We start from the raw sequence: 54,764 nt of genomic DNA, 5'->3' as shown, positions 1-54,764 counted from the left end.
GACCGCTGCTACATCTTCCAGGGCGGCGACGGGCGCATCGTCTTCGCCATCCCCTACGAGACCGACTTCACGCTCGTCGGCACCACGGACCGCGACCACGAGGGCGGGCCGAGCGAGGCGAAGGCGACGGAAGGCGAGATCGACTATCTCTGCGGCTTCGTCTCGGAATACCTGAAGACGCCCATCGGCCGTTCCGATGTCGTCTGGACCTATTCCGGCGTGCGGCCGCTCTACGACGACGGCGCGAAGTCCGCCACCGCCGCGACGCGCGACTACGTGCTCTCGCTCGACGAGAACGGCCCGCCGCTGCTCAACGTCTTCGGCGGCAAGATCACCACCTACCGTCGCCTGGCGGAATCGGCGATGGCGAAGATCGGCCGCTTCTTCCCGCAATCGTCCGGCCCCTGGACGGCCGGCGTGCCGCTGCCGGGCGGGGACTTCCCCGTCGACGGGTTCGAGGGCCTCGTGGACGATCTCGCCCGCGACTACCCGTTCCTCACGCCCTTCTGGGCGCGCCGGCTGGTGCGCGCCTACGGCAGCGAGGCGCGCGCCGTGCTCGGCGACGCGCGGCGCGCGGAGGACCTCGGCCGCGCCTTCGGCGCGACGCTGACCGAGCGCGAGGTCGTCTGGCTGATGGAGCGCGAGTACGCCGCGCGCGCGGAGGACGTGATCTGGCGGCGCACGAAGCTCGGCCTTCGGCTCTCGCGCGAGGAAGCCCAGGCGCTCGACGCGTTCATGCGCGCGCGCGGCGAGATCGCGCGCAGCCTCGCGGCGGAATGAGAGGAGGCGACACGCGGATGACGCTCGTGCTCGACAACGTGTCCAAGGTCGTCGACGGACGCACCCACATCCACCCGACGACGCTGACGCTCGAGAAGGGCACGATGAACGTGCTGCTGGGGCCGACGCTCGCGGGCAAGACCTCGCTCATGCGCCTGATGGCCGGCCTCGACAAGCCGGCCACCGGCCGCATCGTCTGGAACGGCGAGGACGTGACGGGCCGGCGCGTGCAGGACCGCAACGTCGCCATGGTCTATCAGCAGTTCGTGAACTATCCCACGCTGTCGGTGTGGGAGAACATCGCCTCGCCGCTGAAGGTCGCCGGCCGCCCGCGGGCGGAGATCGACGCCGCGGTGAAGAAGACCGCGGCCCTGATGAAGCTCGACGGAATGCTCGAGCGCAAGCCGCTCGAGCTCTCCGGCGGCCAGCAGCAGCGCTGCGCGCTCGCCCGCGCGCTGGTGAAGGGCGCCGGCCTCGTGCTGCTCGACGAGCCGCTGGCGAACCTCGACTACAAGCTGCGCGAGGAGCTGCGCGCCGAGATCCCGCGCATCTTCGAGGAATCCGGCGCGATCTTCGTCTACGCGACGACGGAGCCGGAGGAGGCGCTGCTGCTGGGCGGCAACACGGCGACGCTGTGGGAGGGCCGCGTCACGCAGTTCGGTCGAACCCCCGAGGTCTACCGCCGTCCCGCCGACGCCGTCACCGCACGGGTCTTCTCCGACCCGCCGATGAACTTCCTGAAGATCGCCAAGGCCGGCGATCGACTCCTCTTCGGCGCGGGCGAGAGCGTGCCGGCGCTCGGCGCGCTCGGCGCGCTGAAGGACGGGCGCTACCTCGCCGGCTTCCGGCCGAACCATCTCGAGCTCGAGCCGCCCCACCCCGGCTGCCTCGCCTTCCCGGCGGTGCTGTCGGAGACCGAGATCACGGGCTCGGAGACCTACGTCCACATCGACCACGGCTCCGACCGCTGGGTCGGTCTCGTCCACGGGGTGCGCGCCCTGGAGCACGGGCGGGCGCTGACGGTGCACGTCGACCCCGCCCACGTCTACGTCTTCGAGGAGGACGGCGCGCTCGCCGCACCCGCCTCCTACGCGCACGCGGCTTGAGGAGGCGCAAGGTGGCCCGCATCCATCTCTCGAACCTCGCCCATTCGTATTCCGGCGCGCCGCGATCGGAAGCCGACTATGCTTTGAAGCGCCTCGACCTCGTCTGGGACGACGGCTCGGCCTACGCCCTGCTCGGCCCCTCCGGCTGCGGGAAGACCACGCTGCTCAACATCATCTCCGGGCTGATCACCCCCTCGGAGGGGAAGATCCTGTTCGGCGAGGAGGACGTCACGCGGCTGCCGACGGCGGCGCGCAACATCGCGCAGGTGTTCCAGTTCCCCGTCGTCTACGACACGATGACGGTGCGCGAGAACCTCGCCTTCCCCCTCGTGAACCGGGGCGCGGACCGCGACTACGTGCGCCGGCGCGTCGAGCAGATCGCCGACATGATCGGCATGAGCGACGTGCTCGACCGCGCGGCGCGGCGGCTGACCGCGGACGCCAAGCAGAAGATCTCGCTCGGGCGCGGCATGGTGCGCGAGGACGTCAACGCCATCCTGTTCGACGAGCCGCTGACCGTGATCGACCCGCACATGAAATGGGAGCTGCGCACGCAGCTCAAGGCGCTGCACCGCGAGTTCGGCCACACGATGATCTACGTGACCCACGACCAGACCGAGGCGCTCACCTTCGCCGACAAGGTCGTCGTCATGTACGACGGCCAGGTGGTCCAGACGGGCACGCCCGCCGAGCTGTTCGAGCGCCCGGCGCACACGTTCGTGGGCTATTTCATCGGCTCGCCGGGGATGAACGTGCTGCCGGCCCGCGTCGACGGCGCGTCCGCGCACGTCGAGGGCGTCGAGATCCCGCTCGGCGCGTCCTATCCGGCGCTGGCGGGCAAGGTCGAGATCGGCATCCGGCCCGAGTTCCTCACGCTGTCGCAGGACGGACCCGGGCTCCCCGTGAGCGTGACGCGCATCGAGGACGTGGGGCGCCACCGCATCGTGCGGCTCGCGCTGTTCGGCCGCGAGATCAACGTCGTCGTCCCGGAAGGCCGGCCGGTGTCGCAGGAGATGAACCGCGTCGTCCTCGATCCGGCGCGGATCGGGGTCTACGTCGAGGATCGCCTCGTCGAGGGGCGCATGCTGCAGGGGCGGGCCGCGTGATGGACAAGACCGTCAACCAGAAGGCCTGGTTCCTCGTCCTGCCGGTCCTCGTCCTCGTCGCGTTCTCGGCGATCATCCCGCTGATGACGGTGGTGAACTACTCGTTCCAGGACACGTTCGGCAACAACGTCTTCTTCTGGGCCGGCTTCGAGTGGTACGAGCAGGTGCTCGCCTCCGACCGCATCCGCGACGCGCTCGGGCGCCAGATCCTGTTCTCGGCGATCATTCTCGCCATCGAGGTGCCGCTCGGCATCCTGATCGCGCTGTGCATGCCCAGGAAGGGCGTCTGGGTCTCGGTCTGCCTCGTCCTGATGGCGCTGCCGCTGCTGATCCCGTGGAACGTGGTCGGCACGATCTGGCAGGTCTTCGCCCGCGTCGACATCGGCCTTCTCGGCCGGACCCTGTCCGAGCTCGGCATCGACTACAACTACACGCAGGATGCGCTCGATGCCTGGATCACCATCATCGTGATGGACGTCTGGCACTGGACCTCGCTCGTGGCGCTGCTCGCCTATGCCGGGCTGGTGTCCATCCCCCCGGCCTACTACCAGGCCGCCGAGATCGACCAGGCGAGCCGGTGGAAGGTGTTCCGCTACATCGAGCTGCCGAAGATGCAGGGCGTGCTGCTGATCGCCATCCTGCTGCGCTTCATGGACAGCTTCATGATCTACACCGAGCCCTTCGTCCTCACCGGCGGCGGCCCGGGCAACGCGACGACGTTCCTGTCGATCGACCTGGTCAAGACCGCGATCGGCCAGTTCGACCTCGGTCCGGCGGCGGCGTTCTCGCTGATCTACTTCCTCGTGATCCTGCTGAATTCTTGGGTGTTCTACACGGTGATGGTCAACCTCGACAAGAAGGAGGGCGTGTGATGGCCCAGGCCGCCGTCGTCCAGGCCCAGCGCGCGACGCTCGCGCGCACCAAGGCGGCCGCCGGGCCGCGGGTGAAGACGTCCGCCGTCATCATGACGCTGTACCTCGTCTTCCTGCTCCTGCCGATCTACTGGCTCTTCAACATGAGCCTGAAGGACAACAGCGAGATCCTCTCGTCGTTCTCCCTGTGGCCGCGCGAGCCGACGCTCGACAATTACCGTACGATCCTCACCGACGCGTCCTGGTACATGGGCTACGTCAACTCGATGATCTACGTGGTGATGAACACCGTCATCTCCGTGACGGTGGCGCTGCCGGCGGCCTACGCCTTCAGCCGCTACCGCTTCATGGGCGACAAGCACCTGTTCTTCTGGCTGCTCACCAACCGCATGGCGCCGCCCGCGGTCTTCGCCCTGCCCTTCTTCCAGCTCTATTCCTCGATCGGGTTGTTCGACACGCACATCGCCGTCGCGCTCGCGCACTGCCTCTTCAACGTGCCGCTGGCGGTGTGGATCCTCGAGGGCTTCATGCGCGGCGTGCCCAAGGAAATCGACGAGACGGCCTACATCGACGGCTACTCGTTCCCGCGCTTCTTCGTGAAGATCTTCATGCCCCTGATCGCGAGCGGCATCGGTGTCGCGGCGTTCTTCTGCTTCATGTTCTCCTGGGTCGAACTGCTGCTCTCGCGCACGCTCACCTCGGTGGACGCCAAGCCGATCGCCGCGACGATGACCCGCACCGTCTCCGCCTCCGGCCTCGACTGGGGCGTGCTCGCGGCGGCGGGCATGCTCACCATCGTGCCGGGCGCGCTCGTGATCTGGTTCGTCCGCAACTACATCGCCAAGGGCTTCGCGCTCGGCCGCGTCTGAGGAGGATACGTCCATGGGATGGATGGCCTGGACCTGGCCGACCGCGATCTTCTTCGTGGTCATCGCAGCGCTGCTGGTGACCATGACGATCGTCGCCGCGCTGCGCCCGGAGACGCCACGCGTCGGCATCCTGCGCATCGAGACGACGCGCGGCGACCGGCTCTTCATCAGCCTTCTCGGGTCGGCCTTCATCTCGCTGGCCTGGCTCGGAACGTTCGGCCCGCCCCTCTGGGGCGCGCTGATCGCCTGCCTGATCTACGCGGCGGCGGTCTTCCGCTTCGTCTGATCCGGCACGCACCCCGCCCGCGACGCCAATCGGGCGGATCTCTCAACGAAGAGGTTCGGGAGGACCAAGAATGCGCAAGTACTTGACGACGACGGTCGCTGCGGCGGCCCTGATGGCGATGGCGATGCCCGCCGCCGCCGACATGGAGGCGGCTCGCGCCTTCCTCGACGCCGAGATCGGCGATCTCTCCAGCCTGACCCGCGAGGAGCAGGAAGCGGAGATGCAATGGTTCATCGACGCGGCTCAGGCCTTCCAGGGCATGAACATCCGCGTCGTGTCCGAGACTCTCACGACGCACGAGTACGAGGCCCAGGTGCTGGCGCCGGCCTTCTCGGCGATCACCGGCATCAACGTCACGCACGACCTCATCGGCGAGGGCGACGTGATCGAGCGCCTGCAGACGCAGATGCAGACCGGCGAGAACATCTACGACATGTACGTCAACGATTCCGACCTGATCGGAACGCACTGGCGCTACCAGCAGGTCCGCAACCTCACCGACTGGATGGCGGGCGAGGGTGCGGACGTCACCAACCCGAACCTCGACATCGAGGACTTCGTCGGCATCAGCTTCACCACCGGGCCGGACGGCAAGATCTACCAGCTGCCGATCCAGCAGTTCGCGAACCTCTACTGGTTCCGCTACGACTGGTTCAACGATCCGGAGATCATGGCCGCCTTCGAGGCGGAGTACGGCTATCCGCTCGGCGTGCCGGTGAACTGGTCCGCCTACGAGGACATCGCCGAGTTCTTCACCGGCCGCGAGATCGATGGGCGCACGGTGTTCGGCCACATGGACTACGGCCGCAAGGACCCGTCGCTGGGCTGGCGCTTCACCGACGCCTGGCTGTCGATGGCCGGCGCCGGCGACGTGGGCATCCCCAACGGCCTGCCGGTCGACGAGTGGGGCATCCGCGTCGACGAGAACTCCCGTCCGGTCGGCTCCTGCGTCGCCCGCGGCGGCGCGACCAACGGTCCGGCGGCGGTCTACTCGGTCGAGAAGTACGTCGAGTGGCTGCAGGCCTACGCGCCTCCGGCGGCGGCCGGCATGACCTTCTCCGAGGCGGGTCCCGTCCCGGCCCAGGGCGAGATCGCGCAGCAGATCTTCTGGTACACCGCGTTCACCGCCGACATGGTGGCGGACGGGCTGCCGGTCGTGAACGAGGACGGCACGCCGAAGTGGCGCATGGCCCCCTCGCCGCGCGGCGCGTATTGGGAAGAGGGCATGAAGCTCGGCTACCAGGACGCCGGCTCCGTCACTCTGATGCAGTCGACCCCCGAGGACCGCGCCAAGGCCGCCTGGCTCTACGGCCAGTTCATCGCCTCGAAGACGGTGGACGTGAAGAAGTCGCACGTCGGCCTCACCTTCGTGCGTGAATCGACCATCCAGCACGAGAGCTTCACCGAGCGCGCGCCGATGCTCGGCGGGCTCATCGAGTTCTACCGCTCGCCGGCGCGCGTGCAGTGGACGCCCACGGGCACCAACGTGCCGGACTACCCGCGCCTCGCCCAGCTCTGGTGGCAGGCGATCGGCGACGCGTCCTCCGGCGCGGTCTCGGCGCAGGTGGCGATGGACAACCTCTGCCGCGAGCAGGAGGCGGTGATGGCGCGTCTCGAGCGCGCCGGCGTGCTCGGCGACATCGGGCCGCTGCTCAACGAGGAGCGCGACCCGCAGTACTGGCTCGACCAGCCCGGATCTCCCAAGCCGGCCCTCGAGAACGAGGACCCGCAGCCGATGACCATCGGCTACGACGAGCTGATCCAGAGCTGGCAGAACAACTGAGCCGGACGGCTCGGTTCGGGGAGGCGGGCCGATGGGCCCGCCTCCCAAGTTCGTAACCCCGGGTCGCGAAGCGCGCCCCGGGTCGAGAACCGCCGTTCTCGCCACGGCACCGACGTGCGCGCGACGAGCACCGGTGGTTCCGGGTCCCGGACTTGCTTCGCAATCGGGGATGACAGAGCCGCACGACGGCCATACCCACACGAAGAAGCACCGCCATGCCCCTCCCCTCCTTCGTCTTCGGCCCCTCCGGCCGGATCGTCTTCGGGCGCGGATGTGCGGCGCAGGCGCCGGGGCTCGTGGCGGCGACGGCCCGCCGGGTCGTGGTCGTGCACGGGCGCGATCCCGCGCGCGCGAGGTGGCTGCTCGACGGCCTTCTCGGTGAAGGCGTCGCCGTCACCGCCCTCGCCTGCCCGGGCGAGCCGACGCTGTCCCTCCTGGAGGAGGCGCTCGCGACCGCCCGCGCCACCATGCCCGATGCCGTCGTCGCCATCGGGGGCGGGGCCGCGATCGACCTCGGCAAGGCGCTCGCGGCGCTGATCCCGCAGGAGACCGCACCGCTCGACCATCTGGAGGTCGTCGGCCGCGGCCTCCCGCTCGGGGCCGATCCCCTCCCCTGCGTCGCGCTGCCCACCACCGCCGGAACCGGCGCGGAAGTGACCAAGAACGCCGTCGTCGGCGTGCCGGAGCATCGCCGCAAGGTCAGCCTGCGCGACCCGCGCATGGTGCCGCGCATCGCCATCGTCGATCCGGCGCTCACGGACGGCCTGCCGAAGGCGGTGACCCTCGCCTCGGGCCTCGACGCGCTGACGCAGGTCGTCGAACCCTACCTGAGTGCGCGCGCGAACCCCTTCACGGACGCGCTCTGCCGCGCCGCGATCCCGCTCGCGCTGCCCGCGCTCGCGACGCTGATGGAGCGCGAGGACGCGGACGCGCGCGACGCCATGGCCCATGTCAGCCTGTGCGGCGGCCTCGCGCTCGCCCATGCGGGCCTCGGCGTCGTCCACGGCCTCGCCGGCCCGATCGGCGGGCTCGCGGACGCGCCGCACGGCGCCGTCTGCGGCGCGCTGCTGCCGCATGCGCTCGAGGCTCTCGACGCCGCGGCCGCTCCCGGCTCCGAGCTGGCGCGGCGCCTCGCACAGGTCCGAGCCGACCTCGCGCCCGCGCTCGGCGTCTCGCCCGAGGAGGCGCCGCGCGCGCTGGCCGCCTTCTCCGCCCGCCACGGCCTGCCGGGCCTGACCATGCTCGGCGTCGACCCCGCCGACCACGAGACCCTCGCCGAGATGGCCGCGGCGTCGTCCTCGATGAAGGCGAGCGCCGCAGCCTTCGACGCCCCGGCCCTCGTCGGCATGTTGCGCGCGGCCGCCTGACGCGCCTGCGGTGTGGGAACGGCACGCGGCGGCATCGGTTCTCCGGCGGTACGCACCGTGAGGAGACCCCATGCACACGCATCTTCCCCGCACCGGAGCAAGGCTCGCGCTCGCCGCCACGACGGCGCTCGTCGCGGGCGCGCTCGCCGCATCGGCGCAGGAGACGTCCGAGACGTCGGGCTTCCCGACTATCGAGGAGGTCGAGACGATCGCCACCGACGCCGGCCAGATCGCGATCGAACGCATCGCGGAGGGCCTCGTCCATCCGTGGGGCATGGCCTTCCTGCCGGACGGGCGGCTCCTCGTCACCGAGCGCCCCGGCCGCCTGCGCATCCTCGCGAGCGACGGCACGCTGTCGGACCCAGTCGAGGGCGTGCCGGACGTGTTCGCGCAGGGACAGGGAGGCCTGCTCGACGTCGCGCTCGATCCGGACTTCGCCGAGAACGACCTGATCTATCTCAGCTTCGCCGAGCCCCGCGACGGCGGCGCCGCCACGGCGCTAGGGCGCGGGCGGCTCATCGACGGGCGACTGGAGGGCTTCGAGACGATCTTCCGCCAGGAGCCGGCGACGTCCGGCGAGAACCATTTCGGCAGCCGCATCGTCTTCACGCCCGACGGGCACGTGTTCCTCGCCATGGCCGAGCGCTTCGAGTTCGACCCGGCGCAGGACCTCTCGAACACGCTCGGCGCCATCGTCCGCTTGAACCCCGACGGCTCGATCCCGCAGGACAACCCGTTCGTCGACGACGAGGACGCCGACGACGCGATCTGGTCCTACGGGCATCGCAACATCCAGGCGGCGGCGCTCCATCCCGACACCGGTGCGCTCTGGGTCGCGGAAATGGGGCCGGAGGGCGGCGACGAGCTCAACCAGCCGCAGGCCGGGCGCAACTACGGCTGGCCGGTCGTGAGCTGGGGCCGCCACTACGACGGCGAGGACATCCCGGACCCGGCGACCCGCCCGGACTTCGCCGACGCGGCGCTGGAATGGACACCGGTGATCGCACCCTCCGGCATGATCTTCTACGGCGGCGACGTCTACGAGGCATGGCGGGGCGACGCGCTCATCGGCGGCCTCGTCTCGCAGGGGCTGGTGCGCGTCGACTTCGAGGGCGGCGAGGCGCTGGAAGAGGCCGAGCGCATCCCGCTCGGTACCCGCATCCGCGACGTCGCGCAGGGCCCCGACGGGCGCGTCTTCGTCCTCTCCGACCGGGAGGACGGCGCCGTCCTGCGGCTCTCGCCGGTGGAGTGACGGACGCGGGCGCGCCGCGCGGAATTCGCGGCGCCCCCCCGCATTCGCGCCGGGCATCGACAGGAGACATCATGAGCGACGAGACCACGTTCCGAGAGAACGCCGCGCGCGTGGCGCAGGAGTACCGCGCGATCCAGGAGCGGATCGACCGCGCCGACGGATCCGGCGAGAGCGGCGAGGCCGGCCGCGAGGGCGCCATGCAGGCGGGCGCGCGGCGCTATCCGGAGCTTCCCTACGCGAAGACGCACCAGGACAAGCCGGGGTCCGAGGCCGACCTCGAGCCGCGCCCGCTCTACGATGCACCTTTCTACGAGGGGTCGGGCAAGCTCGACGGGATGGCGACGATCGTCACCGGCGGCGACTCCGGCATCGGCCGCTCCGTCGCGGTCCTCTTCGCCCGCGAGGGCGCGGACGTGACGGTCGTGCATCTCGCCGAGGACGAGGACGCCGAGGAGACCCGCCGGGCCGTCGAGTCCGAGGGACGCCGCTGCCTCGTGCTGTCGGGCGACGTCTCCGATGCTGCGTTCTGCCGCTTCGCCGTCGCGCGCACGTTGGAGGCGTTCGGGCGGCTCGACGTACTCGTCAACAACGCCGCCTTCCAGCAGCACGCCATAGCGCTGGAGGATATCTCGGAAGAGCACTTCGACCGCACGATGCGCACGAACCTGCGCGGCTACTTCGCCATGACGAAGGCCGCCGTTCCGCACCTGCCCTACGGCGGGTCGATCGTGAACACGGGCTCGGTGACTGGGATCAGGGGCAGCAAGACGCTCCTCGACTACTCGATGACGAAGGGCGGCATCCACGCCTTCACGCGGGCTCTGGCGAGCCAGCTCATGCCCCGGGGCATCCGCGCGAACGTGGTGGCGCCCGGGCCGGTCTGGACGCCGCTCAACCCGGCGGACGCGCCCGCCGAGGTCGTCGAGAGCTTCGGCGGCGGATCGCGGATGGGCCGCCCGGCCCAGCCCGAGGAATTGGCGCCGGCCTACGTGTTCCTCGCCTCGCCGCAGACCGCGAGCTACATCACGGGCGAGATCCTGCCGGTGATCGGCGGCTATTGAGGCCGCCGATCACCGCCGCGCGATCCGTACGCGGGCGAGCTTCAGTCCCAGGAGCACGAGCGCACCGTAGACGAGCGCGCCCGCGCCGGCGAGGAGGAGGAGGTGCGTCTCCGCCTCGAGAGCCGGCAGCCGCGCGGCGAGCGTCCCCGCGGGATCGCGCAGCGTCAGCACGGCAGCCGCGAGCGCGAGCGCGCCGGCGAGGCTCACGACCAGCGTCTTGCCGAGCGTCGCGTCCGGCGCCGCCCAGCGGCGACGTCGCGCGAGGAAGAACAGCAGGCCGACGTTCACCCAGGCACCGATCGCGGTTGCGAAGGCGAGGCCCGGGGCGCCCAGCGGCTCCGTCAGCAGGATCTTGAAGACGACGTTGACGGCGACGCCCGTCAGCGAGGCGAAGACCGGTGTGGCGGTGTCCGAGCGGGCATGGAAACTCGCGAGCCCCGCGCGGATCAACACCACCGCCGGCAGTGCCGTCGCGTAGGCGGCGAGGACCGCCCCCGCCGCCGCGGCGTCCGCCGCCGTGAAGGCGCCGCGGCCGAAGAGCGCGTACATGATCAGGTCGGGTACCGCCACGAAGGCCGCCGCCGCGGGCAGTGCCAGAACCAGCACGAGGCCCACCGCTCGGTTCTGCGACGCGTGCGCTCCGGCGACGTCCCCTTCGGCGATGCGCCGGCTCATCTCCGGCAGGAGCACCGTGCCCGCGGCGATGCCGATGACGCCGACGGGGAGCTGGTAGAGCCGATCGGCGTAGTAGAGCGACGACACGGCGCCCGCCGGCAGGAGCGAGGCGATGATCGTGTCGGCGAACATGGCGATCTGGACACCGGCGGAGCCGATCAGCGCCGGGCCGAGCGTCCTGAAGAACTTCCGCACGTCCGGGTCGAGCCGTGGTCGCGCGAGCTTCGGCGCGATGCCCCGCGCGGCTGCGTCCCACCACACGAGCAGGAGCTCGAGCACGCCCGCCACCGCGACGCCCCACGCGGCGGCATGGCCCGCGCTCGGGAAGAAGCCCGCGAGCAGCAGCCCCGCGATCAGCGAGACGTTGAGCAGGATCGGCGCCCCCGCCGCAGCCGCGAAGCGGTCGTGCGCGTTCAGCACCGCCGAGAAGAGCGTCACCAGCGTGACGAAGAGCAGGTAGGGGAAGGTGATGCGCGTGAGCGTCACCGTCAGGTCGAAACGGTCGGGATCGTCGACGAAGCCCGGCGCGAGCAGGCCGACGAGCTGCGGCATGAAGGCGAGCGCCGTTGCGAGCACGAGCAGCTGGACCGCGAGCACGAGGGCGGTGATCCGCCCGGCGAAGATCCGCGCGTCCGCATCCCCCCGCGCCGCGCGGGCCTGGGCATAGGTCGGGATGAAGGCGGCGTTGAAGGCGCCCTCGCCGAAGATCGCCCGGAAATGATTCGGCAGCCGCAGCGCCACGACGAAGGCGTCGGTGATCGGCCCGGCGCCCATCACGGCCGCCATCGTCACGTCCCGCGCGAAGCCGGTGACGCGCGAGAGCAGGGTCCATCCGCCGACGGAGACGATCTTCTTGAGCATGACGGGTCCGCGCTGCCTGGGGCGCTCCGCTCTAGCGCGGCGCCGGCCGCGTGTCATGCGTCGCGCTCACGGCATGCGCCCGAGCCGCAGCGCGATCCGCCAGCGGATCGCCTTCGGCGCGTCCGGATCGCCCCAGGCGTCCGAGAGCCGGGCGCGGAAGTCCTCGATCGGGGCGTCGCCCCGCGCGCGCCGCAGGCCGGCGAGGGCGGACCAGGTGCCGACGTACCCCATGAGCGCTCCCAGCGGCCAGCGGACCCGGATCGCCAGCGGCGCGTGCGCGATCTCCTGGAACGGGAAGGGGAGCGTCGCGTAGCCGGCCTCCACGTGCGCACGCTCCGGCGGCCAGTACGGCCCGGCGACTTGCCCGTAGAAATCGGCGACGACCGCGTTCGCGGCTTCGTCCTCCGGCAGGTCCAGCGTCGCGTAGGCCACCAGCGCGATCGCCGCGCCGGGACGGGCGACACGGCGGGCCTCGGCGTAGAAGGCGGGCAGATCGAACCAGTGCGCCGCCTGCGCCGCGACGACGAGGTCGACGCAACCCGCTTCCGCGCCGGTGGCGTCCGCCGTCGCACGGCGATAGGCGACGCGCTCGTGCGGCTCGGCGCGGGCGATCTGCTCGGCGCTGGCGTCGACGCCGACCACGTGCAGGAACTCCTCCGCGAGCAGACGGGTCAGCTGCCCGCTGCCGCACCCGACGTCGAGCGCGCGCTCCCTGGCGGGTGCGGCATCCGCCAGCGTCCGCGCCAACTCCGGGGGGTAGGTCGGCCTGAAGCTCGCATAGGCCGCCGACGTACTCGAGAAGTGGTCCTTGAATGCGGCCATCGCGCGCCTCCGATTCGCGACGTCACGCTAGCGCCTAACCAACGCGCGCGCTAATCGGGGTTCGGCAGCGGAGGGCGGGGGGTCCGTTGACGCGGAGCATCGTCGTCATGGCGGAGGATTACGGCATCGCGCACGGCGTGTGCGACGCGGCGCTCGATCTCGTCGCCATGGGGCGCATTTCCGCGATCGCCGCGCGATCCGGCGGGCCGGTCTTCGCCACGCGGGCGGCGGAGCTCGCCGTGATGCCGCGGAGCATCGGCGTCGGCCTCGCCCTCGATCTCGCCGACGGGCGGCCGGCCGCTTTCCTCGCCCGGGCGATCGCGGGGCGGCTCGATCGCGACGCGCTCGTCGGGCGCATCCGGGCGCAGGTCGAGTCCTTCGCGCAGGCCGTCGGGCGCGCGCCGGACTTCGTCGGCGCGCCCGGCGAGGTCCACGTCGCGCCGGGCGTGCGCGGCGCGCTCCTCCATGCGCTCGATGCGCAGGGCCTCGCCGGCGCGGCGTGGCTGCGCGACCCGTCCGAGCGGCTCTCCGCACGCCTGCGCCGGGGCACGGGGCTCGTCCGCGCGAGCGGGGCGCACGCGCTGGCGCGCGGCTTCGCCGCCGGCGCGCGCCGACGCGGCTACGGCGTCAACCGCGGCTATGCCGGCTTCCTCCCCGCGACCCGGGATCTCGCAATCCCGGCCGCCTACGAGCGGCTCGCGCAGGCGCCCGGTCCCGCGCCGCTCCTCGTCGTGCGCCCCGCCTACCCCGACGCGACGCTCGAGGCGCAGGACCGCCTCGCGGAGCGGCGCGGACGGGAATTGTTCTACCTCTCCTCCACCAGGTTCTCCGACCTGATGGAGGTGCTCTCCTGGCGGCTCGTGCCGGCGCCGGAGGGCGCGTGGCGGTAGCCGAGCGGAACCTCGGGAGCGCCGATCACCCGATCCCGAGCCGCTCCATCCAGGCGAGCCCCGCCGCCGTGTCGCCGCGGGGCCTGTACTCGAGGCCGATCAGGCCCCCGTAACCGCTTCCGGCGATCTCCTCGAAGATCGTGCGATAGGCGATCTCGCCGCCGTCCGGCTCGCCGCGATCGGGCACGGCGGCGATCTGGACATGACCGACGAGGGGCAGGTGGCGCCGGAAGCGGCGGACGAGGTCCCCCTCCCCGATCTGGACATGGTAGAAATCGAACAGCAGCTTCACGTTCTCCCGCCCGACCTCGCCCAGGATCGCCGCGATCTGGTCCGCACGGGAGACGAAGTAGCCCGGCCGGTCCGTGGCGTTGAGCGGCTCGACCAGGATGGTGATGCCGTCGGGCGCCGCCCGGTCCGCCGCCTCGCGCAGGTTCGCGACGTATGTCGCGCGCGCCGCCTCGCGCTCGGCGGGCGCGGGATGGCCGGCCATGACGTGCACGCCCGTCACGCCGAGCGCACGGGCGTAGCCGAGCGCCTCGTCGAGATCGGCGCGGAACGCCTCCTCGCGCCCGGGCAGCGCCGCGCGCCCCCATTCGCCCGGGCCGCCGGGGCGGGTGTTGAGCCCGGTCATCCGTACGCCCGCCGCCGCGAGGCGCGCGGCGAGCGTCTCGGCCGGATGGTCGTAGGGAAAATGGCACTCGACCTGCGCGAAGCCACAAGACGCCGCGGCGTCGACGCGGTCCAGGAACGGCAGATCGGGGAAGAGCAGCGCGATGTTGGCGGTGAGACGCGCGCGGGGCAGGATCGGGGTCACGGCGCGCCCTCCCCGTCCGCGACGTCCCAGCGCCAGAAACCGTCGCCCTCCTCGGCGAGCCGGCGGTTGAGCACCATCTTGTGGACCTCGTCCGCGCCGTCGACGAGGCGCGCCTGGCGGGCATAGCGGTAGATCCACTCGAGGACCGTATCCTTGGAATAGCCCCGCGCCCCGTTGATCTGGATCGCGACGTCGGCGGCCTCGTGCAGGAGGTTCGCCACCGCGATCTTCGCCATCGAGATCTCCTTCCTGGCGAAGGACCCGCGGTCGAGCGCCCAGGCGGCCTTCATCACGAGGAGCCGGCCGACCTCGATCTTCATGGCGAGGTCGCCGAGCATCAGTTGCACGCTCTCGCGGTCCGCGAGGCGCACGCCGAAGCCCTCGCGCTGGGCGGCCCAGGCGCGGGCGATCTCGACGCAGCGCTCGGCGAGGCCCAGCCAGCGCATGCAGTGCGTCAGCCGCGCCGGCCCGAGCCGGATCTGCGTCGCCTTGAGCCCGTCGCCGACGCCCATCAGAACCGCGTCGTCGGGGACGACGAGCCCGTCGAAGACGAGCTCGCAATGCCCGCCGTGCTCCTCCGGCCCCATGATCGGGATGCGCCGGACGATCTCCCAGCCGGGCTGGGCGGCGTCGAAGAGGAAGGCGGTCAGCCCGCGCCGCGCGTCGTCGGAGGTGCGTGCGATCAGCACGAAGTGGCGCGCCTCGGCGGCGCCGGTGATGAACCATTTGCGCCCCGTGACCCGCCAGCCATCGGCGACCCGCTCGGCGCGGGTCGTGATCATGCCCGGATCGGACCCCCCGCCGGGATGCGGCTCGGTCATCGCGAAGGCGGAGCGCACCGCCCCGGAGACGATCGGCGTGAGCCAGCGCGCCTTCTGCTCGGGTGTCGCGACCGCCTCGAGCAGCATCATCGTGCCGTCGTCCGGCGCGGCGGAATTGAACACGACCGGGCCGAAGATCGAGCGGTTCATGGCTTCGTAGCAGACCGCCATGCCCTGCTTGTCCAGGCCTCCGCCGCCGGTCTCCGGCCGCAGCTGCAGGCACCACAGCCCTTCGGCCCGCGCCTTCGCACGCATGTCGGCGAGCACCGGCAGCGCGATGTTCTCGTGCGCGTCCCAGGCCGCCGGATCGCTCTCGAGCGGGATCAGCTCGCGCTCGACGAAGGCGTGGATGCGCCGGCGCAGGTCCTCGACCCGTGGGGAAATCGTGAAATCCATGGTCACTCCGCTTTGGGGGCGGCGTCGGCGCGGGCCATCGCCGTCACAGACCCGAGACCAGATGCCCGCCGTCGACCGGCACCAGCGCGCCGGTCATCCAGGGCGCGGCGTCGGTCGCCAGCAGCAGGAACGGCGCGTCGAGATCTTCCGGGCGGCCCAGCCGGCGCATGGGGATGCGCTTGACGAGCGCCTCCCCCGCCGGCGTGTCGAAGAAGCCCGCATTGATCTCGGTCTCGATGTAGCCCGGCGCGAGCGCGTTGACGCGGATGCCGAAGCGCGCCCATTCCAGCGCGAGCGCCGCCGTCATCTGCTTCACGCCCGCCTTGGAGATGCAGTAGGGCGCGACCCCGCCCGCGACGCGCTCGGCGACGATCGAGGCGATGCCGACGATGGTCCCACCCCTGCCGGCGTCACGCCAGGCGCAGGCGGCGTGGGTCGCCATCAGCCAGGGGCCGCGCAGGTTCGTCGCCATGATCGCATCGAAGGTCTCGACGGGCAGGTCGATGGCCGCGCCGGGGCCGCTGATGCCGGCGTTGTTGACGAGCACGTCGAGCGGCGCGGGGAGCGCGTCGAAGCAGTCGGCGACCGAATGCGCGTCCGTGACGTCGAGATCGAGCGCCGTCGCTCCGGCGGCGCCCGCCGCCTCCAGCTCGCCGACGAGGGCGGCGAGGCGCTCGCGCCGCCGCGCGGCGACGCTGACCCGGGCGCCGTGGCGGGCGCACAGCCGCGCGAAATGCGCGCCGAGCCCGCTCGATGCCCCCGTGATCAGGACATGCCGGCCCGCGAGCCGCGCCCCGAGATCCATGCCGCTCCTCCACCCGCGGTCTCGCGCCGCGCCCCGACAGGTTCGAACGGCCGCGCCCAACGGTCAAGCGCTCCGGTCGAGCGCCCCGGTCGAGCGCTCCGGTCGCGCGCTCCGGTCGAGCGCCACGCCTCCACGGCGGGGCTCCACTGCGGTGGCCATGGTTGCTCCCGGCAACTTTCGGAGCGATGATGAGCAAATCTGCAATCGACGCGTCAGTCTGCTCCGATCGAAGCAGCACGCCGGCTGTCGCGCTCGCGGCTGCGAACATCGTGCGAGGAGTTCGCCATCGGCACACCGCCGATCGCGCGAGAGAGGTCGTGTCGGCAATGCTCCAGATCGTGGCGCCCATCTTCGCGGTGATCCTGGCCGGATACCTGTTCGCCCTGTGGCGGGGGGTCGACAAGGCGGGGACGCGACTGCTCAACGAGTACGTCCTCTACGGCGCACTGCCGGCGCTCCTGTTCGTCGCGGTGGCGCGCGCCGACCCGGCGGAGCTGCAGCAATGGAGCTTCATGGGCGCCACGCTCGCCGGCATCGCCGCCGCCTTCGTACTCGGGGCGCTCGCCGCGCGTCTCGGCGGCACGGCGATGCCGCAGGCGACGATCCCCGCCATGGCCGCCTCCTACGGTACGACCGGGTACCTGGGCGTGCCGATCCTGATCACCGCGCTCGGCACCGGCGCGGCGGTGCCCGCCGCGATCGCCACGATCCTGCACAACGTGCCGGTGATCATGACGGTGATCCTCCTCAACGACCTGCTCTCGCGCCGCGGCACCGGCGGCGCCGGCGGCGGGGCGGCGCTCGCCGGCGCGCTGAAGGCGACGCTGACGAATCCGCTCACGGTCGCCGTCGTCGCCGGCGTCGTGGTGAGCGTCGCCGGCATCCCCCTGCCCGTCTCCGTCGCGCTCTTCGCCGATTTCCTCGGCGCGGCGGCGGGCCCGACCGCGCTGTTCGCGCTCGGGCTCGGCCTCGCCCAGCTCGACGCCTCGGCGTTGCTCGACGGCCGACGGATCTCCCGCATCCTGCCGCTCATCGCCATCAAGGTGGTGATCCAGCCGCTCGTCACCTTCGCGGTGGCGATCTGGGTGCTGGGCATGGAGACGAGCGACCTCTGGTTCGTCGCGGCGCTGATCATGGCGGCGCAGCCGATCGGCGCGGGCGTGTTCGTGTTCGCCTCGAAGTACCAGCACTTCGAGGACGAGACCTCGGTCGCGATCATCGCCTCGCTGATCGTCACGCTCGTGACGCTGCCGATCCTGCTCGCGCTCTACGCGACGTGAGATCCCGGCGACCGGAAACGAGAACGGGATCCCGCGAGGGGTCCCGTTCCTGTGCGCGTCAGGGCGACCCGGCGATCAGACGGCCTCGGTGTAGAGCTTCTCGACGTATTCCCAGTTCACCAGGTGGTCGAGGAAGGCCTTGATGTAGTCCGGGCGGCGGTTGCGGTAGTCGATGTAGTAGGAGTGCTCCCACACGTCGCAGCCGAGGATCGGCGTCGCGCCGTGGACGAGCGGGCTCTCGCCGTTGGGCGTCTTCATGATGGCGAGCTTGCCGTCCTTCACGGCGACCCAGCACCAGCCGGAGCCGAACTGGCCGACACCCGCCGCGACGAAATCCGCCTTCATCTTCTCGACGCCGCCGAGATCCTCGACGATCTTCTTCTCCAGCGCGCCGGGGATGGCGCCGCCGCCGCCGGGCTTCATCCAGTTCCAGAAGTGCAGATGGTTGTAGTGCTGGCCGGCATTGTTGAAGAGCGCCTGATTCGTGCCGTAGGAGCCCTTCACGATCTCCTCGAGCGACTTGCCGGCGAGCTCGGACCCTTCCAGCAGCTCGTTGCCCTTGGTCACGTAGGCGTTGTGGTGCTTGTCGTGATGGAATTCGAGCGTCTCGGCCGACATGTAGGGCGAGAGCGCGTCGTAGGCGTAAGGCAGGGGGGGAAGCACGAAGGACATGGGTCTCTCTCCTGGGACGTTCGTCTCGGCCAATCGAGTCGGCCATGCGACTCGGCCGTTCGTCTCGGTGCGCGCGGCTGCACGCGGCGCCACAGAACTAAGCCTCGCGCCGCCCTCCGGCAACCGCGAGCGCGGCACGCCGGCATGGGAATAACGCACGAGGACGCCGATTCGACGGCGGCTTGCGGAACCAACTCGGCCCGCGAGCCGATCCTGACCGATCGGCGGATCCTCGTCGATTGGCAACGGCGCGCGTTCGACATACCGTGGCGCCGTGCGCGTCTCCCGGCACGTGTTCTCGAAGGTCACCCATGTTCGTCGTCCTCTACGTCGTCGCCGCCGCCATGATCGTGGGCGGGGCCTTCGCGGTCTTGACCGGCTGGGAGATCCTTCTCTTGGAGCGCGGATGGTCGATGGTGATCGCGGGTGCGACGCTCGCGACCGGCGGGCTCGTGCTCGGCGGCGTCGCAGCGGCCGCACGCGCGCTCGCGACGCGGATCGATTCGCTGGCGGACGCGGTCCGGGCCAGCCGCAACGCGGCGTCGCCGGCCTTCCCGCGCCGGCCGGGGACGCCCGGGGGGGATGCGGCGGAGGGGCTCGGCGCAGCACCGGAGCCGGTTGCGCCGACGCCCGCCCGCGAGATCGCGCCGAAGCTGCCGCCGCAGGATCCCACCGCGCCCGCTGGGCCGGCGCCCGCCGTCGCGCTCGGCATCGGCGGCGTCGCGGCGGGGGCGATCGCGCCTTCGCTGGAGACGGCTCGGCCCGAGCCCGAGGCCGGGTTGCCGCCGCTCGATCTGGGGCCGATCGGCGAGCCGTCGGCGACGGAGCCCGACGAGGAAGCCTCGGGCGACCTGCCGATCGAGCCGCGCATTGCCGACGCGCCGCCCGCGGTTGGGGCCGAGGACGGCCAGGACACGCGTTCCGAGCCCGCGCCCGAGCCGCTGGGAGACGAGCCGCGAGAGGAGCCCGAAGCAGCGCCCGAAGAAGAGTTCGAACAGGAGCCGCATGAGGAGCCGGACGTCGCACCACTCCCTGTCGCCGGCATCGAGGAGCCCGTTCTCGCACCGCGCGAGCCGAGCCGCATCGCCGCCGAGGCCGAAGCGCTGACCCGCCGCCACGAGGCGAGCGCCCCCTCTCTCCCTCCTGACGCCGAGGCACCCGAGCTGGAGGTTACGCCGCAGGACGAGACCGCACCGACGCCGACCGTCGCGCTCGACGAGGCGTCGCACGGGGGCGAAGAGGACGCCGTTCCGGCGGACGCTCCGCATGCGGACGAGGCCGAGATCGGCGAGACGCCGGCGGAGGCCGGCGCCGAGCCGCCGGAGCCTCCGCATGTCGTCGGCACCCACGTCTCGGGCGCCAATCGCTACGTCATGTATTCCGACGGCTCCATCGAGGCCGAGACTCCCGACGGCCGCCTCGTCTTCGGCTCGATCGAGGAGCTCAAGGGATACGTCGCCTCCAACGGCGAGGACCCGAGCGGCGCGAGCCGGACGGGGCCGGGGTGAGGCGAGGCGCGGTAATGCGGAACGTGCTCTTGCCTCGCAGGCGAGACGGGTGCATTTTGAGAATCTCGCAGCGGGTGTGGATCTTCGACGATGGCGGAACGCGAGGCACGTAGCTCGTCGGACATGCAGCCTGCCGGCGCGTGGGAGGGATCGACTCGCCTGCCGCAGCCGTGGCGCGCGGATTCTCTGACCGTGAGCTTCTCACACGACTTCGCTCCAGCCGAGGGCACGACGGCCAGCAAGCCACGCAAGCGCGTCTACGGAGCCTATCGGGGGCGCTTCGCAGTGCCGGACGACTTCTTCCGCCCACTGACTGACGATGAGTTGTGAGCTTCGATCGTGAAGCTCCTCCTCGATACGCATGCGCTGATCTGGTTCTTTCTGGGTGACGAAAAGCTGTCCGCACCGGCACGGCATCACATCGAAGACATCGAGAACGCAGTTTTCGTCAGCGCCGCATCGGCCTGGGAGATCGCGACCAAGTTCCGGATCGGCAAGCTTGCCGGCGTTGCCGATCTCGTCGGTAATTATCAAACTTTCCTCGATGAGCAGCAGATGCTCGAGCTCCCCGTGACCTCCAAGCATGCGCTGACGGGCGGGTTGCTGGAAGCCGACCACGAGGACCCGTTCGATCGGCTGATCGCGGCACAAGCGATCCTGGAAGGTGTGCCCGTGGTGACCGCAGACGAGGCGTTCGATTCGCTACCTCTCGTCCGCATCTCGTAGCAACCGCGCCCGCTCTCACGCGATCAGCGCAACGGCGAACGCAAGCTCCAACCCTCACTTCACCAGCCCCAGCACCTCCCGGAACGCCGGATCGTCGCCCCGCTCCGCCCATTCGAAGGCCGCCATCTCGCTCGTCACCCAATGGCCCCCGGCGTGGAGCAGGCGGGCGGTGGCGGCGTGGAGGTCGGTGTCGGCGCGGCTCGCCACGGCGTCGGCGACGACGAAGACGTGGAACCCACGCCCGATCAGGTCGAGCGCCGTCTGGAGGACGCAGACGTGCGCCTCCGCGCCGACGATCACCACCTGGTCGCACCCCCGCGCGCGGTTGGCGTCGAGCCAGCCAGCGACCGTGGGCTCCGCGGCGGCGCTGAAGCCGATCTTCTCGAAGACCGGCGCCCTCTCCGGCAGCGCCGCGCGGATCGGCCCCGCGAGCGGCCCGAGCCCCTTCGGGTAGTGCACGCAGGCGGCGACCGGGATGCCGAGGAGGCCCGCCGCCCGCAGCACGATCGCGGCGCGCGCGAGCGCCGCCTCGCCGCGCGGGAGCGCCGGCAAGAGCCGCTCCTGCAGGTCGACGGCGAGGACCTGGGCCCTGTCGCGGCGCATCAGCACGGGCGCGATCGCCTCACGCCACCGCGCGGATGACGCGACCGACCTTGTCGACGATCTCGCCGATCTGATCCTCCGTGATGATCAGCGGCGGCGTCAGCGCGATCGTGTCCGCGGTGATGCGGATGACGACGTCGTGCTCGCGGAAGGCGAGGTCCATCGCCTCGAAGGCACGCTTGCCGACGCCGTCCGGCCGCGACGCGAGGTCGATCGCGCCGACGAGGCCCACGGTGCGGATGTCGAGCACGTTCGGCAGGTCCTTCAAGGACATCATCGCGTCCGCCCAGACCGGCTCGAGCGCCAGCGCGCGCTCGAACAGTTTCTCCTCCCGGTAGAGGTCGAGCGTGGCGATCGCCGCGGCGCAGGCGAGCGGGTGGCCGGAATAGGTGTAGCCGTGGAACAGCTCGATGACGTGCTCGGGACCCTTCATGAACGCGTCGTGCACGCCCTTGCGCACGATCACGCCGCCCATCGGCACGGTGCCGGAGTTCACCGCCTTGGCGAAGGTGATCATGTCGGGGACCACGCCGTAGCGCTCCGCCGCGAAGGCGAAGCCGAGGCGGCCGAAGCCGGAGATCACCTCGTCGAAGACGAGCAGGATGCCGTGCTTGTCGCAGATCTCGCGCAGGCGCTTCAGATAGCCCTTCGGGGGAGGCAGCACGCCGGTGGAGCCCGCCATCGGCTCGACCACGACGGCCGCGACGGTGGAGGCGTCGTGCAGCGCGACGATGCGCTCGAGGTCGTCGGCGAGGTGCGCGCCCCACTCCGGCTCGCCCTTGGTGAAGGCCTGGTGCTCGCGCGAGTAGGTGTGCGGCAGGTGGTCGACGCCGGCGAGCAGCGTGCCGAAGAACTTGCGGTTCGTGACGATGCCGCCGACCGAGATGCCGCCGAAGCCCACGCCGTGATAGCCGCGCTCGCGCCCGATGAGCCGCGTCTTCTGACCCTGCCCCGAAACGTTCCAGTAGGCGAGCGCGATCTTGAGCGCCGTGTCGATCGCCTCCGAGCCGGAATTGGTGAAGAACACGTGGTCGAGGTCGCCCGGCGCCATCTGGGCGATGCGCGCGGCCGCCGCGAAGCCGTGCGGGTGGCCGAACTGGAAGGCGGGCGAGTAGTCGAGCTCCTGCGCCTGGCGCTGGATCGCGGCGACGATCGGGTCGCGCGCATGGCCCGCGTTGCAGGACCACAGGCCGGCGATGCCGTCGATCACCCGCCGGCCGTCCGGCGTGGTGTAGTGCATGTCCTTGGCGCCGGTGATCATGCGCGGCGAGGCCTTGAAGGCGCGGTTGGCCGTGAAGGGCATCCACCAGGACGAGAGGTCGTTGGGCGCCCTCACGTCGTTCGCCGCGCGCATCGTCGTCCCGGTGTCCATGCCGCCGTCCTTCCCTCGTTCTCGCCCTGGTATCTCGGGCCCGCGCGCGCAGCGCGCGCCGCGGGAGGGGATGCTAGCAGCGTCGCGGGCGGAAGGGAAAGCGCCAAGCGGCGCGAACCCGGAATGGGGCCGGCGCGCGGGCGCCGGAGGCACGCCTGCGTATCATGCCGGATGAGGCGCGAGAGGCTTGCAATTTCCCGCCGCAGGACCCATGTTCATCCAGACGCGACGTCGCTGTTCGACGCGCGTGCCGTGGCCGGCGCCGGAAGGCGCCGAGCGCGTGCCGACGCTCCGCAGGACGCGGAACCGGCCTACGCCCCACGGCGTTCACCGACGCCCCGGCGGCATTCGCGCCGCGCGGGCATCCCAACTCGGATACGAGCGGCTCACCGACCGTCACGCGCCTGTCGCCATGCAATGGCACGTTCGCGCTTCAGACGGGACCGCCAACGAGTCCGACACAATCGAAGAAGAACGAAGACGCCATACCATGCAGTTCGAGATTCATCCCCAGATCGACCATCGCCCCGATGGCGACACCTTCACCGTGGCCCGTCTGTTCGCCGCCGGCAGGGCCGGCAAGCGCGACCTCAGCCACATGATCGACCGTTCCTACCCCTACCAGTCGCTGCGCGAGCTGCGCTGGCACCTCGCCGAGCGCTTCTCGCTGCCGGTGAAGGGCGTGGACGTGCGCGCGGCCTGACCGCGCGAGGCCTGACACCGCGCCTGAGCGGCCGGGCCTAAGCATCCGGGAACACGGATCGAATTCCGGTGGAAAGCGGCGGGCTCCGGCTTGCCGCTTTTCGATTCGCCCCCTACCCTTCCGGCTTCTGTCGCGAGCTTCCGGGGAGCGCTGGCATGGCCGTTTCGCTCGACGAGGCGCTGGAGCGGCTCGAGCGGTCGCTCGGCCAGCTGGAGGCGGCCGTGACGCGCCGGCTCGAGGCCGAGCGCAGCCGCGCGGACCTCGAGACCGAACTCCAGATCATGCAGGACGACCGCGCCCGCCTCGCCGTCGACCTCGAGAGCGCCAGCGTGCGACTCGAGGCGCTCGAGGCGACGACGCGGGACGTCGAGGGCCGCGTCGGCCGCGCGCTCGCCGCCGTGCGCGGCGTGCTCGACGACGCCGGCGTCGCGCCGCACCTGTGACGAAAGCGTCGGAGGCCCCCATCGTGCCGCAGATCACCGTCGTCATCGCCGGCAAGACCTACCGCATGGCCTGCGGCGCAGGCGAGGAGGCGCGGCTCGAGGGGCTCGCCTCCATGCTCGACGCCAAGATCGGCGAGATGCGCGAGGCCTTCGGCGAGATCGGCGACATGCGCCTCCAGGTGATGGCGGCGCTCACCTTCGCCGACACGCTGGTGGATGCGCAGGCGCGCATCGCCGCGCTGGAGGGCGAGGTCGCGCAACTGAGGAACACGCTCGCGGGCGCCGACGAGCGCCGCGAGGCCAGCGAGGACAAGCTCTCGCATGCGGTGGTGAAGGCCGCCGACCGGATCGAGCGGCTCGCCAAGGGGCTCGCGCTCGGCCAGGGCGGCGCGGCCGGCGGACAGGAGCCGGCCACGCAGGTGCCGGGCGCCGAGGTGCCTCAGCCGCCGTCGCGGAAGCCCGGATAGAGCGCCATCCCGCCGTCGACCACGATCGTCTCGCCGGTGACGTAGTCGCTCGCGTCGCAGGCGAGCCACAGCGCCGCCTGCGCGACGTCGTCGGGATCGCCGATGCGTCCGTAGGGAACGAGCTCGAGGAGCGCGCGCTCCGCCTCGGGGTCCGCCCACGAGTCCTCGTTGATCTTCGTCTTGATCGCGCCCGGCGCGATGCCGTTCACGCGGATCTTCTCGTGCGCGTACTCCTGGGCGAGGGACTGCATCATCAGCATGGTGCCGCCCTTCGACGCCGCGTAGTTCACCCGCCCGGCCCAGGGGATGAACTGGTGCACCGACGAGATCGACACGATCTTGCCGAGCGAGGGACACGTCTGCGGCACCATGCCCCGACGGCGGAACTCGCGGATCGCCTCCCGGCAGGCGAGGAACTGGCCCGTCAGGTTGACGTCGATGACGGTGCGCCAATCCTCGACGCTCATCTCGTGGGCGGGTGCGTCGCGCTGCAGGCCGGCATTGGCGACGAGGATGTGCACGGTGCCGAAGGCGCGGCGCGCCTCCTCGAACAGCCGCGCGACGTCCTCCTCCTTCGAGACGTCCGCCTGGACGGGGATCGCCCGGCGCCCGGCGGCCTCGATCTCGGCGACGACGGCGCGCGCACCGTCCTCGCTGCTGCGGTAGTTCACGACGACGTCCGCGCCGGCCTCGCCGAGCAGCCGGGCGATGCCCGCGCCGATGCCCGACGACGCGCCGGTGACGACGGCCGCCTGGCCGCTCAGGTCGAAGAGATCCGCGATCGCGCTCATGGCCGTCCTCCGCTCGCCACATGGGAGCGGGGGAAACGGCGAGAGGGTGCGTCTCGTTCGGCCGCGTCGGCTGCGGGCTACTGGAACGCCGGCACGACGCGGATGACCCGCGACCCGTCCGGGCGCGTCTCCGTGCGCGGCAGCGCCGCGGGTGCGGAGGCCGGATCGGGCACGGGGGGCGCGGAGCGGGCCGGACGGGCCGCGCCGACGCGGGCGTCGGCGGCGTCGGCGGCGCGCGTCACCTCGGCGAGCCGCCGCTCGGCGGCGGATATCTCGGCGTCGATCTCGGCGAGCCGGGCCGCAGCCGCGGCGCGGGCCGCATCGTCTCGTGCGGCGGAATCCTCCGCGACGGCATCGGCCGCCGCCCGCGCCTCGGCGAGCCGGCGCTCGGCCGCGACGATGTCGGCGCGCAGGCCCGCGAGGCGCGCCTCGGCACCGGCGCGGGCCGCATCCGCCTCGGCGGATTCGACCGGTGCGGACGCGGCGGCCTGCGCGCGCGCCGCGCGCAACGCTTCGACCTCGTCCGCGAGGGTGTCGCGGCGCGCCTGGAGGTCGGCGACCTCCGCGCCGAGCCCGTCGCGGCGCTCCTCGGCGGCGGCGAGCGCGGCACGCGCGCCTTCGATCCGGTCGTCGAGACCCTGGAGTCGGCGCCGCGCGTCCTCGCTGGCGGCGTCCGCCTCCGCACGGGCGGCCCGTGCCTCGTCGCGCAGCGCGGGCAGCGACTCGCGCGTGACGCGGATCTCCTCCTGCATCGCGCGGATCTCCTCCTGCGCGGTGCGAAGGGTCTCGCGGGCCGCTCGCACCTCGGCGCGTGCCGCATCCGCCTCGGCCGCCGCGCGCGTCGCCTCGGCGGTGCGCGCCTCGCTCTCGGTCCGTGCCGCATCGCGGGCGCGCTGGGCTTCCGCAACCTGCCGCTCCAGGCGTACGATGTCGTCGCGCAGGGCGAGGACGCGATCCTCCAGGACCCGCACGGCCTGGGCGCGGACGCGCTGCCGCGCGTCGTCCTCCTCGCGCGCCGCGGCGGCGGTGGCCGGGACGAGTTCGGCCGCCTGCGCCTCGGCGAGCCGCAGCACCCCTCCGGTCTCGCGCGGGTCGAGGCGGTGCGGGTCGGAGGCGCCACCATCGGCGAGCGCCGGCGGGCGCGTGTCGGCGAGATCCTCGATCGGCGCGATCACCCGGCGGAGCATGGCGTTCTCCGCCTCGAGCCGCTCCAGCGCCGCGGCGGACACGGTGCGGTGGCCGGCGTCGAGCCAGAGCGCGTAGAAGGCCGCGCCCCAGCCCAGAGCGGCGAAGGCGGCGAGCACGAGCAGCACCGCGCGGGCGCCCCCGCTCGCTTCCCCGATCCCACCCCGGCGGGCCTGTCGGTCCCCGTACGCCATGATCCCACCCGAATCCGCCACCCGATCCCACGTCGCTCGCGCCTTGCGGAGCGACACGAATGCGGCGCATCTAAGTAGGGAAGGCTTATCGTTCGGTTCAAGTCGGGAGGACGCCGATGGCCCGCGTCGCCAGGAAGCGCATGACGCAGACGTGGCGCGAGGCCGTCGCGGCGCAGGCCGGCCCCGACGCCGCCGCCGTCCTCGCCGCCTTCGATTCGGCGCTCGCGCTCGGCACGGCGGAGCACGTCGCGGCCTACGAGGCGCTCGCGGCCCACGGGCGGCTCGACGAGGTCGACCTTCCGGGGGACCCGAGCCGCTCCCTCGCCGAGGCGGAGGAGGCGCAGATCGAGCCCGACGACGCCATTCAGAACCGGTCGGCGCGGAACCAGTAGGGATCGGCGCAGGGCACGGCGTCCGTCATCAGCTCCGCGAGGAGCCGGCCGGTCACCGGCCCCAGCGTGAAGCCGTGGTGGTTGTGGCCGAAGGCGAACCAGAGCCCGCGGTGCTTCGGCGCCGGTCCGATGACCGGGCGCATGTCCGGCAGGCAGGGCCGCGCGCCGAGCCAGGGTTTCTCGTCGGCCCGGGTGCCGAGCGGGAAGATCTCGCGCGCGAGCGGCTCGGCGCGGTCGACCTGCACCGGCGTCGGCGGCGCGTCGCGATGGGCGAACTCGGCGCCCGTCGTCATGCGCACGCCCTGCGTCATCGGCGCGAGAACGAAGCCCGCGTCGGTGTCGAAGACCGGGTGGTTGAGCACCGCGTTGCCCTGCGGCTTGTAGTGCATGTGGTAGCCGCGCTTCACCGCGAGCGGGATGGTGTAGCCCAGCGGCCGGAACACGTCGTCCGACCACGGTCCGAGCGCGATCACCGCCTCTTCCGCGGACAGCCGCCCGCCCTCCGTCTCCACCGCCCAGCCGCCCGTCTCGACGGTGAAGCTGCGCGCGTCGCCGTGCACGAAGCGCCCGCCGCGCTGGAGGAAGAGCCGCGCGTAGCCCTTCGCGACCGCGCTCGGGTCGGGCACCGTCGCGGGGTCGAGCCAGTGGATGCCGCCGATGATCACGTCGGAGAGATGCGGCTCGCGGTCGTGCACCTGCGCCTGGTCGAGCACGTCGTAGGAGATTCCGAAGGGCTTCGTCGCCTCCGCCTCGCGCAGCGCCTTGTCGAAGGTGCGCTGCGAGCGGAAGCCCTTGATCCAGCCGGTCTTGCGCAGGAGCGGCGCGATGCCGGCGTCGTTCATCAGCTTCTCGTGCTCGGTGACGCACAATTCGATGAGCGGCAGCATGGCGCGGGTCGCCTCGGCGAGACCGCGCTTGGAGGAGGCGCGCCAGTAGCGCGCGAGCCAGGGCGCGATCTTCGGCAAGTGGGCCAGATGGTAGTGCGCCTCCGTCGAGCGGTTGAGGCCGTAGCGCACGAGCTTGGCGGGGTCGCGCGGGAAGGCGTAGGGCACGATCGAGGCGCGCTCGATGAGCCCCGCGTTGCCGTAGCTCGTCTCCTCGCCGGCCTCGCGTCGGTCGACGAGCGCGACCGAGCGCCCCCGCGCCTGGAGATGGAGCGCGACGGACACGCCGACGATTCCCGCCCCGAGGACCACCACATCCGCACGCATGGATACCGAACCTCGCCCGTGTCCTTCCCGCCCCGTCCGGGTTAAGCCAATTCCGGCCGTCCCGCCATGCCCCCGCGCGCGAAAGCCGCCGTGCGAGGGCGCGTCGCCGGCCGCGAGACGTCACCCCCGAGGAGCATCGACCCCGTGCGTTCCCTCCCCGCCCCGCTCGCCGATCCCCTCGCCTTCGTCGGGCGCTGGGGCACGCAGGGGTTCGCGCTCTCGATCTTCGTCGGGCTCGCCCTGCCGCAGTTCGCCGCCGCCGCGCGCCCGCTGCTCGGCCTGACGATCTTCGCCTTCCTGACGATCACCTTCGCGCGGGTCGATCTCGCGGCGCTCGCCGCGCTGGTGCGCCGCCCCGCCCGCATCGGCCTCTCCGCCGCCTGGCTCGTCGCCGCGCCGCCCCTCGTCGCGCTCGCGATCCTGGCGGTCGCCGGGCGCGAGGCGCTCGGGCCCGGGATCGTCCTCGGCCTCGCGCTGTGGGCCGCCGCGCCGCCGATCCTGTCCTCGCCGGCGGTGGCGATGATGCTGAACCTCCCGCCGACGCTCCTCGTATGCGTCGTGCTGCTCACGACGATGCTCGCGCCGCTCGTCTCGCCGCTCCTCGTCGAATGGATCGCCGGCGCGGCGGTGGAACTCGACGTGCGCGCCCTCGTCGAGCGCCTCGCGCTCCTCGTCGGCGGCGCGCTCGCGGCCGGCGCGGCGCTGCGCGCGAGCCTGGGCACCGAGCGCATCCGCCGCCACAAGGCGCGCTTCGACGGGCTCGGCGTCCTGTTCTACGCCCTCTTCGCGGTGGCGGCGATGGACGGCGTGCTGGCCGCGATGCTGGAGCGCCCCGGCTTCGTCGCCGGCGTGCTCGCCCTCGTCTTCGGCCTCTCGGCGGTCGGCTTCGCCACGAGCCTCCTCGCGCTGCGCATGCTCCCACCCGCCGAGCGCTTCGTGCTCGGCTACGCCACGGGCCAGCGCAACATCGGCGTCCTCGTGGCGGCGCTGGGCGCGGCGACGCCGGGGGACACGTTCCTGTTCTTCGCGCTGGCGCAGTTCCCGATCTATCTCATGCCGCAGATCGTGAAGCCGGTGGCGGGGCGGCTGGTCGCCCGTCAAGACTCCGTTGCGCCCGCCCCGCCCCCGTGATAGCGCCGGGCGCATGACGCGCGACCTGCTCATCGCCCCCTCCATCCTCTCCGCCGATTTCGGCGCGCTGCGCGCCGAGGTGGCCGCGGTCGCCGAGGCCGGGGGGGACTGGATCCACATCGACGTGATGGACGGGCACTTCGTGCCCAACCTCACCTTCGGCCCCGTCGTCGTGCAGGCGATCCGCCCGGCGACGCCGAAGGTGTTCGACGTCCATCTGATGATCGCGCCCGCCGACCCCTACCTCGCCGCCTTCGCGGAGGCCGGTGCGGACGTGATCACCGTGCACGTCGAGGCCGGGCCGCACGTGCACCGCTCGCTCCAGGCCATCCGCGGGCTCGGCAAGAAGGCCGGCGTCGCGCTCAACCCCGGCACCCCGGCGGAGGCGATCGCGCCGCTCCTCGACGACGTCGACCTCGTGCTGGCGATGACCGTGAACCCCGGCTTCGGCGGGCAGGCCTTCATCGCCCCGGTCGTCGAGAAGGTACGTCGGATCAAGGAGATGGTCGGGGATCGCGAGATCGCGATCGAGGTCGACGGGGGCGTGACGCCGCAGACGGCACCGCTCGTCGCGGCGGCGGGCGCGAACGTGCTCGTCGCGGGCTCCGCCGCCTTCAGGGGCGGCCCGTCCGCCTATGCCGGCAACATCGCCGCGATCCGCGCCGCCGCGGCGGGCGCGCGCGGGTGAGCGCGGCGGCGCTCGGCTCGGCCTTCGCCAGAGGCCTCGCGCTCGCGCTGGCCACCGCCGCCATCGTGGCGCTGCGCATCCTCGAGCGCGGCGAGGCGCTCTCGCCACGCACCGCCCTGGTGATCGCGCTCTTCGCGACGGCGGGCCTCGCGGCCGGCCTGTCGGCCAGCCTCGCCGGTTCGCTCCTCCCGCGCGTCGCGGACCCGTCGCGGACCCGCGACCGGCTCGCACTCGGCGCCCTGGCCGGGCTCGTCCTCCTGCCCGGCATCGCCTTCGTCCTCTTCGCGATCGACCGTAACGCGACGGACGTCGTCGCGTCGTTCCGCGACGACGGGCTCGCCTCGACGGTCCGGCACGCGCTCGTCGGGCTGACGATCGACGCCGGCGGCGCCTTCGCGGTCACCGCGCGACCCTACCTGCTGCCCTGGCCGCTCGCCGCAGCGACAGGCTGCGCGATCCTGGCCTTCGCGCCGGCGCGGGGCCGGGTCGCGCTCCTAGCGCTCGCGGCCGCGTGCCTCCTCGTCGGCCCGGCGGTCCACCCTGCACGCGCACAGCACGACGACGGCTTCGTCGGCGATCACTGGAGCGGCGGGTCCTGGGAGGGGGAAGCCCTCGACGGCACCGCGGGCCCGCCCGGGACGGGCGACGCCTGGACGCGGGAGAAGTGCGTGCGCTACGCCGCCTCCTGGGAGGAGGCGACGCGGCGCATGGGCACCGAGGGCCTCTCCGCCGAGTTCGTCGCCCGACACGACGCCTTCATCGCCTCGGGCTGCACCGCGCCCGCCGACGTCTGCCCGCGTAGCGAGGCAGAGCTCGCCATGGCCAACGTGATGGTGATCCTGGCCATGAACGCCGGGACCGCGAGCACCTTCCCGCCCTTCGCCTGCCGGGACTGAGCGGGCCGCCCGCAGCCCCGGCGAGGCCTGCCCGGGCTCAGATCGCGTAGCGCAGGATCGCGGCGAGCGACTGCTTCTGCGGGATGTCGTCGCGCCGAACCGCGAGGACGCGTCCGCCCGCGGCGAGCACGCGCCCGGCGATCTCGTCCACGACGCCGTAGCTGTCGGCGCTCTCCTCGTCGGCGAAGCTCACCTCGCCGGTCGTCTCGTCGATCGTGCCGGGCACGACCTCGTCGATGTCCACGAGCAGCGTGTCCACGGCCCCGAACGTGGCGGCGCGCGCCGCACGCGCGATCTGCGTCGTCGCGCGGCCCTCGTTCTCGCGGGCGCTGAACAGGGCGTGCACCGCCTCGATCTCGCGCTGGTGGATCGCGTCGAGGACCGGCCGCGCCTCGGCGGCGAGCTCCGACGCGGACTTGCGTACGGGGCTCGCGTCCAGGGTCTCGGCCGCGAGGTTCTGGTGGGTCGCGAGCGAGCGGAACATCGACCGCAGCGGCTCGGCGGCGGCGAGGATCAACGGCTCGGATCGGCCCGCGAGAACTGGCCGCAGCGCCGCGTCGACCTTGCGGCAATACCCGCGCAGGAGCACCTTCTGCCCCTCGCCGCCGCCCTTGCGGCCGGAGTAGCTGCGCGAGTTGACGTTGGCCGTCCCGGCGGCGGACGCGGCGTCGCGCGGCATGCCCGCGACCGCGACCTCGCTGGCGGGCAGATCGGCGAAGACCTCGACGAGGCGCACCTCGTTCTCGGCGAGCGCGAGCACGAACGCGTGCTGCTGCGCCGTGAGCGCGCGCAGCAGTGGCTTGAGGTGGAAGCGGTCCGAGACCTGGACCATGTCTTCCAGACGGTTGGGGAGGCGGAACGAACGCAGTCCGCCGGGCGTGACGAATAGCGCGAGGGAGTTCGCCTGATGGGTCCAGAAGCCGTCGTCGTCGAGGAGGTCGTGCACCTGCTCCTCGATGGGCCAGATGGTGCGCTTGTCGGTCCCCGCCGCCTCGAGCTCGCCCACTGCCGTCCGAAGCAGGTTGCCGAGCGCGATCCGCGCTGCGCCGATGTCCTGCGTCTCGGGCGTGGTGCGCAGGTAGAACGAGACCGAAGCCTCGCTCCGGGCGGCGACGAGCGTCTGCAGCTCGGGCTGGGTGGGGATGTCGACGTAGAGCATGATCTCTCCGGAATTGGCTATGATCTGAATTCGCGCCTGCGCGAGACCGTGCCGTGCGCGAGCGCACGGTCGCGGTCGTCGGGACGAGGCCCTGGGGTGGTACGCGCCGACAATGTTCGCTCCTTCCTTCCGGTTCAAGCCCGATCGGCCGTCGCGAAACCGGAACGGCCGATTGCCACGCTCGGCCGGGCGTGACAGTCTGATGCCACTCGGGGAGCGTATGGGGGCCATCATGACGTTTCGCTCGTGGGCGACAGCGGTACGCGCTCTCGTTCTCCTGTCGTGTGTTCTGGCCGTCGCGGGGACGCGCGGCGGTGAAGCGCGCGCGCAAGTCCTCGTCGACAGCGTCCATCTGTCCGTCCCCTACCACCGTCAGGACACGGTCGTCTGGTGCTGGGTCGCCAGCGCGAAGATGGCGGCGGAGACGGTCGGGCTGCCGACCCCCAGCCAGTGCCAGATGCTGGAACTCGCCTACGGCGCGCCGTGCTGCCGACGCCCGGATCTCTGCCTGCGTCCCGGGCACATCAGCGAAATCTCCCGTCTCGTCGGCATGTTCGGCGGCCGGATCGGCACGCTCGAGATCAGTCGTTGGGCGCCGGACTTCATCACGCACCTGCGCCGGACCGGCCGGCCGATCGTGGCGCACGTGGACGGGAGCCACTTCGTCGTGATCACGGGAATGGACGTCTACCAGACGCCGAACGGGGGGTGGGCCGTGGTGTCCTATCACGATCCCCTGGTCGCGCCCGGGATGAAGCAGGACTGGCCGCTCTTCGCACAGCGCATGTCCGTGGTGCTCGCGGTCCGATGATGCGCCGCCCTTCCCGGCGGAGCGATCCTGCCCGGGTTCGGCCACCCCTTGCGCGCGGCGGGCGGGCGCGCTAACTCCTCTTCCACGGTCTCACGGGGTGCCCGTCCGGGCTGAGAGGCGCATGCGCCAACCCATCGAACCTGATCCGGGTCGTGCCGGCGGAGGGAACGAGACATGGACGAGAACGCGCCCGCGCGCGCCGCCGCGTCTCATGACATCGCAACGCATCGGATCGCGGAGCACGCCGCCCGGCTCCTCGCGGAGGCCCGCGCCCGGCGCCCGCGGGTGCACGCGCTCACCAACGCCGCAGCGCAGGCCTTCACCGCGAACCTGCTGCTCGCCGCGGGCGCGATCCCCTCGCTGACCATCGCCGCCGAGGAGGCCGCTCACTTCGCGCGGCTCGCGGACGCCGTGCTCGTCAACCTCGGCACGCTCGACGCGGAGCGCCGGGCCGGCATCCCCGTCGCCGTCGCCGCCGCGCGCGAGGCGAACCGGCCGCTCGTGCTCGATCCGGTCTTCGTCGAGGCGTCGCCGCCCCGCCTCGGCGTCGCCCGCGATCTGCTGCGCACGCGCCCGGCGATCGTGCGGCTGAACCCGGGAGAGCTCGAGGCGCTCGCCGGACGCGCGCCGACGGCGGAGGCCGCGATGGATTTCGCCCGCGATCACGGCTGCGTCGTCGCCCTCACCGGCCCGACCGATCTCGTGACCGACGGCACCCGCGCCGTCCGCATCGCCAACGGACACCCGCTGATGGCCCGCGTCACCGCGATGGGTTGCGCGGGCTCCGCGCTCGTCGCCGCCTTCGCCGCGCTGGAGGACGACGCGCTCGTCGCCGCGGCGGCGGCGCTCGTCGTTCTCGGCGTCGCCGGCGAGATCGCCGGCGGCCGCGCCGCCGGCCCCGGCTCCTTCCCCGCCGCCTACCTCGATGCGCTCGACGCGCTCGACGGGGCGGCGCTCGTCTCCCGTGCGAGGGTCTCGTGAATCACGCCGCCAGGAACCCCGTCGACCTTCGCCTCTACGCCATCGTCGGCCTCGCGGACGCGCGCGGGCGCGATCTCGTCGACCTCGTCGGGCGCGCCGTGGCGGGCGGGGCGACGCTGGTGCAGCTGCGCGAGAAGCACGCGGACACGCGCACGCTCGTCGACCTCGCCCGCGCGCTGAGGACGACGCTCTCCGGCACGGGTGTGCCGCTCCTCGTCAACGATCGCGTCGACGTCGCGCTCGCCGCGGGGGCGGACGGCGTCCATCTCGGCCAGAGCGACATGGACCCGCGCGACACGCGTCGCCTGCTCGGGCCCGACGCGATCATCGGCTGGACGCTGAAGACGCCCGACCACGCCCGCGCGCTCGCGCAGGTGCCCGTCGACTACGGCTGCATCGGCGGCGTGTTCGCCACGACGTCGAAGGACAACCCGGACCCGCCGATCGGGCTCTCGGGCCTCGCGGCGGTCGCCGCCGCGGGCCGCGCGGCGGCGCCGGGCCTGCCGCTCGGCGCCATCGCCGGCATCGACGAAACGAACGCCCGCTCCGTGATCGGCGCGGGCGCGGACGGCATCGCCGTCATCTCCGCGATCTTCGGCGCCGACGACCCCACCGCCGCCGCGGGGCGCCTGCGCCGCCTCGTCGACGAGGCGCTCGCCGCCCGCGGCGCCTGACCCAACGAGGAGACCGCATGACCGCCATCGCCCTCACCATCGCCGGCTCGGATTCGGGCGGCGGCGCCGGCATCCAGGCCGACCTGAAGACCTTCTCCGCCCGCGGCGTCTACGGCGCGAGCGTGATCGCCGCGCTCACCGCCCAGAACACCCGCGGCGTCCAGGGCATCCACGACGTGCCCGCGGAGTTCGTCGCGGCGCAGATGGACAGCGTGCTCTCGGACCTGAAGGTCGACGCCGTGAAGATCGGCATGCTCTCCCGGCCCGCCGTGATCGAGGCGGTCGCCGCCGGCCTCGCCCGGCACGGCGTGACCCGCGTGGTGCTCGATCCGGTGATGGTGGCGGCGTCCGGCGACAAGCTCCTCTCGGACGACGCGGTCGAGACCCTGCGCACGGTCCTCCTGCCCCGCGCCCTCCTGCTCACCCCGAACCTGCCCGAGGCGGCGGCGCTGCTCGGGGCGCCCGTCGCCGAGGACGAGGACGCCATGCGCGCCCAGGGCGAGCGGCTGCTGGCGCTCGGCCCCGAGGCGGTCCTGATCAAGGGCGGCCACGGCTCGGGGCCGGAAAGCGTCGATCTGCTCGTCGAGCCGCGGGGCGTCACCCGGCTCGTCGCCCCGCGGATCGCGACTCGCAACACGCACGGGACCGGCTGCACGCTCTCGTCGGCGATCGCCGCGGAACTGGCGAAGGGCGCCTCCCTCGCCGAGGCCGCGCGCACGGCCAAGGAGTGGCTCGCCGGCGCGATCGCCGCCGCCGACGGGCTCGAGATCGGGAGCGGGCACGGGCCCGTGCATCATTTCCATGGCATCTGGTAGCCGCCTCACCCGCCGCGTAGCGCTCGGCCTCGCCGGCGGCGCGCTCGCCGCCCCCGCGCTCGCGCAGGACGCGCCGATCCGCTGGCGCCTCGTGACCTCCTGGCCGCGCGGCCAGGCCGGACCCGGCGTGACGGCGCAGCGCATCGTCGACCGCATCGACGCCATGTCCGGCGGGCGGCTCGTGGTCGACCTCTTCGCAGCGGGCGAGATCGTGCCGGCCTTCTCGGTGCTCGACGCGGTCTCGAACGGCACCGTGGAGGCCGGCCACAGCGCCGCGCTCTACTGGCAGGGCCGCGTCCCCGAAGCCGCCTTCTTCACCACCGTTCCCTTCGGGCTCGGGCCGATCGAGCACCATGCCTGGCTCGCCTTCGGCGGCGGGCAGGCGCTGTGGGAGGAGCTCTACGGACGCCTCGGCGTGACGCCCTTCCTGGCGGGCAATACCGGCCCGTGCATGGGCGGCTTCTTCCGACGGCCGATCGCGAGCCTCGCCGACGTCGCGGGCCTACGCATCCGCGTCGCCGGGCTCGGCGCTCGGATCTACGAGCGGCTCGGGGCGACGCCGGTGACGATACCGGCGGGCGAGACCTATACGGCGCTGGAGCGCGGGACGGTCGACGCGGTCGAGTTCCTCGCCCCGGCGAGCGACTACGAGCTCGGCCTCCACCAGGTCGCACCGCTCTATTACGCCCCCGGCTTCGCCAAGCCCAACGGCGCCAGCGAACTCCTGGTGAATTCCACCGCCCTCGCCGCCCTGCCCGAGGAGCTGCGCCGCGTCGTCGCGGAGGCGGCGCAGGCCGAGCACGCGCTCGCGCTCGCCGATGCGCATCGGCGAAACGCCATTGGACTCAGGGCCATGCTCTCGGAAGCGGAGGTGCGGCTCGAAGGCTTCCCCGCCGACCTGATGCAGGCCGCGGTCGCGGCCGCCGATGCCGAGATCGACGCCATCGCCGGAGGCTCCGATCTCGCAGCGCGGATCGTCGCGAGCTACCGCGAGGCGCAGGCGCGGATGGCGCCCTGGTCGCGGCTCGAGGCCGACATGGCGCGGGCGCTGGTGCGGGGGTGATGCGAGCGTGACGTGCGCACGACGCCTTCCACCGAGGCGGCGGGGCGGCTAGGGTGCGCCACCTTTCACCGGACCCCATCCCCATGCCCCTCGACAAGACCATCGCCGACGCCCTCCACGCCGCCACCACCGCGACGCTGACGACCGTGCTCCTCAAGAAGGGCGTGCGCCGCTCCTGGATGTCCGGGCCCAAGGCCGCCTTCGCGACCTCCGAGCGCGTGGTGGGCGAGGCGTTCACGCTGCGCTTCGTGCCGATGCGCGAGGACCTCGCGACGCCGGAGAGCTGGGGCTCGCCCACCTCGACCCGCGCCGCCATCGAGGCGATGCCCGAGGGCGCGATCTGCGTGGCGGACGCGATGCGCGTGACGGACGCGGGCATCTTCGGCGACATCCTGTGCGCGCGCATGAGGAAGCGCGGCGTCAAGGCGCTCGTCACCGACGGCGCCGTGCGCGACGGCGAGGGCGTGCGCGGCACCGGGCTGCCGGTCTGGTGCGACGGCGTCGCCGCGCCCGCCTCGGTCGCCGGGCTGACCTTCGTGGGCTGGGAACAGCCGATCGGCTGCGGCGGCGTCGCCGTCTTCCCCGGCGACGTGATCGTCGCGGACGGGGACGGCGCGGTCGTCATCCCCAAGGCGATGGTCGCCGAGGTCGCGGTGGCGGCGGTCGAGCAGGAGCGGCTCGAGGCCTGGATCATGCGCGAGGTCGAGCGCGGCGTGCCGCTGCCGGGACTCTATCCGCCGAACGCCGAGACCAAGGCCCGCTTCGAGGCCGAGACGGCCCGAAGCTGAGACGAGGCGCACCCCGTGTTCTTCGTCCTCTCCAAGGTCGCCTGGTTCGTGCTCGCGCCCTCGAACCTGATGTTGATCGCGCTCGTCGCGGGGCTCGCCCTCGCCGGCTGGGCGCGGGCACGCCGCATCGGCCTCGGCCTCGCCTGGACCGCCGCGGCCGCGCTGGCGATCCTCGGGCTCACGCCCGTCGCGAGCCTCCTGATGAACCCGCTGGAGACGCGCTTTCCCGTCTACGCGGAGACCGGCGCGCCGATCGACGGCATCGTCGTGCTCGGCGGGGCGATCGCGCAGGACGCCTCGATCGAGCTCGGCCAGCCGGTCGTCAACGAGGCGGCGGACCGGCTGACCACCGCCGTCATCCTCGCGGGGCGCCATCCCGACGTGCCGATCGTGCTCTCGGGGGGCAGCTCGAGCCTGATCGGTGCCGATCGGCACACGGAGGCCCAGGCGATGGCGGACGCGCTCGTCGCCATGGGGGTCGCGCCGGAGCGGCTCGTGATCGAGGATCGCTCGCAGAACACCTTCCAGAACGCCGTCTATTCTCGCGAGGCGGTCGGGCCCGTGCCCGGCAGCCGCTGGCTCCTCGTCACCTCGGCCTGGCACATGCCGCGCTCGATCGGCGTGTTCCGGCGCGCCGGCTTCGAGGTGGTGCCCTACCCCACCGACTTCCGCACCGTGGGGGGCCGCGAGGGAACGAGCGGCTTCCGCTCGATCTCCGCCGGGCTCCAGCGGCTCGACGTCGCGGCGCGCGAGTGGGTGGGTCTTCTCGCCTATCGGCTGACGGGGCGCACGGATGCGCTCTTCCCGGCGCCGATTCCGTGAGCCGGCCTCAGAACAGCACGCCCCGCGGCACCGGCACGAGCAGCACCTCGACAAAGAGCAGCCAGAACCCGCCGACCAGCGCGAGCGCCGCGGCGACGTAGGCCGCGGTGCGCTTCGCCGTCCAGCGATCGTACTCGGCGATGGCGAGGACGGCGAGGAAGCCCGCGACCGAGGTCGCGAAGAAGCCGAGCCGCGGCATCAGCGCGGCCCAGGCGACCAGCACCACGCAGAGCAGGAGCCGCCGCGGCGTCGAGCCGGTCTCGACCGCGGGCCCGTGGCTCGCCCGCCCGAGCGCCCGCAGGGCGAGGATGCCCAACGCGCTCGCGATCATGATCGCTGCGATCACCCGCGGGAACACGGCGCCGAGCGGGCTCATCGCCATGCTGCCGGCGACCATCCAGCCGCCGAGCGCGACGAAGAGCACGCACAGCACGATGGTGCCGACATCGCCGCGCGCGCGCTCCGGCGCGCGGTTCGAGCCGGGCTCAGTCCGCATCGATCGTCTCCCGGGGCGTCGCCGCCGTGCCGCCGCGGCGAGCGCGACGAGCCTTCAGCATGTCGGTGAGGAGGGGATAGAAGAGCGTCAGCAGCGCGAGCGCCGCGATGGCGAGGCTGATCGGGCGCCCGAAGAACATGCCGAGCACGTTGCCCTGCGCGTTGCCGATGAGCCAGGCCTGCACGAAGCCCTGCTCGGCGATCGGCCCCAGGATGATGCCGAGCACGATCGGCGACGGCGCGAAGCCGAAGCGCGCCAGGATCCAGCCGAGGAAGCCCAGGCCGAGCATCGTATAGACGTCGTGCATCGAGTTGTGGATCGCGAACGATCCGATGATCGTCAGGAACGCCACGGTGGGCACCAGCACCGCCTTGGGGATCGAGACGATCGCCTGGTAGGCGTAGCGCCCGATCAGAAGCCCCACCGGCAGCATCAGCACCGTCGCGATCAGGAGCCCGAAGATGAACGTGTAGACGATGTCGCCCTGGCCGGTGAACAGGCCCGGTCCCGTGCGGATGCCCTGCACCAGGAGAGCGCCGAGGATGACGGCGTCGGGCGGCGTGCCGGGAATGCCGAGCACGAGGGTCGGGATGAAGCCGCCGCCGACGGTGGCGTTGTTGGCGCTCTCCGTGGCGAGCACGCCGCCCGGCTCGCCCTTGCCGAAGCGCTCGGGGTGCTTCGCCGAGCGCCGTGCCTCCGAGTAGGAGACGAGCGAGGCGATCGAGCCGCCCGCACCCGGCAGGATGCCCACGACGGTGCCGATCACGGAGGAGCGAATCAGGTTGAACCAGTTGCGCGCGCAGTGTCCCATCGCCTCGGCGAGCCGGAAGCCGCCGGCCTGGACCGAGACCTTCAGGTGCGGGTCGGGCCGCGCCACGAGGTCGATGACGACGGGGATGCAATAGAGGCCGATGAGCGCCGCGATAACGTCGAACCCGCCGACCAGCATCGGCTGGTCGAGCGTGTAGCGCACGTCCCCGCCCACGACGGCCACGCCCACAGTGGCGAGGAAGAGACCGAACGCGGCGCCGAGGATGCCCTTGAGCGTGTCGCCCTGCGAGAGCGCCGAGATCAGCGTCAGGCCGAAGATCGCGAGCCAGAAGTATTCCGGCGGCCCGAAGGCCAGCGCCACCTTCGACAAGGGAGGCGACAGAAAGAGCAGCGCGAGCGCGCCGACGAGCCCGCCGACGACCGAGCCCAGCGTCGCGAGCGTCACGGCGAGGTTGCCGTCGCCGCGCTTGGCCATGGGAAAACCGTCGAAGGTGGTGGCGATCGCCGAGGGCGTGCCCGGCGTGTTGACCAGGATCGCCGCGAAGGCGCCGCCGTAGATGGCGCCTGTGTAGATCGCGCCGAGCGCGATCAGGCCCGAGGCCGGCACCATGGCGAAGGTGAAGGGAACGAGCACCGCGACCGCCATCGTCGCGGAGAGGCCGGGCAGCGCGCCGATGAGCGTGCCGAGCACCACGCCGCCCAGCGCGAGCAGCAGGTTGAACGGCGTGAGCGCCTGGGCGAGATACGGCAGGAGGTCCATCGGCGGACGATCCTCGGGCGCCCGCGCGCCCCGGCGGGCGCGGCGTCGGCGAGATGCGGGAGGTCCGGCGGGCGGCGAGGAGGGACGCGCCGCCCGCCGGAACGACGGGTCGTCGGGGATGCGCGGGGGCGCTCAGTTCGCGGCGGCCGCGGCCGCCGCGATCTCCTCGCGGCGCAGGGCCATGAACGCCGCGACTTCCTCGTACGGCACGTCGATCACGACGAAGGCGCCGTCGTCCATCGCCTGGCGCATGGCCGGCTCGTTGTTCATCGCCTGGAAGGCGTCGGACACCGCCCGGCGGACCTCCTCGGGCGTGTCCTTGGGCACCGCCACCCCGCGATAGGCGCCGCCGACCATGTCGTAGCCGGCTTCCCGGAAGGTCGGCACGTCGGGGAAGAGCGGCAGGCGTTCCTCGGCGGCGACGGCGAGCATGCGCACCTGGTCGCCCTGCGCGGCGGCGACCGTCGAGTAGCCCCAGGAGGCCGAGACCTGGTCACCCAGCAGCGCCGTCGTCGACGGTCCGGTGCCCGAGAACGGCACGTAGGTGGTGGTGACGCCGGCGAGCGTGTCGAAGCGCGTCTGCGCGAGGCTGTTCGCCGAGTTCGAGCCCGAGCCGGAGAAGGTGACCATGCCCGGGTTCTCCCGGGCGAACGACACGAGGTCCTCGAGCGTCTCGAACTGGCTCGACGCGTTCACGATGATGGCGTCGGGCGTGTAGTGGAACCAGTAGACCGGCGTCAGGTCCGCGGTTTCGTAGCCGGGCGAGCTCATCATCGGCTGGAGGATCACGTGGGGCAGGTTGATGCCCATGATCGTGTGGCCGTCGGCGGGCATGGAGTTGAGCTGCGACCACGCCTGCGCCCCGCCGGCGCCAGCCTGGTACTTGACGATGAGCTGCCGGCCGAACTCCTCGGCGAAGACCGGCTGCTGCAGGCGCGCGGCGACGTCCGACTCGCCGCCGGGCGAGAACGGGATGATGTAGTCGACGTCCTTGTCGGGGAAGGCGAAGGCCGGCGCGGCGACCATGCCGGCGCCGAGCGCCAGCGCGAGGATCGGGGTGGTGCGGTTCATGCGGCTGTTTCCTCTCCGATGGGGATCGCGGTTGGTCCCGCGGCGCCCTCTCGCGGGGCGCTCGACGCGGAGGAGAGCGCGGCGAGGCCCCCCTGTCAATCCATTTCATGTCTATTGTCTTATGCAAGACTAGATGGGAAAACGCGCCCCGCCAACGGGTTGCCGCGTGGCGGACGTGCCTTGACCCTCGATCATGTGTCTTATACAAGACCTCCACCACCAATTCGTCGAGAGGACACCATGGGGATCCCGCATCTCCTCGTGCACGACAAGAAGGACACCGTCGGTGTCGTCGTCGTGGAGGATCTGAAGGCCGGCACCGAGATGCTGTGCGTCGTCACCGAGGACAATTCGTCCTTCCGGCTCACCGCGAAGATGGACGTCCCGATCGGCCACAAGGTCGCGCTGAAGGACATCGCCGAGGGCGACACGATCTGGAAGTACGGGCAGGACATCGGCAAGGCCGTGAAGCCCGTCGGCGTGGGCGAGCACGTCCACGTCCACAACGTCAAGACCAAGCGCTGGTGAGGACGAAAGCCATGACGATGCAGTATTCGAGCCTCGAGTTCATGGGCTGGCGTCGCGAGAACGGCCGCGTCGGCGTGCGCAACCACGTCGTCCTCCTGCCCCTCGACGATCTGTCCAATGCCGCCTGCGAGGCGGTGGCGAACAACATCAAGGGCACGCTAGCCCTCCCCCACGCCTACGGGCGCCTGCAGTTCGGCGAGGATCTCGACCTCCATTTCCGCACGCTGATCGGCATCGGCTCGAACCCGAACGTCGCCGCCGTGGTGGTGATCGGGATCGAGGACGGCTGGACCCAGCGCGTCGTCGACGGCATCGCCAAGACCGGCAAGCCGGTCACGGGCTTCGGCATCGAGGGCACCGGCGACATCATGACGATCGCCAAGGCCTCGCGGGTCGCCAAGGACTACCTTCAGTGGGCGTCCGAGCTGCAGCGCGAGACCTGCCCGATCAAGGACCTGTGGGTCTCGACGAAGTGCGGCGAGAGCGACACGACGACGGGCCTCGCCTCCTGCCCCACCGTCGGCAACATGTACGACAAGCTGATCCCGCTCGGCCTCACCGGCGTGTTCGGCGAGACCTCCGAGATCACCGGCGCCGAGCACCTGTGCAAGGCGCGCGCGGCGAACCCGGAGATCGGCGAGAAGTTCATGGCGACCTGGCAGGCCTACATGGACGAGGTGATCGAGCCCTTCAAGACGTCGGATCTCTCCGAGAGCCAGCCGACGAAGGGCAACATCGCCGGCGGCCTGACCACGATCGAGGAGAAGGCGCTCGGCAATCTCGAGAAGATCGGCCGCGAGTGCACCTACATCGACGTGCTGGAGCCCGCCGAGGCGCCCGCCAAGGGTCCGGGGCTCTACTTCATGGACACGTCCTCGGCCGCGGCCGAGTGCGTCACCCTGATGGCGGCGGCGGGCTACGTGGTCCACACGTTCCCGACGGGCCAGGGCAACGTCATCGGCAACCCGATCGTCCCCGTGGTGAAGATCACCGGCAACCCGCGCACCGTGCGCACGATGTCGGAGCACGTCGACGTCGACGTGTCCGGCGTGCTGCGCCGCGACATGACGATCCCGCAGGCGGGCGACGCGCTCATCGACATGGTGGTGCGCACCGCCAACGGCCGCCTCACCGCCGCGGAGGCGCTCGGCCACCGCGAGTTCGTGATGACGAAGCTGTACCGCTCGGCTTGAACGAGACGGGTTGCCGCGTCTCGGGAAGCCGAGGCGCGGCGGCCTTCATGACCGCCGCGATCGTCCTGCACGCCCCACACCCCTAGCCCCTCTCCACGAGGGAGAGGGGAACAGGTCTCACGCGTCGCCGCCGCGCGAACGAGACGGCCGGCCCGGCTAGGCAATCGCGCACGCCGAGGCCGCCGCCGTTCTCCCCTCTCCCTCGTGGAGAGGGGCCGGGGGTGTGGGGCGTCGGCGGTTGGCGCGACGCCGATGCCATCGCTTCGGCAATGGATCCGTCCGTGGCCGGGGATGACATCGCCGGCCCGGTCCAGCACAAGAGCGCGCATGAACGCCCCCTCCCCTACGACGAGCGGCTCGATCACCGGGACCGCGCGCGATCTCGCCCCCGGCATCCTGTTCGCGACCGCGGTGGCGGTCGCGGCGACGCTCGCGGCGCCCGCCGTGGCGCTCGTCTTCCCCATCCCCGCGATGGTGCTCGCCCTCCTCCTCGGCATCGCGCTCAACCGGCCCGCCGCCGCGCCCCTCTTCCAGCCCGGGCTGACCTTCTGCGTGAAGAAGCTCCTGCGCTGGGCCGTGGCGCTGCTCGGGCTTCGCATCGCGCTCGGCGACATCGTCGCGCTCGGGATCGGCGTCGCGCTCATGGTCGTCGCCTCGATGGCGCTCACCATCCTCGCCGGCTTCGCGCTCGCCCGCGCGCTGGGCCAGCGCTCCGAATACGGCGCGCTCGCCGGCGCGGCGACCGCCGTGTGCGGCGCCTCCGCGGCGCTCGCCACCACCACGGTGCTCCCCAACTACAAGGGGAAGGAGGCGGACGTCGCCTTCGTGGTCGTCGCCGTGAATGCGCTCTCGACGCTGGCGATGATCGCCTACCCGCCGCTCGGAGCGGTGCTCGGCTTCGATCATCAGACGACAGGCGTGCTGCTCGGCGCGACCATCCACGACGTGGCGCAGGTCGTGGGCGCCGGCTACGCCGTGTCCGAGACCGCGGGCAACACCGCGGTCGTGGTGAAGCTGTTTCGCGTGTTCCTGCTGCTCCCGGTCGTGCTCGTGATCGGCTGGTGGTTCGCCCGCTCCGGCGCCCACGCGGAGAACGCGAAGGTGCCGGCACCGGTCTTCGCCTTCGTGTTCCTCGGCCTGTGCCTCCTCAACACGGCGATGGCCTATGCGCCCGCGCTCGCGCCGCTCTACGCGCCCGTCCGCGAGATCGCGATCCTGGCCTCCACCTGGGGGCTCCTGATCGCGATCGGCGCGCTGGGGCTCGGCACCTCGCTCGCGGCCATCGCCCGTCTGGGCTGGCGCCACATCGCCACCGTGACGGGCACGACCATCGTCATTCTCGCGCTCGCCGCGGGCGCGCTCCTCGTCATCTGAGGCAACGGATCACCGCCATGGCAGACATCGTCATCAGCGAGTTCATGGACGAGGCAGCGATCGCCGCCTCGCTGTCCGACTTCGACGTCCTCTACGATCCGGGCCTCGTCGACCGCCCGGACGACCTCGCCGCCGCCGTGAAGGGCGCGCGCGCGCTCATCGTGCGCAATCGCACGCAGGTGCGCGGCGCGCTGCTGGAGGCCGCGGACGCCCTCGTCTGCGTCGGGCGTCTCGGCGTGGGGCTCGACAACATCGACGTCGCGGCCTGCGAGGCACGCGGGGTGAAGGTGTTTCCCGCCACCGGCGCCAACGACATCGGCGTCGCGGAATACGTCGTCGGCACCGCGATGATGCTGATGCGCAGTGCCTACACCGCGACCGACGAGGTGATCGCGGGCGCCTGGCCACGCAACCGGCTGATGGGGCGTGAGGTCTTCGGGAAGACCATGGGCCTCGTCGGCTTCGGCGCGATCGCGCGGGAGACCGGCAAGCGCGCCGCCGCGCTCGGCATGACGATCGTCGCCTACGATCCCTTCGTCGCGGACGACGATCCCGCCTGGTCGCAGCCCTGGGGCCGGGTCGCGAAGCGCGCGCTCGACGCGCTCCTCGCGGAGGCGGACGTCGTCTCGCTGCACGTGCCGCTGACCGAGAAGACGAGGAACCTCATCGACGCCGCCGCCCTCGCCGGGATGAAGCCCGACGCGATCGTCGTCAACGCCGCCCGCGGCGGGGTCGTCGACGAGCCGGCGCTCGCCGCAGCCCTGAAGGCGGGTCGCCTCGGCGGAGCCGCGCTCGACGTCTTCGAGACGGAGCCCTTGCCCGCCGAGAAGGGCGCGGCCTTCGCCGGCTGCCCCAACCTCGTGCTCACCCCGCACATCGCCGGGGTGAGCGTCGAATCGAACGTGCGCGTCTCCGCCGTCACCGCCGAGACCGTCCGCCGCGCACTGACGGAGGGCTGATCCCGATGCCGGTCCTGACCATCACGCAAGCGGAGCACGTCGTCGCCGCCGCGCTCGAGCGGGCGAACACCTCCCCCGAGAACGCCGCCCGGGTCGCCCGCGCCCTCGTCGCGGCGGAAGCCGACGGGCTGAAAGGCCACGGTCTCTCGCGCGTGCCGACCTACGCGGCGCAGGCGAAGGCCGGCAAGGTCGACGGGCGCGCCACGCCGACGGCGACCCGGCCGAGGCCGGGCGTGCTCGCGGTCGACGCCGCCCACGGCTTCGCCTACCCGGCGCTCGCGATCGTCGCCGACGAGCTCCCCGAGATCGCCCGCGCCCAGGGCGTGGCGGCGGCGGCGATCCGGCGCTCGCACCATTGCGGCGCGGCCGGGCACCCGGTGGAGGCGCTGGCGCAGGCCGGGCTCGTCGCTCTGCTCTTCGCCAACACGCCCGCCGCGATCGCCCCCTGGGGCGGCAGTGTCCCCGTCTTCGGCACGAACCCGATCGCCTTCGCCTGCCCGATGCCCGCCGGCCGCGCGCCGATCGTCGTCGACCTGTCGCTCTCCAAGGTCGCGCGCGGCAACATCCTCGCCGCGAAGCAGAAGGGCGAGCCCATCCCCGAAGGCTGGGCGCTCGACGCCAACGGCAACCCCACGACCGATGCCGAGGCGGCGCTGAAGGGCACGATGCTGCCGCTCGGCGACGCCAAGGGCACGGCGCTGGCGCTCATGGTCGAGCTGCTCGCGGCGGGCATCACCGGCGCGAACTACGCGGCCGAGGCCTCCTCCTTCCTCGACGCCGAGGGCCCGCCGCCCGGCACCGGCCAGCTGATCCTGGCGCTCGACCCGGTCGCGCTCGGCGGCGAGGCGTCGCTGATGCGCGTCTCGGCGCTCGCCGCGATGATCGAGGGCCAGGACGGCGCGCGGCTGCCGGGCATGCGGCGGCTGGCGCTGCGGGAAAAGGCGCGGGCCGAGGGCCTGACGGTGGCGGACGCGACGATGGCGGCGATCGAGGCGGTATGACGCGCGCCGGCGGATCTCCTGGCCGGCGGAGATCATCCTTCGCCGAATAGTGTCGCGAACACGTTCGCGACACGCGCGACGGGCTCCCCTCTCCCTCGCGGAGAGGGGTGGGGGGGTGTGGGGCGTGCAGGAAATGGCCTTCTCGTACATGCCGAGAGACGCCTTCGGCGAGCCGCCCCTCTTCCTCTAGCCTTACACCCCGGCCCCTCTCCACGAGGCCCAGCCGACGAACACGCCGTCAGCGGTCCGAGAGCCTCCGGCCCTCCGCCGCGAGGCGGCGCAGGAGATCGGGCACCGCGTACGCATCCCCCTCCCCTGGCGTCGCCCGGGCGGCGGCGTAGCGGTCGAGGGCGGCGACGATCGACGCGAGCCCCGTCTCGTCCGCCCAGAACATTGGGCCGCCGCGCCAGGCCGGGAAGCCGTAGCCGTTGATCCAGACGACGTCGACGTCCGAGCCGCGGATCGCCTTGCCCTCCTCCAGGATGCGCGCGCCCTCGGCCACCATCGGGTAGAGGCAGCGCTCCAGGATCTCGTCGTCGGCGATCGCCCGGCGCGCGATGCCCTGCTCGGCGGACATGGCGCGCACGATTTCCTCGGTGACCGGCGAGGGTGTGGCCTCGCGCGCCTCGTCGTAGTCGTAGAAGCCGGCCTTCGTCTTCTGCCCGCGCCGGTCGCGCTCGCACAGGCGCTCCTTCAAGGTCTCGCCCCTGGAGGTCTCCCGGGACCAGCCGAGATCGAGCCCGGCGAGGTCGCTCATCCGGAACGGCCCCATCGGCAGGCCGAAGGCGACGAGGACGCGGTCGACGTCCCAGGGCATGGCGCCTTCGAGGACGAGGCGCGTCGCCTCCGCCTGTCGCCGCGCCAGCATGCGGTTGCCGACGAAGCCGTGAGCGACGCCCACGCACACGGCGACCTTGCGCAGGCGCTTGGCCAGCGCCATCGCGGTGGCGATCGCGTCGGGCGCGGTCTTCTGCGCGCGCACGACCTCGAGCAGCTTCATGATGTTGGCCGGCGAGAAGAAGTGCAGGCCGAGCACGTCCTGCGGGCGCGAGGTCGTCGCCGCGATGGCGTCGACGTCGAGGTAGGACGTGTTGGTGGCGAGCAGCGCGCCCGGCTTCGCCACCCGGTCGAGGGCGGCGAAGACGGCCCGCTTCACGTCCATCGTCTCGAAGGCGGCCTCGATCACGAGATCCACGTCGGCGAGATCGTCGTAGGAGAGCGACGTCGAAAGCCGGCCGCGCCGGGCATCCGCCTCGCCCTGCCCGATCCGCCCCTTGGCGACGGAGCCGGCGTAGGTGGTCTCGATCGTGCTCCGGCCGCGGGCCAGCGCCTCCCGCTTCGCCTCGACGATCGTCACGGGAAAGCCCGCGTCGAGGAAGGCCATGGCGATGCCGGTGCCCATCGTGCCGGCGCCGACGATGCCGACGCGCTCGATCGCGCGGGTGGGCACGTCCCTGCCGATGCCGGGGATCTTCGCAGCCTCGCGCTCGGCGAAGAAGGCGTGGCGCAGGGCCTTCGACTGCGGACCCGCCTCCAGCTCGGCGAAGGTGGCGCGCTCGAGGGCGAGGCCTTCCTCGAACGGACGGTCGAGCGCCGCGGCGACGCAGGCGATCGCCCGCTCCGGCGCGACCTGCCCGCGCAGGCGCTTGCCCGCATGGGCGCGGGCCGCCTCGAAGGCGGCGGGATCGGGGGCGAGCCGCCCGGTCTCGTCGCCGACCCTACGCAGCAGCCGCTCCGGCGGGAGGCCGCGCGCGAGGAGATCGCGCGCGAAGGCGATCGCGTCCGCCCGCAGGCTCTCCTCGCTCGCGGCCAGGGCATCGACGACACCCGCCGCGCGCGCGGCCTCGCCCGCGAGCCGCTCGCCCTCGACGATCATCGCGAGCGCCGTCGCGATGCCCGCGAGCCGCGGCAGGCGCTGGGTGCCGCCCGCGCCGGGGATCAGGCCGAGGGAGACCTCCGGCAGGCCGAAGGCGGCGTTCGGCGTCGCGATGCGATGGTGGCAGGCCATGGCGAGCTCGAAGCCGCCGCCGAGCGCCGTGCCGTGCACCGCGGCGACGACGGGCTTCGAGGCGCCCTCGATCGCGGCGAGCACGTCGGGCAGCGTCGGCTCGGCCCGCGGCTTGCCGAACTCGCTCACGTCCGCGCCGGCGACGAAGGTGCGCCCGGCGCAGATCAGCACGATCGCCCGCACGTCCGCGTCGGCGCAGGCCCGCGCGATCGCGTCGACGAGCCCCGCGCGCAGCGCCGCGGAGGTGGCGTTCACGGGCGGGTTGTCGAGGGTGACGATCGCGATCGCGCCCTCCCGGTCGAGCGTGACGACCTCGTCGGCGACGGTCATGGGCGGCCCTCCTGGAAACGTCGTGCGAGCGGTCTCGCATGCCGAGCGGCCGCGGGGAAGACGCAGGGCTGCCCGAGCCGCCCTGGCAGGACACGCGCCGCCGGCGTGCGCACGGCTCGTTTCGCGCGTGCCAACCGGGTCGCGGCCTGCTAAAGGCCTCGCGTCCCGGACGATCCGGGGCTCCTCCCCACGAAGAGGCGAACGGAAAGAGAGACGCCATGAGCGCGCCCACCGCACTCACCCTCAAGTCGGATTTCCTCGCGACGCTGCAGTCGCGCGGCTACGTCCACCAGTGCTCCGATTACGCGGGGCTCGACGAGAAGGCTCTGGAGGGGGCGATCACCGCGTACGTGGGCTACGACTGCACGGCGCCGTCGCTGCACGTCGGCTCGCTCGTCTCGATCATGATGCTGCACTGGCTCCAGAAGACCGGCGGCAAGCCGATCGTGCTGATGGGCGGCGGCACCACCCGCGTCGGCGACCCGACCGGACGGGACGAGGCGCGCAAGCTCCTCTCCGAAGAGCAGATCGAATCGAACAAGGCGGGCATCAAGCGCGTCTTCTCGAAGTTCGTGAGCTTCGGCGAGGGCGCGCGCGACGCGGTCATGGTCGACAACGCCGACTGGCTGCTGGCGCTCAACTACATCGCCTTCCTGCGCGACGTCGGCCGGCACTTCTCGGTCAACCGCATGCTCTCCTTCGATTCGGTCAAGCTGCGACTCGATCGCGAGAGCGAGTTCTCGTTCCTCGAGTTCAACTACATGCTGCTCCAGTCCTACGACTTCGTGGAGCTGGCGCAGCGCCACGGCGTCAACCTGCAGATGGGCGGGTCGGACCAGTGGGGCAACATCGTCTCCGGCATCGACCTCGGCCGGCGCATGGGCACGCACCAGCTCTACGCGCTGACCTGCCCGCTGCTCACCACCGCGTCCGGCGCCAAGATGGGCAAGACGGCGGCCGGCGCCGTGTGGCTCGACGAGAGCATGCTCTCGCCGTGGGACTACTGGCAGTTCTGGCGCAACACGGAGGACGCCGACGTCGAGCGCTTCCTCAAGCTGTTCACGCTCTTGCCGCTCGACGAGATCGCGCGCCTCGCCGCGCTCGAGGGCGCGGAGATCAACGAGGCGAAGAAGATCCTCGCCACCGAGGCCACCGCCCTCCTCCACGGCCGCGCGGCGGCGGAGGAGGCGGCGCAAACGGCGCGTCGCACCTTCGAGGAGGGCGCGCTGGCCGACACGCTGCCCACGGTCGAGATCCCGCGCGCGCGCCTCGCCGAGGGCCTCGGCGTGCTCACGGCGTTCGGCCCCGACCACGCCGGCCTCGTCCCCTCGATGAGCGAGGGGCGGCGCCAGGTGAAGGGCGGGGGCCTGCGCGTCAACGACGCGCCGGTGACGGACGCGACCGCGACGCTCGGCGAGGCGGACCTGCGCGAAGGCGTGATCAAGCTGTCCTTCGGCCGCAAGAAGCACGTTCTGCTCAAGGCGGTGTGAGGAACGCGGACGGCAGAAGTGGGCCGCGACGCGGTTCCCCTCTCCCTCGTGGAGAGGGGAGACCCTAACCGGCCTGCACGACGGGATCACGTCACGCTTTCGCGGACCTCCGTGGCGGCGGGACGCTGGTGTCGCCCTGTCCGTACGGCGGGCAGCCCCCTCTCACTTCTCCAGCCGCGCCACCAGGCTCGACGTGTCCCAGCGCTTGCCGCCCATCTTCTGGACGTCCGCGTAGTACTGGTCGACGAGGGCGGTGAGGGCGAGCGTGGCGCCGTTCTTGCGCGCCTCGTCGAGGACGATGTCGAGGTCCTTGCGCATCCAGTCGACGGCGAAGCCGAACTCGAACTCGCCCTCGGCCATCGTCTTCCAGCGGTTCTCCATCTGCCAGGAGCCGGCGGCGCCCTTCGAGATCGTGTCGAGCACGGCCTCCAGGTCGAGGCCCGCGCGCTTGCCGAAATGTACCGCCTCGGCGAGTCCCTGCACGACGCCGGCGATGCAGATCTGGTTGACCATCTTGGTGAGCTGACCCGAGCCCGCGGGGCCGATCAGGCGGCACATCTTGGCGTAGGCCTGGATGACGGGCTCCACCCGCGCGAACGTCGCCTCGTCGCCGCCGCACATCACGGTGAGCGCGCCGTTCTCCGCGCCCGCCTGGCCGCCGGAGACCGGCGCGTCGACGAAGCCGAACCCCTTCTCCCAGGACAGCGCGGCGAGCTCGCGCGCCACCTCGGCGGAGGCGGTGGTGTGGTCGACGAAGACCGCGCCCTTGGCCATGCCCTTGAATGCGCCCTCCTCGCCGATCGTAACCTCGCGCAGGTCGTCGTCGTTGCCCACGCAGGCGAACACGATCTCCTGGCCTTCCGCGGCCGCGCGCGGCGTCTTGGCGAAGGCGCCGCCGTGCTCGGAGACCCAGCGTTCCGCCTTGGACTGGGTGCGGTTGTAGACGATGACCTCGTGGCCCTTGGCCGCCAGATGCCGCGCCATGGGGTAGCCCATCACGCCCAGTCCCAGGAACGCTACCTTCGCCATCTCTCGTGCTCCTCGCTGAGGGGTGCGTCGTGCCGTGGGGCACGGTTCTAGAGCATCCTCCCGGCGAGTGGAACAGCCCGTGGACGGATGCCTCCCGCGAGGCGGCCGCGACGGGACGGGCGGGACGCGAGGAGCGCGGCGCGGGCGTCCGCTTAAGCCGGGATTAACCGTAATCTGCGTTCCATGGGGTCAACGCCGAGACCGCTCGGCCCGGAGTTTCAGCGTCTCATGTTCCTGCTCGCCGGGATGGCCAGGGCCGCGCTCGTCGCGGCCGGTGCCGGCCTCGGGCTCGTGATCGCCTCGGCGATCGAGCCGCCGGGGTCCGGGCCCTATCTCGCTTCCGTCGACCTCGCGCGCGACGGAGCGCCGCCGGCCGCTGATGCGCTTCCGCGGGGTGCGGAGATCGTCGAGGAGGGCGACCGGCGCGTTCTGCGCGCCACCGGCGAGACGCCGGAGGCCGCCGCGGCGCTGGCGACCGCCGCCGCCTACACGCTCCTGTGGACCGCGCGCGAGCCCGCACCCTCAGTCACCGCGGTCGCGCCACACTCCCCCTCTCCGGCGCCCGCACAGCCGGCCGCCGACTTCTCCGAGCGCCTCGACGCGCTGCGCACGCGCGACGAGGCGAGTGCCACCCTCCGGCGCCTGGGCGAGGCGAGCGATCCCGAGCGGCTCGCGAGCGCTCAGGGCCTGCCGCCGGCCGTCGAAGCCGCCGCCGCGCGCTACGTCGAGGCCTCGATCGCGGCAGCGGACGCGCAGGAGGTCTACGGGCCGCGCCATCCCAGCCGCGCCGCCGCGCTGCGGCAGCTCCAGAGCGCCCGCGACCGCCTCCTCGCCGCCGCCGACGCCGCCCGCGAGGACGCGCGCGGGGCGCTCGACGCGGCGCGCGAGCGGCTGGCGCGCCTCGATCGGAACGCCCCCGCCGGATCGGCAGGGACGGCTGCGCAGCGGGCGGACGCGGCGGCGCCCGCCTCCGCGCTCTCGGCTCCGCCCGTCCCGTCCCCGCCGCTCCAGTCCCCGCCCCTGCTCGCCCCGCGGATCGAGGCGTCCACCGCCGGCGCGGCTCTGCCGTGGGAGCCGATCGGCGCGGGCGCGGGCGCGCTCCTCGCCTACCTCCTCACGGCCCTGCGGCTTCCCGGCACGCGCCGCGCCGATCGCCGATCGCAGGCGGCGACGCCGGCGTCGGCCGCCGCGCCGGCGATCGCGGCGCTCGCCGAACCCGACCCCGCAGCGGTCCGCGCGCCCGTTCATCGACAGCCGCCGCCCCGGCACGACGCAGCGGCGCTCGCCGAGACCTGGGATCGGCTCGCGGATGCGCTCGCGGCGGGCGAGCGGGTGCGCGTCCTCGTCCATGCAGCGGAACTCGACGCGGGCGGCGATCCGGCCGCGATCGCGCTGGCGGACGCGGGTTCGGCCTCGGGCCTGCGCGTGCTTCTCGTCGACGCGAGCGTGACGACGGGCATCCTCTCCCATTTCGATCTGGGCGAGGACGCCCACTCCGTCGGGCGCCTCATCGACCTCCAGCCCGCCCTCGCCGCGCAGGCCGTGCGGCTGCCGCATCTCGCCGACGCGCACGATCCGCGGGGCTGGCGCGCGGAGCACGCTTCGTGCATGCTACGTCTCGTCGAGACCACGTTCGACCTCGTCGTCGTAGCGACGCCGCACGAGCCCAGCGCCCTGCAGGTGGCGATGCTCGCCGGCGACGCCGCGACCCTGGCCTTCGCGCCGGGCGTCGTCGAGGGCGAGGCGGCGCGCACCGCGGCCTGAACTCGGAGGCGCGTCGGGGTTCGGAGGCGCGTCTGGACGGAACGGGCGGGGTTACGATCCGTTCACGTGCGCGCGCCATGCTGCCTCGGCCGGTCGAGCGCCGGGGCAGCGCAGCCGGGAGGAGGAGGGCCGAATGTTCGTCGTCGCGATCGCCCTCGTCGTCGGCGCAGCGTTCCTGGTGATCGCCGCACCGGCGCTCGGCCTCCCGACCGCGATCCTCACCGCACCCTTCGTCGCGAGCCTCGCGGCGGGGGTGGCGATTCTCGTCGCCGATCTCGCCTTCCGCTCCCGCTTCGGCCTCGATCGACGCATCGCCGAGCTGCGCGGCCTCCTCGCCCGCGCCCGCCGCGACGACCCGCGCCCCTCCCGCGACCGCACGCCCCGCGACCGCACGCCCCGCGACCGCACGTCCCGCGACCGGCCCCGCAAGCGCGCCTGAGCGGGCGCGCCCGACCGAGCGGCATGCCGCTTGCTGCCCCGGGGCACGACGCCGGCTCCACCGCCCCTACGCCGGTGAAGATGCGTCGACACGGGACCGTGCGGGCTGCGAGATGTATCAAAATGAGCGAAAATTGTCGCTGACGCGCCTGCGGTCGCCGGACGCGACCTCGTTCGTCTGGGCGGTGCTCGACCAGGCCGTCGTGTCCGGCGGCAGCTTCGCGACCTCGATCCTCCTCGCCCGCGCTCTCGGCCCGGAGGACTTCTCGCTGTGGGCGGCGATCTGGATCGCGGTCTTCGTGGCGCTCGAGTTCCAGCTCGCGCTGGCGGTCGTGCCGCTCCAGGTCTTCACGCACGAGGCGCGCAGCCGCGGCGACCACGGCTTCACCGGGCGGATGCTGACGCTCGCGCTCGTCTTCCTCGTCGCGATGGCGGCGCTCGGCCTCGCCGTCGCTGCCGCGCTCCAGGCCCTGGGCTGGGCCTCGGTGTGGCCCGCGGCGCTGGCGGCCGCCGCCTTCGGCGTGCCTTTCCTCGCCTGCGAGTTCGTGCGCAAGCTCCTCTTCCTCGACGAGCGCGGCCCGCTCGCGCTGTGCCTCGACATCCTGCGTTTCGGCGGGCTCTTCGCCATCGCCGCGCTGGGGTGGAGCATCGCGGACGCGCCGGGCGGCGCGGGCGGCGCCTACGCCTTCGCCTACGCCGCGGGCCTCGCGAGCCTCGTCGTGCTCGTCGTGGGCATCCTGGCGAGCGGCGTGCGGCCGAGCCTGTCGCCCCGGGCTCTGGCGAAGACCGCCGGCGGCTCCTGGACCTACTCGCGCTGGCTCGTCGTCCTCGCCGGCTCGCGGCGCGCGGGGTTCGACCTGATCTACGTCCTCGCCGGCAGCGCGCTCGGCATGACGGCGGTCGGCGGCCTGCGCGTCCTCCACCAGATCCTCAGCGTCTCGCACATCGCGCTCCAGACCATGCAGAACGTCGTGCCGGGCATGGCGAGCCGCAAGCTCGTCGCCGAGGGGCCGGAGGCACTGGCGCGCTACACGGCGTCGCTCGCGGCGCTGACGATCCCCGCGGCGGTGGCGCTCGTCGGCTTCACCTCGGTCTTCGACGAGCTGCTCGTCGTCGGCCTGTTCGGGCCGGAATGGCGCCCCTACGCCTCGGCGCTGCCGGTGCTCGCGGTCGGCTACGCCGCGATGATCGCGGCCTATCCGTTCATGTTCCAGCTCCAGGCCAAGCGCGACAGCGCCGCGCTGCTCGCCGCGAGCATCGTCGCCTCGACGGTGGCGCTGGGTTCCTTCTTCCCCCTCGCCGACGCGCTCGGCATCCACGGCGCGGCGATCGCCTTCAGCCTCGCCCTCGTCGTCGAGGCGGCGCTGCTCACCGGCTTCGCCCTGCGCGGCGTCGGCGGCGGCCTCGTCGAGGAGGACGGCGCATGACGAGTGCCGCCGCCGCGCCCGCCGCCCGCCCCGAGGCGCCCCGCCCTCTCGCGTCGACGGCGGCCGCCGCCGGCGGCGGCGCCGTGTCCGCGAGCCTGCTCGCGACGGTGCTCTACGTCGTCGTCTTCGTCGCGTACGTCTGGGGCTGGCCGATATCGCGCCATCTCGGCGTGCCGGCGCT

At 72.4% G+C, this 54,764-nt stretch carries 55 protein-coding genes and 1 riboswitch (2 of these 56 cut by a window edge); of the genes, 38 read left to right on the top strand and 17 right to left on the bottom strand.

Annotated elements, in window-relative coordinates:
- From glpD to AB9M23_RS04820, 10 genes are all read left to right on the top strand, one after another.
- Positions 1-780, top strand: partial view of a glycerol-3-phosphate dehydrogenase gene (gene glpD / locus AB9M23_RS04865; RefSeq protein WP_372422982.1) — the 3' portion only. The gene continues 753 nt to the left of window position 1, outside the view; only the last 780 of its 1,533 coding nucleotides appear in the window; the start codon falls outside the window, past its left edge; it ends in the stop codon at positions 778-780.
- 17 nt (positions 781-797) lie between these two features.
- Positions 798-1,886, top strand: coding sequence for an ABC transporter ATP-binding protein (locus AB9M23_RS04860; protein ID WP_372422981.1), 1,089 nt, complete (start codon positions 798-800; stop codon positions 1,884-1,886).
- Between the two features lie 11 nt (positions 1,887-1,897).
- On the top strand, positions 1,898-2,992 hold the full coding sequence (locus AB9M23_RS04855) for an ABC transporter ATP-binding protein (RefSeq protein WP_372422980.1): 1,095 nt from the start codon (positions 1,898-1,900) through the stop codon (positions 2,990-2,992).
- Positions 2,992-3,864 carry a carbohydrate ABC transporter permease gene (locus AB9M23_RS04850; protein ID WP_372423763.1) on the top strand — a complete coding sequence of 291 codons (873 nt, stop codon included), beginning with the start codon at positions 2,992-2,994 and terminating at the stop codon, positions 3,862-3,864. Before AB9M23_RS04855 ends, AB9M23_RS04850 begins: the two co-directional genes overlap by 1 nt.
- Positions 3,865-3,956: 92 nt before the next feature.
- Positions 3,957-4,733, top strand: a complete 777-nt coding sequence (locus AB9M23_RS04845) for a carbohydrate ABC transporter permease (protein WP_372423762.1) — start codon at positions 3,957-3,959, stop codon at positions 4,731-4,733.
- Between the two features lie 13 nt (positions 4,734-4,746).
- The gene (locus AB9M23_RS04840) at positions 4,747-5,019 is read left to right on the top strand and encodes a DUF2160 domain-containing protein (protein WP_372422979.1); all 273 of its coding nucleotides are present in this window, start codon (positions 4,747-4,749) and stop codon (positions 5,017-5,019) included.
- A gap of 70 nt (positions 5,020-5,089) precedes the next feature.
- On the top strand, positions 5,090-6,802 hold the full coding sequence (locus AB9M23_RS04835; protein ID WP_372422978.1) for an ABC transporter substrate-binding protein: 1,713 nt from the start codon (positions 5,090-5,092) through the stop codon (positions 6,800-6,802).
- A gap of 215 nt (positions 6,803-7,017) precedes the next feature.
- Positions 7,018-8,169 (top strand): iron-containing alcohol dehydrogenase, encoded by a 1,152-nt coding sequence (locus AB9M23_RS04830; RefSeq protein WP_372422977.1) that lies wholly within the window; start codon positions 7,018-7,020, stop codon positions 8,167-8,169.
- Between the two features lie 70 nt (positions 8,170-8,239).
- Positions 8,240-9,421, top strand: coding sequence for a PQQ-dependent sugar dehydrogenase (locus tag AB9M23_RS04825; RefSeq protein WP_372422976.1), 1,182 nt, complete (start codon positions 8,240-8,242; stop codon positions 9,419-9,421).
- 71 nt (positions 9,422-9,492) lie between these two features.
- The gene (locus AB9M23_RS04820; RefSeq protein WP_372422974.1) at positions 9,493-10,482 is read left to right on the top strand and encodes an SDR family oxidoreductase; all 990 of its coding nucleotides are present in this window, start codon (positions 9,493-9,495) and stop codon (positions 10,480-10,482) included.
- A gap of 9 nt (positions 10,483-10,491) precedes the next feature.
- Here AB9M23_RS04820 and murJ read toward each other — a convergent pair whose 3' ends face one another.
- Both murJ and AB9M23_RS04810 read right to left on the bottom strand, forming a co-directional pair.
- Positions 10,492-12,018, bottom strand: a complete 1,527-nt coding sequence (murJ, locus tag AB9M23_RS04815) for a murein biosynthesis integral membrane protein MurJ (RefSeq protein ID WP_372422972.1) — start codon at positions 12,016-12,018, stop codon at positions 10,492-10,494.
- 66 nt (positions 12,019-12,084) lie between these two features.
- Positions 12,085-12,840: a class I SAM-dependent methyltransferase gene (locus AB9M23_RS04810; RefSeq protein ID WP_372422970.1), complete on the bottom strand. Its 756-nt coding sequence runs from the start codon at positions 12,838-12,840 to the stop codon at positions 12,085-12,087.
- Between the two features lie 86 nt (positions 12,841-12,926).
- On the opposite strand from AB9M23_RS04810, the gene AB9M23_RS04805 reads away from it, so the two are divergent.
- Entirely contained in the window at positions 12,927-13,730 is an 804-nt protein-coding gene (locus AB9M23_RS04805) for a ChbG/HpnK family deacetylase (protein WP_372422968.1), read from the top strand.
- A 25-nt stretch (positions 13,731-13,755) separates the two neighbouring features.
- On the opposite strand, the gene AB9M23_RS04800 is transcribed toward AB9M23_RS04805, so the two are convergent.
- The 3 genes from AB9M23_RS04800 to AB9M23_RS04790 are packed head-to-tail and all read right to left on the bottom strand — an operon-like array spanning position 13,756 to position 16,569.
- On the bottom strand, positions 13,756-14,547 hold the full coding sequence (locus tag AB9M23_RS04800; protein ID WP_372422967.1) for a hydroxypyruvate isomerase family protein: 792 nt from the start codon (positions 14,545-14,547) through the stop codon (positions 13,756-13,758).
- Positions 14,544-15,764 (bottom strand): acyl-CoA dehydrogenase family protein, encoded by a 1,221-nt coding sequence (locus tag AB9M23_RS04795; protein ID WP_372422965.1) that lies wholly within the window; start codon positions 15,762-15,764, stop codon positions 14,544-14,546. The genes AB9M23_RS04800 and AB9M23_RS04795 overlap by 4 nt, the downstream gene beginning before the upstream one ends.
- A 43-nt stretch (positions 15,765-15,807) precedes the next feature.
- Positions 15,808-16,569, bottom strand: a complete 762-nt coding sequence (locus AB9M23_RS04790; RefSeq protein WP_372422964.1) for an SDR family NAD(P)-dependent oxidoreductase — start codon at positions 16,567-16,569, stop codon at positions 15,808-15,810.
- A gap of 326 nt (positions 16,570-16,895) precedes the next feature.
- Between AB9M23_RS04790 and AB9M23_RS04785 the strand changes: the two genes are divergently transcribed.
- Positions 16,896-17,849: an AEC family transporter gene (locus tag AB9M23_RS04785; RefSeq protein WP_372423761.1), complete on the top strand. Its 954-nt coding sequence runs from the start codon at positions 16,896-16,898 to the stop codon at positions 17,847-17,849.
- A 75-nt stretch (positions 17,850-17,924) separates the two neighbouring features.
- Here the strand turns inward: AB9M23_RS04785 and AB9M23_RS04780 are convergent, their stop codons facing one another.
- Positions 17,925-18,521 carry a superoxide dismutase gene (locus AB9M23_RS04780; RefSeq protein WP_372422962.1) on the bottom strand — a complete coding sequence of 199 codons (597 nt, stop codon included), beginning with the start codon at positions 18,519-18,521 and terminating at the stop codon, positions 17,925-17,927.
- Between the two features lie 311 nt (positions 18,522-18,832).
- Between AB9M23_RS04780 and AB9M23_RS04775 the strand changes: the two genes are divergently transcribed.
- Both AB9M23_RS04775 and AB9M23_RS04770 read left to right on the top strand, forming a co-directional pair.
- A complete protein-coding gene (locus AB9M23_RS04775) occupies positions 18,833-20,029 on the top strand; it encodes a hypothetical protein (protein ID WP_372422960.1) in 1,197 nt (398 codons plus the stop codon).
- Positions 20,030-20,368: 339 nt separating this feature from the next.
- Positions 20,369-20,755: a type II toxin-antitoxin system VapC family toxin gene (locus AB9M23_RS04770; RefSeq protein WP_372422958.1), complete on the top strand. Its 387-nt coding sequence runs from the start codon at positions 20,369-20,371 to the stop codon at positions 20,753-20,755.
- 54 nt (positions 20,756-20,809) lie between these two features.
- Here the strand turns inward: AB9M23_RS04770 and AB9M23_RS04765 are convergent, their stop codons facing one another.
- On the bottom strand, positions 20,810-21,358 hold the full coding sequence (locus AB9M23_RS04765; RefSeq protein ID WP_372422956.1) for an isochorismatase family protein: 549 nt from the start codon (positions 21,356-21,358) through the stop codon (positions 20,810-20,812).
- A 19-nt stretch (positions 21,359-21,377) separates the two neighbouring features.
- The gene (gene aptA / locus AB9M23_RS04760) at positions 21,378-22,730 is read right to left on the bottom strand and encodes an omega-aminotransferase AptA (protein ID WP_372422954.1); all 1,353 of its coding nucleotides are present in this window, start codon (positions 22,728-22,730) and stop codon (positions 21,378-21,380) included.
- Positions 22,731-23,220: 490 nt separating this feature from the next.
- On the opposite strand from aptA, the gene AB9M23_RS04755 reads away from it, so the two are divergent.
- From AB9M23_RS04755 to AB9M23_RS04745, 3 genes are all read left to right on the top strand, one after another.
- Positions 23,221-23,433: a hypothetical protein gene (locus tag AB9M23_RS04755; protein WP_372422953.1), complete on the top strand. Its 213-nt coding sequence runs from the start codon at positions 23,221-23,223 to the stop codon at positions 23,431-23,433.
- A 155-nt stretch (positions 23,434-23,588) separates the two neighbouring features.
- On the top strand, positions 23,589-23,876 hold the full coding sequence (locus AB9M23_RS04750; RefSeq protein WP_372422951.1) for a DUF4164 domain-containing protein: 288 nt from the start codon (positions 23,589-23,591) through the stop codon (positions 23,874-23,876).
- A 23-nt stretch (positions 23,877-23,899) separates the two neighbouring features.
- Positions 23,900-24,343 (top strand): cell division protein ZapA, encoded by a 444-nt coding sequence (locus AB9M23_RS04745; protein WP_372422950.1) that lies wholly within the window; start codon positions 23,900-23,902, stop codon positions 24,341-24,343.
- On the opposite strand, the gene AB9M23_RS04740 is transcribed toward AB9M23_RS04745, so the two are convergent.
- Positions 24,316-25,134 carry an SDR family oxidoreductase gene (locus AB9M23_RS04740; protein ID WP_372422948.1) on the bottom strand — a complete coding sequence of 273 codons (819 nt, stop codon included), beginning with the start codon at positions 25,132-25,134 and terminating at the stop codon, positions 24,316-24,318. The genes AB9M23_RS04745 and AB9M23_RS04740 overlap by 28 nt on opposite strands.
- A gap of 77 nt (positions 25,135-25,211) precedes the next feature.
- Entirely contained in the window at positions 25,212-26,513 is a 1,302-nt protein-coding gene (locus tag AB9M23_RS04735) for a hypothetical protein (protein ID WP_372422946.1), read from the bottom strand.
- A gap of 116 nt (positions 26,514-26,629) precedes the next feature.
- Between AB9M23_RS04735 and AB9M23_RS04730 the strand changes: the two genes are divergently transcribed.
- Positions 26,630-26,905: a hypothetical protein gene (locus tag AB9M23_RS04730; protein ID WP_372422944.1), complete on the top strand. Its 276-nt coding sequence runs from the start codon at positions 26,630-26,632 to the stop codon at positions 26,903-26,905.
- On the opposite strand, the gene AB9M23_RS04725 is transcribed toward AB9M23_RS04730, so the two are convergent.
- Positions 26,878-28,116, bottom strand: coding sequence for an NAD(P)/FAD-dependent oxidoreductase (locus AB9M23_RS04725; protein ID WP_372422942.1), 1,239 nt, complete (start codon positions 28,114-28,116; stop codon positions 26,878-26,880). The genes AB9M23_RS04730 and AB9M23_RS04725 overlap by 28 nt on opposite strands.
- A gap of 144 nt (positions 28,117-28,260) precedes the next feature.
- Here AB9M23_RS04725 and AB9M23_RS04720 point away from each other — a divergent pair, with 144 nt between their 5' ends.
- Genes AB9M23_RS04720 through AB9M23_RS04710 form a run of 3 tightly spaced genes read left to right on the top strand, consistent with a single transcriptional unit; the run spans position 28,261 to position 30,831 of the window.
- Positions 28,261-29,247 (top strand): hypothetical protein, encoded by a 987-nt coding sequence (locus AB9M23_RS04720; RefSeq protein WP_372422940.1) that lies wholly within the window; start codon positions 28,261-28,263, stop codon positions 29,245-29,247.
- 13 nt (positions 29,248-29,260) lie between these two features.
- Positions 29,261-29,935 carry a ribulose-phosphate 3-epimerase gene (gene rpe, locus AB9M23_RS04715; RefSeq protein ID WP_372422938.1) on the top strand — a complete coding sequence of 225 codons (675 nt, stop codon included), beginning with the start codon at positions 29,261-29,263 and terminating at the stop codon, positions 29,933-29,935.
- Positions 29,932-30,831 (top strand): hypothetical protein, encoded by a 900-nt coding sequence (locus AB9M23_RS04710; RefSeq protein WP_372422936.1) that lies wholly within the window; start codon positions 29,932-29,934, stop codon positions 30,829-30,831. The genes rpe and AB9M23_RS04710 overlap by 4 nt, the downstream gene beginning before the upstream one ends.
- Before the next feature lie 37 nt (positions 30,832-30,868).
- Here the strand turns inward: AB9M23_RS04710 and AB9M23_RS04705 are convergent, their stop codons facing one another.
- A complete protein-coding gene (locus AB9M23_RS04705) occupies positions 30,869-31,990 on the bottom strand; it encodes a baeRF11 domain-containing protein (RefSeq protein WP_372422935.1) in 1,122 nt (373 codons plus the stop codon).
- A 232-nt stretch (positions 31,991-32,222) separates the two neighbouring features.
- On the opposite strand from AB9M23_RS04705, the gene AB9M23_RS04700 reads away from it, so the two are divergent.
- The 7 genes from AB9M23_RS04700 (at position 32,223) to AB9M23_RS04670 (ending at position 37,944) form a co-directional block, all read left to right on the top strand.
- Entirely contained in the window at positions 32,223-32,801 is a 579-nt protein-coding gene (locus tag AB9M23_RS04700; protein WP_372422933.1) for a papain-like cysteine protease family protein, read from the top strand.
- 83 nt (positions 32,802-32,884) lie between these two features.
- Positions 32,885-32,986: riboswitch (TPP riboswitch) on the top strand.
- Entirely contained in the window at positions 32,976-33,782 is an 807-nt protein-coding gene (thiM, locus tag AB9M23_RS04695) for a hydroxyethylthiazole kinase (protein WP_372422931.1), read from the top strand. It overlaps the preceding riboswitch by 11 nt.
- Complete coding sequence (gene thiE, locus AB9M23_RS04690; RefSeq protein ID WP_372422929.1) at positions 33,779-34,456, top strand: thiamine phosphate synthase; 678 nt, start codon at positions 33,779-33,781, stop codon at positions 34,454-34,456. The genes thiM and thiE overlap by 4 nt, the downstream gene beginning before the upstream one ends.
- Positions 34,457-34,473: 17 nt before the next feature.
- A complete protein-coding gene (gene thiD, locus AB9M23_RS04685; protein WP_372422927.1) occupies positions 34,474-35,271 on the top strand; it encodes a bifunctional hydroxymethylpyrimidine kinase/phosphomethylpyrimidine kinase in 798 nt (265 codons plus the stop codon).
- Positions 35,258-36,334, top strand: a complete 1,077-nt coding sequence (locus AB9M23_RS04680; protein WP_372422925.1) for a TRAP transporter substrate-binding protein — start codon at positions 35,258-35,260, stop codon at positions 36,332-36,334. Before thiD ends, AB9M23_RS04680 begins: the two co-directional genes overlap by 14 nt.
- A gap of 83 nt (positions 36,335-36,417) precedes the next feature.
- Entirely contained in the window at positions 36,418-37,122 is a 705-nt protein-coding gene (locus tag AB9M23_RS04675) for a ribonuclease activity regulator RraA (protein ID WP_372422924.1), read from the top strand.
- 15 nt (positions 37,123-37,137) lie between these two features.
- On the top strand, positions 37,138-37,944 hold the full coding sequence (locus AB9M23_RS04670; RefSeq protein ID WP_372422923.1) for a YdcF family protein: 807 nt from the start codon (positions 37,138-37,140) through the stop codon (positions 37,942-37,944).
- Positions 37,945-37,951: 7 nt separating this feature from the next.
- Here the strand turns inward: AB9M23_RS04670 and AB9M23_RS04665 are convergent, their stop codons facing one another.
- The 3 genes from AB9M23_RS04665 to AB9M23_RS04655 form a co-directional block, all read right to left on the bottom strand.
- Positions 37,952-38,440 carry a tripartite tricarboxylate transporter TctB family protein gene (locus AB9M23_RS04665; RefSeq protein ID WP_372422922.1) on the bottom strand — a complete coding sequence of 163 codons (489 nt, stop codon included), beginning with the start codon at positions 38,438-38,440 and terminating at the stop codon, positions 37,952-37,954.
- Positions 38,430-39,971, bottom strand: coding sequence for a tripartite tricarboxylate transporter permease (locus AB9M23_RS04660; protein ID WP_372422920.1), 1,542 nt, complete (start codon positions 39,969-39,971; stop codon positions 38,430-38,432). The genes AB9M23_RS04665 and AB9M23_RS04660 overlap by 11 nt, the downstream gene beginning before the upstream one ends.
- Positions 39,972-40,103: 132 nt before the next feature.
- Positions 40,104-41,042 carry a tripartite tricarboxylate transporter substrate binding protein gene (locus AB9M23_RS04655; RefSeq protein ID WP_372422918.1) on the bottom strand — a complete coding sequence of 313 codons (939 nt, stop codon included), beginning with the start codon at positions 41,040-41,042 and terminating at the stop codon, positions 40,104-40,106.
- 240 nt (positions 41,043-41,282) lie between these two features.
- Between AB9M23_RS04655 and AB9M23_RS04650 the strand changes: the two genes are divergently transcribed.
- The 5 genes from AB9M23_RS04650 to AB9M23_RS04630 all read left to right on the top strand — a co-directional run bounded on the left by AB9M23_RS04650 (position 41,283) and on the right by AB9M23_RS04630 (position 46,097).
- Positions 41,283-41,570: a UxaA family hydrolase gene (locus AB9M23_RS04650; protein ID WP_372422916.1), complete on the top strand. Its 288-nt coding sequence runs from the start codon at positions 41,283-41,285 to the stop codon at positions 41,568-41,570.
- An 11-nt stretch (positions 41,571-41,581) separates the two neighbouring features.
- A complete protein-coding gene (locus tag AB9M23_RS04645; protein WP_372422914.1) occupies positions 41,582-42,763 on the top strand; it encodes a UxaA family hydrolase in 1,182 nt (393 codons plus the stop codon).
- Between the two features lie 327 nt (positions 42,764-43,090).
- On the top strand, positions 43,091-44,137 hold the full coding sequence (locus AB9M23_RS04640) for a YeiH family protein (RefSeq protein ID WP_372422912.1): 1,047 nt from the start codon (positions 43,091-43,093) through the stop codon (positions 44,135-44,137).
- Positions 44,138-44,154: 17 nt separating this feature from the next.
- Positions 44,155-45,096, top strand: a complete 942-nt coding sequence (locus tag AB9M23_RS04635) for a hydroxyacid dehydrogenase (RefSeq protein WP_372422910.1) — start codon at positions 44,155-44,157, stop codon at positions 45,094-45,096.
- Positions 45,097-45,101: 5 nt separating this feature from the next.
- Positions 45,102-46,097, top strand: coding sequence for an Ldh family oxidoreductase (locus AB9M23_RS04630; RefSeq protein ID WP_372422908.1), 996 nt, complete (start codon positions 45,102-45,104; stop codon positions 46,095-46,097).
- A gap of 238 nt (positions 46,098-46,335) precedes the next feature.
- On the opposite strand, the gene AB9M23_RS04625 is transcribed toward AB9M23_RS04630, so the two are convergent.
- Positions 46,336-48,435 (bottom strand): 3-hydroxyacyl-CoA dehydrogenase NAD-binding domain-containing protein, encoded by a 2,100-nt coding sequence (locus AB9M23_RS04625; RefSeq protein WP_372422907.1) that lies wholly within the window; start codon positions 48,433-48,435, stop codon positions 46,336-46,338.
- Positions 48,436-48,653: 218 nt separating this feature from the next.
- On the opposite strand from AB9M23_RS04625, the gene tyrS reads away from it, so the two are divergent.
- Positions 48,654-49,925 carry a tyrosine--tRNA ligase gene (tyrS, locus tag AB9M23_RS04620; RefSeq protein WP_372422905.1) on the top strand — a complete coding sequence of 424 codons (1,272 nt, stop codon included), beginning with the start codon at positions 48,654-48,656 and terminating at the stop codon, positions 49,923-49,925.
- Between the two features lie 162 nt (positions 49,926-50,087).
- On the opposite strand, the gene AB9M23_RS04615 is transcribed toward tyrS, so the two are convergent.
- Positions 50,088-50,954, bottom strand: coding sequence for an NAD(P)-dependent oxidoreductase (locus AB9M23_RS04615; RefSeq protein ID WP_372422903.1), 867 nt, complete (start codon positions 50,952-50,954; stop codon positions 50,088-50,090).
- Positions 50,955-51,182: 228 nt separating this feature from the next.
- Between AB9M23_RS04615 and AB9M23_RS04610 the strand changes: the two genes are divergently transcribed.
- From AB9M23_RS04610 to AB9M23_RS04595, 4 genes are all read left to right on the top strand, one after another.
- Entirely contained in the window at positions 51,183-52,718 is a 1,536-nt protein-coding gene (locus tag AB9M23_RS04610; RefSeq protein WP_372422901.1) for a hypothetical protein, read from the top strand.
- Between the two features lie 133 nt (positions 52,719-52,851).
- Positions 52,852-53,157, top strand: a complete 306-nt coding sequence (locus AB9M23_RS04605; protein WP_372422899.1) for a hypothetical protein — start codon at positions 52,852-52,854, stop codon at positions 53,155-53,157.
- A 133-nt stretch (positions 53,158-53,290) separates the two neighbouring features.
- A complete protein-coding gene (locus AB9M23_RS04600) occupies positions 53,291-54,583 on the top strand; it encodes a lipopolysaccharide biosynthesis protein (RefSeq protein ID WP_372422898.1) in 1,293 nt (430 codons plus the stop codon).
- Positions 54,580-54,764, top strand: partial view of an O-antigen ligase family protein gene (locus tag AB9M23_RS04595; protein WP_372422897.1) — the start only. Its footprint extends 1,102 nt past the window's final position; 185 of the gene's 1,287 nt are visible here — the first part of the coding sequence; its start codon is at positions 54,580-54,582; its stop codon lies off the right edge, out of view. The genes AB9M23_RS04600 and AB9M23_RS04595 overlap by 4 nt, the downstream gene beginning before the upstream one ends.

Origin of the sequence: Salinarimonas chemoclinalis (assembly GCF_041514305.1) — a bacterium.
GTDB classification, from domain to species: Bacteria; Pseudomonadota; Alphaproteobacteria; order Rhizobiales; family Beijerinckiaceae; genus Salinarimonas; species Salinarimonas chemoclinalis.
The sequence above is the reverse complement of the archived record's forward strand: the minus strand, read 5'-3'. Positions and strand labels throughout refer to the sequence as shown.

What these genes read in the sequence shown, in the direction of transcription:
- AB9M23_RS04700 (WP_372422933.1), top strand. Translation starts at nt 32,223, where the DNA reads ATGACGTTTCGCTCGTGGGCGACAGCGGTACGCGCTCTCGTTCTCCTG.
- AB9M23_RS04630 (WP_372422908.1), top strand. Translation starts at nt 45,102, where the DNA reads ATGCCGGTCCTGACCATCACGCAAGCGGAGCACGTCGTCGCCGCCGCG.
- AB9M23_RS04680 (WP_372422925.1), top strand. Translation starts at nt 35,258, where the DNA reads ATGGCATCTGGTAGCCGCCTCACCCGCCGCGTAGCGCTCGGCCTCGCC.
- AB9M23_RS04610 (WP_372422901.1), top strand. Translation starts at nt 51,183, where the DNA reads ATGTTCCTGCTCGCCGGGATGGCCAGGGCCGCGCTCGTCGCGGCCGGT.
- AB9M23_RS04605 (WP_372422899.1), top strand. Translation starts at nt 52,852, where the DNA reads ATGTTCGTCGTCGCGATCGCCCTCGTCGTCGGCGCAGCGTTCCTGGTG.
- AB9M23_RS04625 (WP_372422907.1), bottom strand. Translation starts at nt 48,435, where the DNA reads ATGACCGTCGCCGACGAGGTCGTCACGCTCGACCGGGAGGGCGCGATC.
- AB9M23_RS04845 (WP_372423762.1), top strand. Translation starts at nt 3,957, where the DNA reads ATGACGCTGTACCTCGTCTTCCTGCTCCTGCCGATCTACTGGCTCTTC.
- AB9M23_RS04830 (WP_372422977.1), top strand. Translation starts at nt 7,018, where the DNA reads ATGCCCCTCCCCTCCTTCGTCTTCGGCCCCTCCGGCCGGATCGTCTTC.
- AB9M23_RS04655 (WP_372422918.1), bottom strand. Translation starts at nt 41,042, where the DNA reads ATGAACCGCACCACCCCGATCCTCGCGCTGGCGCTCGGCGCCGGCATG.
- AB9M23_RS04790 (WP_372422964.1), bottom strand. Translation starts at nt 16,569, where the DNA reads ATGGATCTCGGGGCGCGGCTCGCGGGCCGGCATGTCCTGATCACGGGG.
- AB9M23_RS04850 (WP_372423763.1), top strand. Translation starts at nt 2,992, where the DNA reads ATGGACAAGACCGTCAACCAGAAGGCCTGGTTCCTCGTCCTGCCGGTC.
- AB9M23_RS04860 (WP_372422981.1), top strand. Translation starts at nt 798, where the DNA reads ATGACGCTCGTGCTCGACAACGTGTCCAAGGTCGTCGACGGACGCACC.
- AB9M23_RS04835 (WP_372422978.1), top strand. Translation starts at nt 5,090, where the DNA reads ATGCGCAAGTACTTGACGACGACGGTCGCTGCGGCGGCCCTGATGGCG.
- AB9M23_RS04665 (WP_372422922.1), bottom strand. Translation starts at nt 38,440, where the DNA reads ATGCGGACTGAGCCCGGCTCGAACCGCGCGCCGGAGCGCGCGCGCGGC.
- thiD (WP_372422927.1), top strand. Translation starts at nt 34,474, where the DNA reads ATGACCGCCATCGCCCTCACCATCGCCGGCTCGGATTCGGGCGGCGGC.
- AB9M23_RS04705 (WP_372422935.1), bottom strand. Translation starts at nt 31,990, where the DNA reads ATGCTCTACGTCGACATCCCCACCCAGCCCGAGCTGCAGACGCTCGTC.
- murJ (WP_372422972.1), bottom strand. Translation starts at nt 12,018, where the DNA reads ATGCTCAAGAAGATCGTCTCCGTCGGCGGATGGACCCTGCTCTCGCGC.
- AB9M23_RS04650 (WP_372422916.1), top strand. Translation starts at nt 41,283, where the DNA reads ATGGGGATCCCGCATCTCCTCGTGCACGACAAGAAGGACACCGTCGGT.
- AB9M23_RS04635 (WP_372422910.1), top strand. Translation starts at nt 44,155, where the DNA reads ATGGCAGACATCGTCATCAGCGAGTTCATGGACGAGGCAGCGATCGCC.
- AB9M23_RS04730 (WP_372422944.1), top strand. Translation starts at nt 26,630, where the DNA reads ATGGCCCGCGTCGCCAGGAAGCGCATGACGCAGACGTGGCGCGAGGCC.
- AB9M23_RS04640 (WP_372422912.1), top strand. Translation starts at nt 43,091, where the DNA reads ATGAACGCCCCCTCCCCTACGACGAGCGGCTCGATCACCGGGACCGCG.
- AB9M23_RS04820 (WP_372422974.1), top strand. Translation starts at nt 9,493, where the DNA reads ATGAGCGACGAGACCACGTTCCGAGAGAACGCCGCGCGCGTGGCGCAG.
- AB9M23_RS04840 (WP_372422979.1), top strand. Translation starts at nt 4,747, where the DNA reads ATGGGATGGATGGCCTGGACCTGGCCGACCGCGATCTTCTTCGTGGTC.
- AB9M23_RS04755 (WP_372422953.1), top strand. Translation starts at nt 23,221, where the DNA reads ATGCAGTTCGAGATTCATCCCCAGATCGACCATCGCCCCGATGGCGAC.
- AB9M23_RS04780 (WP_372422962.1), bottom strand. Translation starts at nt 18,521, where the DNA reads ATGTCCTTCGTGCTTCCCCCCCTGCCTTACGCCTACGACGCGCTCTCG.
- AB9M23_RS04645 (WP_372422914.1), top strand. Translation starts at nt 41,582, where the DNA reads ATGACGATGCAGTATTCGAGCCTCGAGTTCATGGGCTGGCGTCGCGAG.
- AB9M23_RS04810 (WP_372422970.1), bottom strand. Translation starts at nt 12,840, where the DNA reads ATGGCCGCATTCAAGGACCACTTCTCGAGTACGTCGGCGGCCTATGCG.
- AB9M23_RS04775 (WP_372422960.1), top strand. Translation starts at nt 18,833, where the DNA reads ATGTTCGTCGTCCTCTACGTCGTCGCCGCCGCCATGATCGTGGGCGGG.
- AB9M23_RS04615 (WP_372422903.1), bottom strand. Translation starts at nt 50,954, where the DNA reads ATGGCGAAGGTAGCGTTCCTGGGACTGGGCGTGATGGGCTACCCCATG.
- AB9M23_RS04765 (WP_372422956.1), bottom strand. Translation starts at nt 21,358, where the DNA reads ATGCGCCGCGACAGGGCCCAGGTCCTCGCCGTCGACCTGCAGGAGCGG.
- tyrS (WP_372422905.1), top strand. Translation starts at nt 48,654, where the DNA reads ATGAGCGCGCCCACCGCACTCACCCTCAAGTCGGATTTCCTCGCGACG.
- thiM (WP_372422931.1), top strand. Translation starts at nt 32,976, where the DNA reads ATGGACGAGAACGCGCCCGCGCGCGCCGCCGCGTCTCATGACATCGCA.
- rpe (WP_372422938.1), top strand. Translation starts at nt 29,261, where the DNA reads ATGACGCGCGACCTGCTCATCGCCCCCTCCATCCTCTCCGCCGATTTC.
- AB9M23_RS04740 (WP_372422948.1), bottom strand. Translation starts at nt 25,134, where the DNA reads ATGAGCGCGATCGCGGATCTCTTCGACCTGAGCGGCCAGGCGGCCGTC.
- AB9M23_RS04825 (WP_372422976.1), top strand. Translation starts at nt 8,240, where the DNA reads ATGCACACGCATCTTCCCCGCACCGGAGCAAGGCTCGCGCTCGCCGCC.
- AB9M23_RS04725 (WP_372422942.1), bottom strand. Translation starts at nt 28,116, where the DNA reads ATGCGTGCGGATGTGGTGGTCCTCGGGGCGGGAATCGTCGGCGTGTCC.
- AB9M23_RS04660 (WP_372422920.1), bottom strand. Translation starts at nt 39,971, where the DNA reads ATGGACCTCCTGCCGTATCTCGCCCAGGCGCTCACGCCGTTCAACCTG.
- AB9M23_RS04675 (WP_372422924.1), top strand. Translation starts at nt 36,418, where the DNA reads ATGCCCCTCGACAAGACCATCGCCGACGCCCTCCACGCCGCCACCACC.
- AB9M23_RS04750 (WP_372422951.1), top strand. Translation starts at nt 23,589, where the DNA reads ATGGCCGTTTCGCTCGACGAGGCGCTGGAGCGGCTCGAGCGGTCGCTC.
- aptA (WP_372422954.1), bottom strand. Translation starts at nt 22,730, where the DNA reads ATGGACACCGGGACGACGATGCGCGCGGCGAACGACGTGAGGGCGCCC.
- AB9M23_RS04785 (WP_372423761.1), top strand. Translation starts at nt 16,896, where the DNA reads ATGCTCCAGATCGTGGCGCCCATCTTCGCGGTGATCCTGGCCGGATAC.
- AB9M23_RS04795 (WP_372422965.1), bottom strand. Translation starts at nt 15,764, where the DNA reads ATGGATTTCACGATTTCCCCACGGGTCGAGGACCTGCGCCGGCGCATC.
- AB9M23_RS04735 (WP_372422946.1), bottom strand. Translation starts at nt 26,513, where the DNA reads ATGGCGTACGGGGACCGACAGGCCCGCCGGGGTGGGATCGGGGAAGCG.